Raw genomic sequence first — 56,950 nt, forward strand, 5'->3', positions numbered from 1 at the left:
GTCGGAGGGGCACAGGCGATTGCAGCACTCGCTTACGGTACAGAAACGGTGCCGAAAGTCGACAAGATCACCGGGCCGGGAAACATTTTCGTCGCCCTTGCGAAAAAGGAAGTATTCGGGGACGTGGACATAGACATGATTGCGGGTCCGAGCGAAATCGCTGTGCTTTGTGATGACTCGGCGCGTGCCGGGGAAGTCGCAGCGGATCTTCTCTCACAGGCGGAACACGACGAACGTTCTTCGAGTATCTGCATAACAACTTCTGAAAGAATAGCGGGAGAAGTGGAAGAAGAAGTAGAACAGCAACTTAAGGGTCTTCCTAGAAGGGAGATCGCCGAAAAAAGCATCCATACCTATGGCGGTATCATCGTTACTGCTACGATGGAAAAAGCGGTGGAAGCGGTGAATGAGCTTGCTCCGGAGCACCTGGAGGTCCTTACGGAGAACCCTTACGAACAGCTCGGAGCCATCAGGCACGCAGGGGCGATTTTCCTTGGACCATATAGCTCAGAACCGGTAGGGGACTATTTTGCAGGGCCGAACCATGTCTTGCCGACGAGTGGCACAGCCAGGTTCTCAAGCCCCCTTAATGTACATGATTTCATGAAAAAATCGAGCGTCATTTCCTACAGTGAAGCAGCCTGGAAAGAGAACGTCGATAAAATAGCGAGCTTCGCGCGTCTTGAGGACCTCGAGGGACACGCTCGCGCAATAGAGAAGAGAAAGGAGCGTTTGGATGACTAGATCTGGGAGTATTACGAGAAAGACGAGAGAAACGGATATCGAGCTCGCTTTCGATGTCGATGGGCAGGGGAAAGCGGACCTTGACGTTCAAGTGCCGTTTCTTTCTCACATGCTGGAATTGTTCACGAAGCACGGTCTTTTCAATTTGACGGTGACAGGAAAAGGGGACGTAGAAGTCGATGATCATCACCTGACTGAAGATATCGGCATTTGCCTCGGCCAGGTGCTGAGAGAAGCGATCGGTGACAAAAAGGGGATGAAGCGGTACGGATCAATGATTCTGCCTATGGACGAAGCACTCGTTACGGTAGCGCTTGATTTATCAGACCGTCCTCACCTTGAATGGTACGCGGATATCCCTTCCAAAAAAATCGGAACATTCGATACCGAAAACGTCCACGAATTCTTTTGGAAGCTGGCCCTGGAAGCGAGAATGAACCTTCATATCGTCGTTCATCACGGTCATAATTCCCACCACATCGTCGAGGCGATGTTCAAAGCCCTCGGCCGCGCATTGGATGAAGCGACGCAACTCGACCCTAGAGTCGAAGGTGTGCCTAGCACGAAAGGAAGTCTATCATGATTGGGATCATCGATTATGGCATGGGAAATCTGTTCAGTGTATCCAAAGCTCTTGAGCGACTTGAGGTCGATTACATCATCGGCGATCATCCGGATATGCTTGAAGACGCACAAGCGCTGATTCTTCCGGGAGTCGGTGCCTTTCCAGATGCAATGAAAGCGTTGAAGGAACACGGCTTCATCAAGTTCATTCATAAAAAGATCGAGGAAGGAGTTCCTTTTTACGGAATTTGTCTCGGTATGCAGCTTTTATTCGAAGCCAGTGAAGAAGGCGGAGAGACGGAAGGGCTCGGTATCTTCCCAGGGACCATCCGTCGCTTTGAAGGGAAGACGGCAGAAGGAAAAACATATAAAGTCCCGCACATGGGTTGGAATCAGCTCGAAATCCATAAGCCGGATCACTTCGTAATGGAGAATGTCGGGGAAGAGTACGTCTATTTCGTCCACTCTTACGTTGTCGATACCAAAGACGAATCGATTTTGCTGGCGACGGCCGATTATCACCAGCAGGTACCTGCGATTGTAGGAAAAGGGAACGTAATGGCAAGTCAATTTCATCCGGAAAAGAGCGGTCGGGCCGGCATGCAGCTTCTGGATAACTTTTGCAAAAGAATGGCTTTAGAAAGCAGGTGAGGGAATGAGTTTTACTATTTATCCCGCTATCGATATGCGCGACGGGAAGTGTGTGCGCCTCGAGCAGGGAGATTTCGATAAAGAAACGGTATACGGAGACAGTCCATTCGATGTGGCCCGGGATTTCAATGATAAAGGGGCGTCCTGGATCCACATGGTCGACCTGGACGGAGCGAAGGAAGGCTCGAAGAAAAACGCGGAAGACGTCATCCGCGTGGCGAAAGAGCTTAAGTGCCGGGTACAGATCGGGGGAGGCATCCGTTCAGCTGAAGATGTCTCTTATTATTTGGACCAGGGAGTGGACCGCGTCATCATCGGTTCTCTCGCTGTGAAGAATATTGAGCTTACGAAGGAATTGCTTCGCAAGTATAAAGAGCGCATCGTCATCGGTCTGGATGCCAAGAACGGCTACGTCGCAACAGAAGGATGGCTCGAAACCTCGGAAAAGAGAGCGGCGGACCTCGGAAAAGAACTTGCAGAAGCCGGAGCCCGTACGTTCATTTATACTGATATCGCTAAAGACGGCATGCTATCCGGGCCGAATACGAAAGAAATTGCTGAACTCGCAGAAGAGACAGGAGTAGAAGTGATCGCATCCGGAGGCATCCAGGGCCTCGAAGATATCAAAGAATTGAAACGTCACCCGAATATCAGCGGCACTATCATTGGAAAAGCGCTATACACCGGACGCTTCACCCTTACAGATGCGTTGAAGGAGGAAGTGTGATGTTGGCTAAACGAATCATCCCCTGTCTTGATGTAAAGGAAGGACGGGTCGTCAAAGGGATTCAGTTCGTCGATATCCGTGACGCCGGAGACCCGGTAGAGCTTGCGAAGATGTACGATGAAGCGGGAGCAGATGAGCTTGTATTTCTTGATATTTCCGCGACGCATGAAGGGAACGAAACGATGATCGATGTCGTGCGGCAGGTCGCCTCAGAGCTCGCCATCCCTTTTACGGTCGGTGGAGGCATCCGTACGCTTGGAGATATGAAAGAGACCCTCAGGAACGGGGCGGATAAAGTGGCGGTCAACTCTGCGGCGGTCAAACGTCCCGAATTGATCAGAGAAGGTTCCGATTATTTCGGTGCCCAATGTATCGTTGTAGCGATTGATGGAAGGTATGATGAAGAAGCCGGAACATGGCGAGTCTACACGGCAGGTGGCAGAAATCCTACGGATCGCCTCGTTGTCGACTGGGCGAAAGAAGCGGAAGCCCTCGGTGCCGGGGAAATTCTGCTTACGTCGATGAATCAGGACGGAGAGAAGACGGGCTTCGACCTGCCGATGCTAGAAGCTGTGCAGGAAGTGGTATCCATCCCAGTCATCGCTTCCGGTGGTGCAGGAAACAAGGAACATTTCTATGATGTATTCACTCACGTAGACGCTGATGCTGCCCTGGCTGCATCCATCTTCCACTATAAAGAAACGTCGATCGGGAACGTGAAAGATTACTTGAAGGATAAAGGAGTGGCGATACGGTGAAAGCAGAAGATGTAGTATTTGACGAAAAAGGGCTTGTCCCTGCAATTGTTCAGGACGCGCGCTCCAAGGCCGTACTGACTCTCGCCTATATGAATGAAGCAGCCTTGAAGAAAACGCTTGAAATCGGGGAAACGGTGTTCTACAGCCGCTCCCGTGAGGAACTGTGGCACAAAGGAGAAACATCAGGAAACACACAGAAGGTGGAGAATATCACCTATGACTGTGACCAGGATGCAGTTCTGCTGCAGGTGATACCAGCAGGGCCCGCCTGCCACAAGGGAACATACAGTTGCTTCCAGGAATCTCTGTCCTCTTCGGAAGAAGACAGATACAGGATCGTTACAGAACTTCAGGAAGTCCTCGCTGAGCGTAAGGCTGAGCTTCCGGGAGGTTCTTATACCTCCGGGCTGTTCCAGGAAGGTGTCGACAGAATCGCCAAGAAAATCGGTGAAGAAGCAGGGGAAGTGATCATCGCAGCGAAAAATGATGACAGAGAAGAACTGGCTCTCGAATCGGCAGATCTTCTTTTCCACCTGCTGATGCTGCTTACGGACCGGAATGTACCGCTCGATGACGTCCTGGAAGTTCTTGAAAAGCGTCATAAAAGTTGATAATTTAACAAGAAATTGCGCAAACCCTCTAATCTCCTGGTCCATTTTATGGTATACTCCATAATTGGTTAGATTTACGAAGCGGAGAGTAGGAGGCAACTCAATGACGACAATGGTAAAGGATGAAAAGAACGTCATTCCCTTTGTCCCAAACAGCAGTTTTTATTTCAGTCACGGCGTCCAGGCGTTTCAGAAACGTTCGTTTGATCGGGCCGTTCGCTGGCTGAAAAAAGCGATTGAAATAAACGAAAACGAACCTTTATATAAATGCCAACTTTCTGTCGTATATACGGAAGTTGGCTCTTATCATGCAGCGAATCAGTTATTGACGGACGTCCTGCGTGATAAGGGGGATGCGTACCCGGATTGCTATTACCTGATGGCGAACAATTATGCACATCTCGGTCTGTTCAAAGATGCGAGCAGGTATGTTGAGACCTATATAGAAAAAGACGAAGATGGTGAGTTCAGGGAAGCTGCCGATCAACTGAAGGAGATGCTCGATTCCGTCGAACCGGAAGAAGAGGAAGAATTTCAGTTCGATGAGGAAGATGAACTGCTCGTTTATCAGGAAACGGTGCACTATCACCTGGAACACCATGAATGGACGGAAGCGCTCGGTCTTCTTGAAGAGATGATGCATCTGTTCCCGAGCTTCCCATTGACGAATCACCAGTATGCGTATGCCCTTTTCCATACCGGGGAGCACGAAGCGGCGATCGCTATGGAGCGGGAATGGCTCGAGGAGTCGCCGGAGGATATCCATTGTCATATCAATCTGATCACATTTTATGTAGAAATGAACCAATATGAGCTGATGAAGCATCACGTGTTCCAATTGAAGAATGTCTTCCCGATGCATGAGGAGCAGCAACTGGCTGTTGCCGTAGCTCTTACGAGGGCGAGTGAGTATGTAGAAGCAGTGGACAGGTTCCGTCAACTTGGAAAGAAAGCAGTGAAGAACCGCTATCAGTATCTGAAATGGTACAGCATCGCTTCATTTCACGCCGGCAATCCTTATAAGTCGGAAGAGCTTTGGAAAAAGGGAGTTCATCGTTTCCCTGATTTGACAAAGTCAGACGGCCCCTGGATTACTGGTTGAGCAGATAAATAGACGAGCTATGATGGATTTACTATGATAATGACAGATTGCGAAAGCGAAGGAGTGAATGGCCATGACAGAAGAGAACATTTATGACGTTATCATTGTGGGTGCAGGTCCGGCCGGAATGACTGCAGCTGTTTATACATCACGTGCGAACTTGAACACGCTGATGCTTGAACGAGGAATTCCGGGTGGCCAGATGGCGAATACGGAAGATGTAGAGAACTACCCGGGGTATGAAAGTATTCTCGGTCCGGATCTCTCCAATAAAATGTTCGCCCACGCGAAGAAATTCGGTGCAGAATATGCTTATGGAGATATCAAGGAAATCATTGATGGCAAAGAATATAAGACGGTAGTCGCCGGAAAGAAAGAATACAAAGCACGTTCGATCATTCTTGCGACTGGTGCCGAATACAAAGAGCTCGGCGTATCCGGAGAGAAAGAACTCGGAGGCCGCGGTGTCTCTTACTGCGCCGTATGTGATGGTGCTTTCTTCCGCGATAAGGAACTCGTTGTCGTCGGTGGTGGAGATTCCGCTGTAGAAGAAGGCGTGTATCTGACGCGTTTTGCGAGCAAAGTTACGATTGTACACCGCCGGGATGAGCTTCGTGCGCAGAAGATTCTTCAGGATCGTGCGTTCGATAATGAAAAGATCGACTTCATCTGGGATACGACGGTCAGCTCCATCAATGAAGAAAACGGAAAAGTCGGAAGCGTCACGCTTTACGACAAGAAGAAAGAGGAAGAGTACGAGTTCAAGACGGATGGTACGTTCATCTATATCGGTCTTATTCCGTTGAATAGTGCGTTCCGCAACCTCGGAGTAACCAACGAAGAGGGCTATATCGAAACGGACGAACGTATGGAGACGAACGTTCCGGGGGTTTTTGCTGCGGGCGATATCCGTGACAAAGAGCTTCGTCAGATTGTTACAGCTACGGGGGACGGCAGTATTGCCGCTCAGTCTGCGCAACATTATATCGAGAATCTCATGGAAGAACTCGAAAAGGTGACTACTTGAGAGTAAAAGAATTTTAATGCGTGTGTAACACGCATGACACATTTTCTCGTTACAATGGTAAGTGAATTATTGACCCCCTTTTTTAAGATATACCTTTGGAGCGCAGGTGTAGATCACCTGCGCTTTTTTTGTGTGAAATGCCTGGAACGATGTATAATATATAGATAGAAGAAACGTTAGTACCGTGAGGGGGAGAATCATGGATCCACAAGCAGCGAAAGCGAAACTGGTCATTATCACCGGCATGTCGGGTGCCGGAAAAACCGTAGCCATTCAGAGCTTCGAGGACCTCGGTTACTTTTGTGTCGATAATATGCCACCAACATTGTTGCCGAAGTTCTTAGAGCTGATGAAAGACCCGAGCAACAACATTACGAATGTAGCACTCGTGATGGACCTGCGCGGAAGGGAGTTTTTCGATTCCCTGATCGAATCTCTGGATCGATTGAGCGAGGAGAACTGGCTCGAAGACCACATCCTGTTCCTCGATGCCGAAGACCAGACACTCGTTTCCCGGTATAAGGAGACGAGACGTTCACATCCTTTGGCTCCGAACGGACTTCCTCTTGAAGGGATCAAGCAGGAAAGAGAGATGCTTGATGAACTGAGAGGGAGAGCTCAGACCATTTTCGATACGACGAACTCGAAGCCACGTGCTTTGCGTGAAGATATCCTGCAGACGTTCAAGGAGAAAGAGCAGCAGGTGTTTTCCGTTCAGATGGTTTCCTTCGGGTTCAAGCACGGGGTGCCTATCGATGCAGATTTGATGTTCGACGTACGTTTTCTGCCGAACCCTCACTATGTGGAACACATGCGTCCGTTGACAGGACTTGATGAAGAGGTGTCGAATTACGTGTTCAAGTGGGCGGAGACGAAGCAATTTCTGGACAAGCTGAAAGATCTGCTGGCGTTCATGCTGCCGCGTTACCGGAAAGAAGGAAAATCCCAAATCGTAGTGGCGATCGGTTGTACAGGCGGTCAGCACCGTTCAGTCGCTATCGCTGAATTTTTGGCAGACGCCTTTAAGGACGAGTTCCTTACAAAAGTGACACACAGAGATATTAAGAAGAGAAAGGGCTTATCATAATGGAACAGGAAGATAACAGAGTCCTCGTCATTGGAGGAGGCACCGGAATGCCGGTTCTTCTGAGAGGTCTGAAAAAACAGCCGATCAACCTTTCGACACTCGTGACGATTGCCGATGATGGAGGCAGTTCTGGGAAACTGCGCTCCGAAATGGAAATCCCGGCCCCTGGAGATATTCGTAACGTGATTGCAGCTTTATCCGATGCGGAACCGATGCTTCTGGATCTGTTTCAGCATCGCTTCCCTGATGGGAACGGGCTTTCCGGTCATTCGATGGGAAACTTGTTGCTGGCGGCACTTACGAATATGACCGGTGATTTTTATGACGGGATCAAGCAGATTTCTCATGTGTTGAATGTTAAAGGGAACATTTACCCTTTATCCAAGTATTCCATGAACCTCCACGCTGAAATGGAAGATGGTTCCGTCGTTTCCGGGGAATCGAAAATCCCTGAATCGAACAAGCGTATAAAGCGGGTATATCTGAGTCCGATGCCGGTGGAACCTCTTCCGGAGGCGATCGAAGCGATCAAGAACTCCGAATTGATCGTCATCTCCCCGGGAAGTTTATATACGAGCATTCTTCCAAATCTCCTCATACCGGAAGTGAAAGAAGCTTTGAGGGAAACGAAGGCGACGATCACCTATGTCTGTAACGTGATGACGCAGGAAGGCGAGACGTCGAACTATTCAGCAGCAGATCATCTTCAGGCTATCATTGACCACGTTGGAGAGGGTATCGTCGATTCCATTATCGTTCATAATCAACCGATAGAATCGGAAGCCCGCAAGCTGTATGCGAAAGAAAATGCGGAACCCGTCACGTATGACCTGGACCGGCTGAAGACTATGGGAATAAAAATCATCGAAGAGGATATCATCGACAGGTCACAGCCTGTGATCCGTCATGATCCGGAGAAATTGTCTCATTTGTTATATTACTTGCTTGAGAATCGTATCGTTTAGAAAGGGGGGAGAATGATGTCCTTCGCTTCGGAAATTAAGAAAGAACTGACGAACATGAAAGCGGACTTCGATTCGAATGAAGCGGAACTTGCTGCCCTTGTGCGGATGAATGGCACGTTCTCACTCAGAAATAAGAAGTACCTGCTTGATGTTCAGACAGAGAACGCGGCTATCGCTCGGCGCATCTATACACTTATGAAGCAATTGTTTCCTTATCCGGTGGAATTGCTGGTCAGGAAAAAGATGCGTCTGAAGAAGAATAATGTCTACATCGTACGTATGAAAGAGCACGCGGATGTCATATTGAAAGAACTTGAGGTGCTGGATGGCCCGCTATCCGTGAACACCAGGATTCCGGCTAAATATGTCCAGACGACCAAAGGCAAAAGGGCTTACTTGCGAGGAGCTTTTCTTGCAGGAGGTTCAGTGAACAACCCTGAGACATCTTCCTACCACCTGGAAATCTATTCATCGGATGAGCATCATAACGAAGCTCTCTGTGAGTTGATGAACAGCTTTGAGCTGCACGCTAGGACGCTTGAACGGAGAAATGGTTTCATCACTTATCTGAAAGAAGCTGAAAAAATCACAGAATTCATCAGCAATATAGGAGCTCACCAGGCGCTTTTCAAATTTGAAGATGTCCGGATCGTACGGGATATGAGAAATTCCGTGAACCGTCTTGTGAACTGTGAGACGGCGAATTTGAACAAGACGATCGGGGCGGCTTTCCGCCAGGTGGAGAATATCCGCTTCATCAAAAGTACCGTGGGTCTCGATGCGATGCCTCAGAAACTGAGAGATCTGGCAGTCGTACGTCTCGAGAACCAGGACGTTTCGCTTAAGGAACTCGGGGAACTGTTGCCAGGAGGGAAGATCAGCAAATCAGGCATCAATCACCGATTGAAAAAAATTGATGAGTTTGCCGAAAAGGTACGACGTGGAGAAGTTACACAAAGTTCAGAGGTGAACTAATGTAATTCCCACGCTTTTATGCTACAATGTGATAAATAGAAACGCTTTCCCTGAGCGGAGGCGTTTTTTTATAAAAGGACTGAATGCGCTTTCAGATAGAGAGTCGTGAAAGGAGAATGTTTGGTGATCGAACGAAAAGTGGAAGTGGAGTTATCTACAGGGTTACAGGCACGCCCGGCAGCACAGTTCGTCCAGCTGGCGAATCGTTTTCATTCGGATGTATTCATTGAAAAGAATGAGAAGCGCGTCAATGCGAAAAGTATCATGGGACTTATGAGTCTGGCTATTGCAAGTGAAGAAGAAGTGATCCTTGTTACCGATGGTCAGGACGAAGAAGATGCCATCCGCGAGCTTGAAGCTTTCGTGAAAGAGTCGTAGCTCTATTTTTGTGAACATATGAACAAAAAACGATGAATAAAAAATGCGACCTGCTGACAGGTCGCATTTTTAAGTGGAGTGATTCCACTTCCTATTCTTAGTCCGGTTACAACGACCAGACACTAGCGACATAAGCAGGACGGCATGAAAAAGGAAAAAGCACCTTTTCCAGTCGTCCTGCTTATGCATTAGTGTCTAAACGGTCGTTTCCACTTCCTATTCTTACTTCTCCATCACCTTGTCGATCAAGCCGTAATCAACAGCTTCGTATGCGGACATGAAGTTGTCACGGTCAGTGTCACGTTCGATGACGTCATATGGCTGACCCGTGCGCTCGGAGAGGATTTTGTTAAGTTTCTCTCTCATTTTGATGATGCGCTTCGCATGGATTTCAATGTCGGAAGCTTGACCTTGTGTTCCGCCGAGCGGCTGGTGGATCATAACTTCACTGTTTGGAAGTGCATAACGCTTCCCTTCTGTACCGGCGTTAAGCAGGAAAGCCCCCATGGATGCTGCCATACCTGTGCAGATTGTGGATACATCAGGTTTGATGAACTGCATTGTATCGAAGATGGCCATTCCAGCTGTAATAGAGCCACCTGGTGAGTTGATGTATAGGGAGATGTCTTTCTCCGGATCGTCTGCAGCAAGGAAAAGCAGCTGAGCGACGATCGAGTTTGCTACGTTATCGTCGACCGGGCTTCCAAGCATGACGATGCGGTCTTTTAATAGCCGGGAGTAGATGTCATAAGCACGTTCTCCGCGGTTCGTTTGTTCAATGACTGTTGGTACTAAATTCATAATGTATTCCTCCTCTTCATTCTCTATGAATGATTGTGTATGTTCATCATACCTTTATGGTCAATAAAGGTCAAACGAAAAACTTCTATGCACTCTTAACCCATTTTTCCCTCATGAAAAGGAAATAAACATGCGAAGTTTCCTTGCGTTCTTCTTCGTCACCGTTTATAATAGTCCTTGTGTCGATATGCGCCCGTAGCTCAGCTGGATAGAGCGATAGATTCCGGTTCTATAGGTCGGGGGTTCAAGTCCTCTCGGGCGCACTGGGAAATCTAAGAAGAAGACCTTCCACGATCAGAGTGGGAGGTCTTCTTTGTAAATGAAGCAAATACGGACATAGCAAGGGTTTTTGCGGAGTTCAAAGGGTTTTTTCAGGACATTCAGCAAGGTTCAACAGGTATTCGCGGACCTTCCGGGAGATTCTGCGGACCTCATGAATGTGAATAAGCAGGCATGTCTCCAACTATGGGAAAATTCGCTTTTTTCTGTTATAATGGATCATAGTAGGTGTTATCGCTTCGGCCTTAAGGAGGTACTATGTCAAACATTATCCGTTTCAAAATATTGTGGACTGACCAGTTGATCGACAGCCGAAGAATTCATATGTTCGATATGAAAACGCAGAGTAAGATTTCTTTTAACTATGAACTGATGGACCGGGCTCCGAAGTGGTCCGTCGAGAAAGAACTGCGCACGTTTTTAAGAATGAAACAGAAAAAGATAGATAGTGGTTATTACGATGGAAAAGGGCACGCGTCATGAGTGCTCTTTTTTTTGAATGAATGGGATGGTGATTATTGTGAATGAAATCCTATTGTACACAAAGCAGGGATGCCCGCTTTGTGAAGAGGCGAAAATATGGATTGAATTATTGAAAGATGATTACATTCTGGAATTTCGGGAAATAGATATACAGAGCGATGAGACATTGCACGATAAATATGCTTTGGAGATTCCGGTCGTCTCCGTGAACGGAGAAGAGCTTATGTTCCCGCAATTGAGCGAAGTCGAGATAAGACAGCGCTTGCATGATTAATTGCACTTGCACTTTTCGACACCTATTGATAGTATTAACGGTGAAAGAGATATTTTTTTGCTCCGAGCGGGACATTATATGTAATATCGGGACAAAATTGCCCCGGGATTCCCTCTTTTAGTAAAAGGAGCAACGATTATGCGAGAATGGATTGAATTACAGAAAAAATTATATCCGGATGTTCTCGACGTCATACGGCTTCGATATCGACTTTTGCATCACATTCAGTTGATGGAGCCTGTAGGACGCAGAACGCTTGCAGAGAATATGAAGCTTGCGGAGCGGACGATCCGTTCTGAAGTCAATTTTCTGCAAAGTCAGGGAATGGTCCATGTAACGACGAAGGGCCTGCTTCTTACCATAGAAGGTCGTCATGTACTTGAAGATATGGCGGATTACATGAAGGAGCTTGCCGGTGTACAGGTTTTAGAAAACCGTTTAAGGGAAAAACTAAAACTGGATTCTGTCATTGTCGTACCAGGCGATAGCGATCAGCACGGTTGGGTGAAACAGGAAATGGGCAAATCTTGCGTCAGTTACATGCAGTCCGTATCCGATCCCGGTCAGACGATCGCTGTTACTGGAGGAACGACGATGGCTGCGGTCGCCTCTCAGATGACGCCTTACTCGGGAATGGAAGATAGCCTTTTTGTTCCTGCAAGAGGAGGTCTTGGGGAGAGAGTCGAACACCAGGCTAACACGATTTGTGTGGAGATGGCGAGAAAAGTGATGGGGAATTACCGGTTGCTTTATGTACCGGACCCGATCAGTGAAGAATCCTATCAGACCATCATTGAAGAACCTTCCGTAAAGGAAGTGCTAGGCATCATCCGCTCTTCTGACATTATCGTTCATGGGATTGGTGACGCGATTACGATGGCAGAAAGAAGAAAGACCCCCGATGACCAGTTGGAGAATATCAAACATAATCACGCGGTAGGGGAAGCGTTCGGGTACTATTTCAACCAGAACGGAGAAGTGGTACACAAAGTGAGAACAGTCGGCTTACAGCTGGAAGATCTCCAAACGGACAGGCAGGTAATCGCCGTAGCCGGAGGACGATCCAAGGCGGATGCCATCGCATCTTATTTCCGTCCGGGAAAGAGTAACGTTCTCATCACCGATGAAGGCGCTGCGAAAGAGTTGATAAGGGATACGTCCCTTTAAATAAATTTCATGAACATCCTAAGGAGGAATTTAACATGACAGTAAAAGTAGGTATTAACGGTTTCGGACGTATTGGACGTAACGTATTCCGTGCTGCACTGAATAACGACGAAGTAGAAGTAGTTGCTGTAAACGACCTTACAGACGCAAATATGCTTGCACACCTTCTTCAGTATGATACCGTTCACGGTACACTTGAAGAAAAAGTGGAAGTTAATGGTGAGAATCTCGTTGTAGGCGGGAAAGAAATCATCGTTAAATCTGAAAAAGACCCGGCTCAGCTTGGTTGGGGAGACCTAGGTGTAGAAGTTGTCATCGAATCTACTGGTCGCTTCACTCAGCGTGACGATGCTAAGAAACACATCGATGCAGGAGCTAAGAAAGTAGTAATCTCTGCACCGGCTAAAGGCGAAGACCTTACAGTCGTTATGGGTGTTAACGAAGGTGACTACGACAAAGACAGCCACCACGTAATCTCTAACGCATCCTGCACAACGAACTGCCTGTCTCCATATGCAAAAGTTCTTAACGACAAGTTCGGACTTAAGCGCGGTATGATGACTACAGTTCACTCGTACACGAACGACCAGCAGATCCTTGACCTGCCACACAAAGACTACCGTCGTGCACGTGCTGCAGCACAGAACATCATCCCTACAACAACTGGTGCAGCTCAGGCTGTTACAAAAGTATTGCCTGAACTTGAAGGCAAACTTAGCGGTATGGCTATGCGTGTTCCGACACAAAACGTATCTATCGTCGACTTCGTAGCAGAGCTTGAGAAAGACGCTTCTGTAGAAGAAGTGAATGCTGCACTTAAAGAAGCAGCGGAAGGCGAACTTAAAGGCATCATGGGTTACAGCGAAGAGCCACTTGTTTCTTCCGACTATAACGGAAACACGAACTCTTCCGTAATCGACGCTCTTTCCACATTGAGCCTTGAAGGCAATATGGTGAAAGTCGTTTCCTGGTATGACAACGAGTTCGGTTACTCCAGCCGTTGTGTAGACCTTGCTGCATATCTTAAAAAACAAGGCCTATAAGAGGTAATGTTGAAAAGGAGGAGGTCCTATGTCCTCCTCCTTTCTCCATGTATAAAGGAATTTCAGCGTTTTTCCCGCGTGGAATAGTGGAATAATCTATAGCGGGGACACAAAAGGAGGTTGCCTGAAGATGAACAAACAAACAATCAGTGATGTACAGGTAGAAGGAAAGACGGTTTTTTGTCGTGTCGACTTCAACGTACCGATGAAAGACGGGGAAGTGACCGATGATACGAGAATCAAAGCTGCACTTCCGACCATCCAGCACTTGACCGGCAATGGCGCGAAAGTCATTCTGGCAAGTCATCTCGGTCGTCCGAAAGGCGAAGCGCATGACGAACTTCGTCTAGATCCGGTAGCGAAACGTCTGAGTGATCTGCTGGGAGCGGATGTACTTAAATCCGACGAAGTGTACGGAAAAGAAGTGACGAAAGCTGTATCCGAGCTTGAGAATGGAAACGTTCTGCTTCTTGAGAACGTGCGTTTTGAAGCGGGTGAAGAGAAGAATGATGCGGAACTCGCAAAAGCTTTCGCTGACATGGCTGATCTCTACGTGAACGATGCTTTCGGCGCTGCTCACCGTGCTCACGCATCCACTGCCGGTGTAGCTGAATATATTCCGGCTGTTGCAGGATTTCTCATGCAGAAGGAACTCGACGTACTCGGAAAAGCTCTATCTGATCCGGAGCGTCCATTCACAGCAATTATCGGCGGTGCCAAAGTGAAAGATAAAATCGGCGTTATCGATCACCTGCTCGATAAAGTGGATAACCTGATCATCGGAGGCGGCCTTGCTTATACGTTCGTAAAAGCTCAAGGGTATGAAATCGGAAAATCCCTTCTCGAAGAAGATAAAATCGATCTTGCGAAACAATACATGCAAAAAGCGAAAGATAACAACGTGAATTTCATCATGCCGGAAGATGTCATCGTTGCGGATGATTTCGGAGAAGATGCCAACACGAAAGAAGTAAGCATCGAAGAAATCCCGGCTGACTGGGAAGCGCTTGATATCGGACCGAAGACACGCGAGAAGTACGCGGAGATCGTCAAAGATTCGAAGCTTATCATCTGGAACGGACCGATGGGAGTATTCGAACTTGAAACATTCGCGAATGGTACCAAAGCAGTGGCGAAAGCTCTTGCTGAAACAGAAGGCTACTCCGTCATCGGTGGTGGAGACTCTGCAGCAGCAGTAGAGAAATTCGGTTATGCTTCAGATATGGACCATGTGTCTACAGGCGGAGGAGCTTCCTTGGAGTTCATGGAAGGGAAAGAACTTCCTGGCGTAGCAGTATTGAACGACAAATAATAAAAGAGGTGAAGATCTATGCGTAAACAAGTGATTGCAGGTAACTGGAAGATGAATAAGACGCACACAGAAGCAGAATCTTTCATTAATGAAGTGAAAGGCAACGTCCCTGCCAAAGGGGAAGTGGAATCAGTCGTATGTGCTCCGTTTCCTTTTCTTCAGAAACTTGTAGAAGAGACGAAGGACTCTGATGTGGAAATCGGTGCACAGAACATGTACTTCGAAGAAAAAGGCGCATTCACCGGCGAAGTTAGCCCGGTTATGCTGAAAGAACTTGGCGTAACGTACGTCGTTCTCGGTCACTCCGAGCGTCGTGATGTTTTCGGGGAAACAGACGAAATCGTCAACAAAAAGACGCACGCAGCATTCGATCACGGCCTTACACCGATCGTATGTGTAGGAGAATCTCTTGAACAGCGCGAAGCGAATGAAACGATGGATCATGTAGAAGCTCAAATTACAAAAGCGGTTGAAGGTTTGACAGACGAACAGGTGAAGAATCTTATCATCGCTTACGAACCGATTTGGGCAATCGGCACAGGTCGTACTGCATCTTCTGAGCAGGCGAATGAAGTGTGTACACACATCCGTAAAGTCGTAGGAAAGCTTTCAGGAACAGAAGCGGCAGAAGCTGTACGTATCCAGTACGGGGGAAGTGTGAAGCCGGCTAACGTAGACGAGCTTCTATCCCAGTCTGATATCGATGGAGCGCTTGTCGGCGGAGCTAGTCTTGAAGCAGATTCATTCCTTAAACTTGTGGAGGCAGGCAAACATGAGTAAGCAACCACTGGGCGCTTTGATCATTCTCGATGGCTACGCTCTCAGAGACGAAGACTACGGGAATGCCGTCAAAGCCGCAAATACACCGAATTTCGACCGTTACTGGAACCAGTTCCCTCATTCTCAACTGACTGCTTGCGGAGAAGCTGTCGGGCTCCCTGAAGGACAAATGGGGAATTCCGAAGTTGGGCACTTGAATATCGGTGCAGGTCGTGTCGTGTATCAAAGTCTTACGCGTATCAACCTGGCGATCCGTAACGGAGAATTCTTCGAAAATGAAACGCTTCTTGGAGCTGTACGTCATGCGAAGGATAACAACAAGGCGCTTCACGTCTTTGGGCTGTTGTCCGACGGTGGCATCCACAGCCATAGCAATCACGTCCTTGCTATTATGGAGCTTGCGAAGAAAGAAGGTCTTGAAGATGTGTACCTGCATGCATTCCTTGATGGACGCGATGTAGGGCCACAATCAGCTAAGACGTATATCGAACAAGCTCAAGATAAGCTGGAGGAGATCGGTGTCGGTAAAATCGCTACCGTTTCCGGCCGTTACTATGCGATGGACCGGGATAAACGCTGGGACCGTGTAAAGAAAGCGTATGACGCTATAGCCCATGGGGAAGGTCACACAGCGACCGATGCTCTTGAAGCCATAGATCGCTCGTATGAGGAAGATGTCCACGACGAATTCGTAGAACCGGTAGTTCTTACAGATGAGGATGGTCAACCGGTAGCGAAGGTAGAGTCGGAAGATGCGATCGTTTACGCGAACTTCCGTCCAGACCGCGCGATCCAGCTTTCCCAGACGTTCGCCAATGATGACTTCGATGAGTTCGACCGCGGAGACGCGCCGAAAAACATCTATTTTGTATCCATGACGGTCTATAGTGACACCGTAGATACAGATAAGATCATTTTTCCACCGAACGAATTGAAGAACACAATCGGTGAGGTTCTCGAGAAGAATGAACTGACTCAACTCCGTATTGCGGAAACAGAGAAGTTCCCGCACGTCACGTTCTTCATGAGCGGTGGACGTGAGGATGAATTCGAAGGAGAAGACCGTATTCTCATCAATTCTCCGGATGTTGCAACTTATGATTTGAAACCTGAAATGAGTGCTTATGAAGTGACGGACGCGTTACTCAAGGACCTTGATGAAGACAATCACAATGCAATCATCCTGAACTTCGCCAACCCGGACATGGTCGGACATTCCGGTAAAATGGAGCCGACGATCAAAGCGATTGAAGCTGTTGATGAGTGTCTTGGTAAAATCGTGGATAAAATCATCGATAAAGGCGGTTCTGCGATCATTACGGCCGATCACGGTAACTCGGACGAAGTGACGACGACAGAAGGTGACCCTATGACAGCTCATACGACGAACCCTGTACCGGTCATCGTCACGAAAGAAGGAGCAGAGCTTAAGAACGACGGTGTTCTCGGAGACCTCGCTCCTACATTGCTCGATCTTCTGGGTGTAGAAAAACCGGAAGAAATGACCGGCACATCCATCATCAAAAAATAAATCATTAAAGCTAAAGGAGAGATTTTCATGCCATATATTACAGATATTTATGCACGCGAAGTACTGGACTCCCGCGGTAACCCGACAGTGGAAGTCGAAGTATATACAGAATCCGGAGCATTCGGTACAGCGCTTGTACCAAGTGGTGCTTCCACAGGTGAATACGAAGCAGTAGAACTTCGCGACGGAGATAAAAGCCGTTACCTTGGTAAAGGCGTTCAGAACGCAGTAGAGAACGTCAACGAAAAGATTGCACCAAAACTCCTCGGTATCGACGTAACCCAACAGGTGATCATCGATAACCTTATGAGAGAAATCGACGGATCCGACAACAAAGGAAACCTTGGAGCGAACGCGATTCTCGGCGTTTCCATGGCAGCTGCACGTGCTGCTGCTGAGTTCTCCGGTCTTCCGCTTTACAAGTACCTGGGAGGATTCTTCGCTCATACACTGCCTACACCGATGATGAACATTCTGAACGGTGGAGAGCACGCGGATAACAACGTGGATATCCAGGAATTCATGATTATGCCTGTAGGTGCTCCTACGTTCAAAGAAGGACTACGCATGGGTGCTGAAATTTTCCACGCCCTTAAGAAAGTTCTTAAGAACAAAGGCTACAACACAGGTGTCGGTGATGAAGGTGGATTCGCTCCGGACCTTGGATCCAACGAAGAAGCCCTTTCTACGATCATCGAAGCGATCGAAGAAGCGGGATACAAGCCGAATGAAGAAGTTCAGCTTGCGATGGACGTCGCATCTTCTGAAATCTACGAAGACGGCAAGTACAACCTGAAAGGTGAAGGCGTGACCCGCACATCTGAAGAGATGGTCGACTGGTACGAAGAGCTCATCAACAAGTATCCGATCGTATCCATCGAAGACGGTCTGGACGAGAATGACTGGGAAGGTACGAAACTTCTTACAGATCGTATCGGTGACAAAGTCCAGCTTGTCGGAGATGACCTATTCGTTACGAACACAGAGAAGCTATCCCGTGCAATCGAGCAGGGTGTAGGCAACTCCATCCTTATCAAAGTGAACCAGATTGGTACACTTACAGAAACGTTCGATGCGATTGAAATGGCGAAGCGTGCCGGCTATACAGCTGTCATCTCCCACCGTTCCGGAGAGACGGAAGACTCCACAATCGCTGACATCGCCGTTGCGACGAATGCAGGCCAGATCAAGACAGGTGCTCCGTCCCGTACGGACCGTGTTGCGAAGTACAACCAGCTTCTTCGTATCGAAGACCAGCTGCTTGATACAGCGAAATACGCTGGCAAAACAGCATTCTATAACTTGCAGCACAAGTAAGATCATTTACAAAAGTCCCGGTGTGAAACTGGGACTTTTTCTTTTTTTATCTCCATAGTATGATAGGAGAGGGACACCATCGAAGGAGAAAAACAATGAAAAGATTTATTCAGTTCATTTTTGTGATTTCCGTACTATTCGCTGCCCTCAGTGCCTACCAGGTTTGGACATATGGGGTGGAAGGGGAGGAGAAAGCGGACGCCGCAATCGTTCTCGGCGCGGCGCAGTGGAACGGAAGCCCGAGTCCAGTCTTTCATGGAAGGATCAAAGAAGCGATTGACCTTTATCAAAAAGGACATGTGGAATATTTGATCTTCACAGGAGGAAAAAGCGGGGAAGCAGCTTTCTCAGAAGCGGAAGTAGGGAAACAGACAGCAATAGAGGCCGGGGTTCCGGAAGAAAACATATTGGTGGAGGAAACCTCTCTCGTCACGAAAGAAAATCTTCAAGAGGCGAAGAAGTTGTCAGACGAACATTCGATTAATACGTACTATCTCGTCAGTGATCAATATCACCTGAAGCGAGCCGTTACCATGGCGGAGGATATAGGAATGAATGCGGAAGGCGTAGCAACCGATTATTCTGCCTATGAGACCATGGAGACGAAATTTCCGTTCTTCTTTAAAGAATGGGTCTATTACATGGGTTATGAGGTCGGTCACGCCTTCGACCGCCTCGGCTCTTTGATCTAGTGTAAAGGGGTACCCGATTGTGGGTGTCCCTTTTTTAGGTGGTGTGTGACCAGAGGGTTCCATTGCTTGTCTAAGGTATGAGGTGAAATATTCTGGTGATAAGCGGAAATCGTCTGATATCCCTGGGATTCAAACATTATTCTGAAACCTGATGTGAAAATCACCTCATAAGACTTTTTATGCGACAATTTACTTCCTAAGCGATGGAGGAACGTCTTATATCCCCTTACTGACCACACAAAAAAGCTGAGCCAACGCGGGCTCAGCTTTTTTCGTTCGATGATTCCTCTTCTTCATCCTCAGGGTGCGGATCAACGGTATGCTTATAAGCGTATCCTTTGGAAATCGCTGTACCAAAGGCAGCAGCTATACCGATGATGATCGCTACCGATATCAGCATCACAATCGTGAAAGTCATGCGAGCTCCCCCTTCTCAGGAAGTGTCTTGTTCATAGAGTGACACATCCGGGAGAACTTATGCAAGACCTGCTTTTTCTTTGACGAAAGCTACTACTTCATCAGCTGTGCCCATGGACAGGAGTTCATCTTTGTACCCCTTCATTTCTTCCTGGGATAATCCGAGAAGTTGCGTTCTGGCAGGCAGGATAGAAGTTGCACTCATACTGAACTCATCAAGTCCGAGACTCAGCAGGATAGGGATGGCGATTTCGTCTCCGGCCATTTCTCCGCACATACCGGCCCATTTCCCTTCCGCGTGAGCAGCGTCGATGACGTTGCTTACGAGGTTGAGGATGGCAGGGTTGTATGGCTGGTAAAGGTAAGAAACGCGCTCATTCATACGATCGGCAGCCATCGTGTATTGGATGAGATCATTGGTTCCGATACTGAAGAAATCCACTTCTTTGGCAAACTGACGAGCGATTACTGCAGTTGCAGGGATTTCTACCATCATACCGACTTCAAAGTTCTCCGCTACATCGACACCTTCACTCTTGAGGTTGTCTTTCTCTTCCATCAGAATCGCTTTCGCCTGACGGAATTCGTCAAGAGTAGCAATCATCGGGAACATGATTTTCAGGTTTCCGTATACACCTGCGCGCAGGAGAGCGCGAAGCTGCGTACGGAAAATATCGTCACGTTCGAGGCACAGACGGATCGCGCGGTAACCAAGGAACGGGTTCATCTCATCAGGAAGATCGAGATAATCAAGCTCTTTGTCTCCGCCGATATCAAGTGTCCGGACGACCACAGGCTTATCACCCATCTGTTTCAATACAGAGCTGTAGGCATCGAACTGCTCTTCTTCTGTCGGCAGCTGGTTTTTACCCATATAAAGGAACTCCGTACGGTAAAGGCCGATACCTTCTCCGCCGTTGTCGAGTACACCATCTACGTCTTCAGGAGTACCGATGTTTGCGGCGAGCTCGACGTGATGTCCGTCCTCTGTGACCGTAGCCTCATCTTTGAGCTTGGCCCATTCTTTCTTTTTCTCTTCGAATTGAGCCTGCTTTTCTTTGTAGGAGGCGATCTGTTCGTCACTCGGATCGATGATGACATCTCCATCGAGTCCGTCCACAATGATCATGACGTCTTTATCGGCTTTCTTCGTGATATCCTTCGTTCCGACGACTGCCGGAATTTCCAGAGATCTCGCCATGATGGCAGAGTGGGACGTACGTCCACCGATGTCCGTCGTGAAACCTTGGACGAATTCTTTGTTGAGCTGTGCTGTATCGGAAGGAGTAAGATCCTCTGCGACGATGACTACCTGCTCATTGATCAGGGCAGGGTCCGGGAATTCCGCTTCCAATAAGTGGGCCAAGACGCGTTTCGTTACGTCCTGGATATCCGCCGCACGCTCTTTCATATATTCGTTGTCCATGTTCTTGAACATATCAATGAACATGTTAGCTGTCTCATCAAGGGCAGCTTCCGCATTCACGTTCTCTGATTTGATTTTATCTTCCATCGGCTGAATCAGTTCAGGGTCACTTAGAACGAGCAGATGAGCAGAGAAGATCTCCGCATGTTCATCTCCGAGAGAGTTTCTCGTATGCTCTTTGATCTTTTCCAGTTCTGATTTGGAGATCTCAAGGGCATCGTGAAGGCGCTTGATTTCTCTATCAGGTTCTTCGATGGAATTCTTGGTGTAAGAAAGATCAGGAGCTTCCAGGCGGTATGCTTTGGCAATAGCAATCCCGCTGGAAGCTGCAATTCCTTGCAAGTGTGTCATGCGATTACTCCCCCAAGCCTTCGTTCTGCATAGTCTGAGCAAGATGGTCGATCGCTTCCTGCTCGTCATCACCTTCAGCGGAAATTTTCACTTCCGCTCCGGCAGGGATGCCGAGGCTCATGATTCCCATGATGGACTTAAGGTTTACGGATTTTTCTTTATAGTGCAGGTTGATGTCAGATTCGTATTTCCCTGCGTTTTGTACAAGTACGGTCGCTGGACGGGCGTGAACGCCGTCAGCTGATGTGATTTTGAATGTCTTTTCTACCATAATAATTTCCTCCTCAAAAGTGTAGATATATACTTTTCCTAACTACACTATTTTAAGCCTTTGTGAGGTCTTTTTTCAAGAATCCGAGCATAATTGCTGAAATTATCGATCCTACGACGATGGCGACGATGTAAAGTAGGGCACCCGTGAAGCCACCTTCAACGAGACCGATGACGAAAATACCGCCATGCGGAGCTGTGAGACCGATACCGAACAGCATCGTGAGAGCACCTGCGAGTGCAGATCCGGTGATCACCGAAGGTATTACTCGTGCCGGGTCGGCGGCAGCGAATGGAATAGCACCTTCCGTGATGAAACAGGCACCAAGCGCGTAAGCTGTCTTGCCGGCTTCACGTTCTTCTTTCGTGAATTTATTTTTGAAAATGGTACTTGCAAGCGCAAGGCTTAGTGGAGGAACCATACCTCCGGCCATAGCTGCTGCGATGATCGAATAGTTACCGGCATCAAGCGTTGCGAGTCCGAATGTGTAGGCTGCTTTGTTGACTGGACCACCCATATCGACAGCCATCATACCGCCGATGATTATACCGAGAATGGCTACGTTTGCACCGCTCAATCCTTCCAACCAGCTCAGAAGACCTGTGTACACACTTGTGAGCGGTGGATTGATGACAAGCATAATGATTCCTGTACCGAAAATGGCTAGTACCGGATAGAAGAGTACGGTTTTCAATCCATCAAGCCATGCCGGTAAACTTTCGAGCGCTTTCTTCACACCAAGCGTCAAATAACCGGCGAGGAAACCTGCGATCAAGCCACCGAGGAAACCTGAACCGCCGTCTGAAGCACCGGAAGAAACGGCAATATAACCACCTACCATACCAGGAGCGAAGCCGGGACGATCCGCGATACTCGAAGCGATGAAACCGGCAAGGACAGGTACCAGGAAGAAGAACGCGTTTCCGCCGATAGTCGACAACATTTCTGCGAATGGATTGTACTGATCACTGTCTGGGTTAGCTGCATTGATTCCGAAGAAGAAAGAGAAAGCGATCAGAATTCCGCCTCCGACGACGAAAGGGAGCATGTTCGAAACACCGTTCATCAAGTGTTTATAGATGCCGGAGCGTCCTTTCGAATCTTCTGCCGCATCTTTCTTTCCATCGGCATGATAGACGGGAGCGTCCTGGTCCAAAGCGCGATCGAGCAATTTATCCGGTTCGTGGATCGCTTTGGCTACAGGCACTTCGATGACGTGTTTCCCGTCAAAACCGCTCATGTCCACTTTCGTATCTGCTGCCACGATGATTGCATCGGCACGGCTGATATCGTCAGCAGTCAGTTTGTTCTTGACGCCGCTTGAACCATTGGTCTGGACTTTGATCGGGATGTTTCTCTGTTTTGCTGTATCTTTCAGTTTATCCGCTGCCATATACGTATGTGCGATACCGGTAGGGCAGGCAGTGACGGCGAGGATAAGCTGGTCGGATTCTTCCGGCGTTTCCTCTTCGCCGTCCTCTTCTGCTTCTTTAGCGTTGATGATTTCCATGACTTCTTCTTCGGAAGTTGCGTTTTCCAACTGTTTGCGGAATTCGGTATCCATTAAAAAGGAAGAAAGTCGGGACAATGTCTCCAGGTGCGTATTATCAGCACCGTCTGTCGCTGCAATCATGAAGAAGAGGTGAGCCGGCTGGTTATCAAGCGATTCGTAGTCGATTCCTTCTTTGGAACGACCGAATGCGATAGCGGGCTCTTTGACAGCGGCTGATTTTGCGTGGGGGATGGCAATCCCATCTCCTACACCTGTCGTACTCTGTTCTTCACGCGTCTGGATAGCCTGACGGAACTCATCACGATCGTTCAATCGACCGGCATTATGGAGTTTGTCAGCCAGCTGATCCAGACTCTGAGATTTGGAAGATGCGTTCATGTCGAGAAGCATCGTGTCTTTTTTAAGCAAATCTGTAATTTTCATTATTCTTTCCCTCCCTGATGGATGATGATGGATTCATACAGATCGTCTACATCTTTTCGCTTGCCTAAGTCACTGTCGAAAGCGGTAGCACTGCCACAGGCAACGCTCTTCCGGAAAGCTTCTTCCGGTGAGAGGTGTTGCTCTTTGGCTGCTAGAAACCCGGCGACCATAGAATCTCCGGCACCGACCGTATTGATGACTTCCCCTTTAGGGGCGTCAGCGAAAAGGGTAGTTTCTTTATCTACATATACTGCACCTTCGCCTCCGAGAGATACGATGACGTGTTCACACCCTTCCTCCACCAGCTTCCTGGCGTAAAGGGCCGTTTTTTCTTTGGAGTCGATAGGTTCGCCGAATAGATCTTCGAGTTCTTTCTGATTGGGTTTGATCAGATACAACGGGTAATCAAGCAACTCCTTGAGTGCCTGCCCTGAAGTGTCCACCGCAAGCGGTATGTTCTTCTTAATGCATTTCTCGGCGATGGTCCGATAGAAAGAATCAGGCAAGGAGGAAGGAATGCTACCTGCAAGCAACAATCGATCTTCTGAAGTCAGACGATCCAGCTGCTCCAGCAACCTTCTCTGCAGTAAGTCGTTCAACTCAGGGCCTGGCCCGTTGATCTCAGATTCGACGTCATCTTTCAATTTCACATTGATTCTCGTCGGCTGATTCGTTTCAATGAAGGATTCCTCTATTCCTTCCGTTTTCAAAGCGCTTCTGATGAATTCTCCTGTAAACCCTCCGATGTATCCGAGAGCCGTGGAAGGGATGTCGAGCCGGGAGAGGACGCGTGATACGTTGATTCCTTTACCTCCAGGGTAATAATCCGTTTCGGTAGCTCTCGTCAGCCCGCCTGGCTCAAAGTTCGAGACGTGCATCGTATAATCGATAGATGGATTCAATGTGAGTGTGTAAATCATGGGTGTGCCACCTCTATTTCCGTTTTACTTTTTAGTTTTTCTGCGGTAGGAGTGGATGCATCTGTTATCAGAATGGCATCTTCCGGATCTCCGAATTTGGTGAAGGTGCGAGTGCCGAATTTGGAGTGATCGGCCAAAATATAGCGGCTCAGAGATTGGGCCAATACATTCTTCTTGATGGCTGCTTCTTCAGGATCCGGAGTAGTGAGTCCGTCCTCTTCCGTAATGCCGTTCACGCCTACGAAGCAACGATCGAAGCGGTATTGCCTAAGATTCTCCACGGCATTTGCTCCTATGACGGCTCTTGTCCCCGGTTTGACAAACCCTCCTATGAGATAAGTGGTAATCCCTCGTTCAGCGAGCATCGGCAAATGCTCCGGTCCGTTCGTTACCACTGTAATGGAAGGGTCGAGATGAGGGATCATGAGATTCGTCGTCGACCCGGCATCAAGGAAAATCGTTTCTTTTCCTTTGATGAATCGTGCTGCGAAAGAGGCGATGGCTTCCTTCTCGGCGTGGAACTTTTCCGATTTTTCACTCATAGTCGCTTCTTCTTTAGTGAGAGTCGCGGCCGAAGCACCACCGTGTACTCTGTTAAGTTTTCCTTTTTTCTCGAGGGTATCCAGATCTCTACGTATGGTAGATTCGGAGGCATTGGTGTGATCGATGATTTCCTGCAGGCGGATCGTCTGTTTATCCGCCAGCAAAGAAAGGATAAGCTGGTGTCTTTCCGCTGTCAGCATATTGTCCCTCCTTTCGTTTCTGACTTCATAATAAAAGAAGCGCTTACATAAATCAATCATAATCATTCATAAATTATCAAATACGTTCAAAATAACGTTCATTTTCCGTCACAAAATGCCGGATGGAATTAAGCCTTGTCGCAAATGGGGAAATATGCTATATTTGTTCTAGTCATGTGTCCGTTTCAGGAGGTGCAACGAATAAACAATGCAAACACTTACGATTTCATTACTTATTATTGATACAATTGCTTTGATTACACTCGTACTGTTGCAGTCCGGGAAAAGCGCGGGATTATCAGGAGCGATTTCCGGCGGGGCTGAACAGGTTTTCGGTAAACAGAAAGCCAGAGGAATAGACAAAGTGCTTCACCGTGCTACGATTGTAACTGGTGTCCTTTTCTTCGTACTGGCGTTTCTATCCGGGTATATTGTAGGATAATGTTCGTAAGCCGCGCCTTCTAGAGCGTGGCTTTTTCATTGGTATAATTTCATATTTCAGGCAGGGTGGTTGGGGAATTACTTTCTTGTTACAGGAGAGGTATATCTATAAGTGATTATCTCGTCCCTGAACAGGGAACAGGTCTCTTTCCGTCTGTCTTTACCAGCACTGTTAAGCGGGGCAACCCGCTTCTTGAGCTTGAGATGAAGCCGGAGGAACGGCTTCATCTTTCTTTTTATGGATAGAATTTTTTTAGTGGAAAAAGGAAATAGTGAGAATAAGGAGAGAAAAACAATGAAAGTGAAATTACCTGAACCATTTACATTCGAAGGCGGAGATCGTGCTGTGCTGCTCTTGCACGGTTTCACAGGAAATTCAGCGGACGTCCGCATGATGGGGCGCTTCCTGCAGAAAAATGGATATACGGCACATGCACCCATCTACCGCGGTCACGGGAAGGAACTCGAAGCACTCATCGACGTGAAACCGGAAGAATGGTGGGAGGACGTACAGAATGCCCTTCAGCATCTGAGAGACCAGGGGTACGAAAAGATCGCTGTCGCGGGACTTTCTCTCGGAGGAGTTTTAGGGCTGAAACTCGCATACTGTGAGAACATTCAGGGTATTGTACCGATGTGCGCCCCTATGTTTTTCGACAACGAAGAGCAACTGACCCAAGGGTTTCAATATAAAGCGAAAGAATTCAAACAACTAGAAGGTAAAGACAAAGAAACCATTCAAAACGAAATCAATCAACTATTAGAAGAATCAAAGGACATGTTCACTCAGTTAGGCCAGTTCATCAATGAAGTGCACGATCATGTGGACGAGATTTACACGCCGACATTCGTCGTACAGGCCGCAAAAGATGAAATGATCAATACGGAGAGCGCTACTTATATTTATGAAACGGTCGAGTCCGATCAGAAGGATATCAAGTGGTATGAGAACTCCGGTCATGTAATTACGATGGATAAAGAAAAAGAACAGCTGCACGAAGACGTGCTGGAGTTTCTGAATTCATTGGACTGGTCATAAAGGTGAGAGGGACGTGTCCGAATAACGAAAAGGAGGACAATTATGTCTGTAGAACGAAAACAAATATTGGACTTTTTCAGAGAATCGGCGACGCGCCCTTTGTCTGTCAATGAATTAGAAGAAGAATTAGGATTATCAGGAAGTGAAGACTTCAAGGAATTGATGAAAGAACTGAATGCCCTGGAGGAAGAAGGGGAGCTTGTCCGCACAAGGAAAAACCGCTTCGGACTTCCGGATAAGATGAATCTCATCAAAGGCCGGATCCAGATGAATGCGAAAGGGTTCGCTTTTTTGCTGCCGGAAGATGAGGAGAAGGATGATGTCTATTTGCATCACTCTGACCTGAACAGTGCGATGAACAATGATAAAGTCCTGGTACGCGTCGATAAGCGCCAGGATGATGGCCATCGTCCGGAAGGGTCTGTCATCCGTATTTTAGAACGTGCCCAGGCGAAAATCGTCGGTACGTACGATGCGAATGGAAGCTTCGGTTTCGTCGTTGCCGATGATAAACGGATTCCGAATGATATTTTCATTCCAAAAGGAAAAGAAAATGGAGCGGCTGACGGACACAAAGTAATCGTCGAGATTACGAAGTTTCCGGAAGGTCGGATGAGTGCTGAAGGGGAAGTGACGGAAATCCTCGGTCATAAAAACGACCCGGGTATCGATATCATTTCCATCATTCACAAGCACGGCATCCAGGTGGATTTCCCGGATGACGTTATGAAGCAGGCGACAGAAACGCCCGATGAGATCAGCGAGGAGGAAATCAAAAACCGCCGTGATCTTCGTGATGAGCAGATTGTCACGATTGATGGAGCGGATGCGAAAGACCTCGATGATGCCGTCCGGGTGAAGCGTCTCGACAACGGGAACTATAAGCTTGGTGTCTATATCGCCGATGTTTCCTATTATGTGGACGAGGGATCACCTATTGATGAAGAAGCCGCAGAACGTGCGACTTCCGTGTATCTCGTGGACCGTGTCATTCCGATGATTCCACACCGCCTATCGAACGGTATCTGTTCCTTGAACCCACAAGTGGATCGCCTGACGCTTTCCTGTGAAATGGAGATCAACGAAGACGGGGAAGTCGTGAATCATGAAATTTTCCAAAGTGTGATCAAGACAGATGAACGGATGACGTACAAAGACGTCAACAGTATTCTTGTCGATGATGACGAAGAACTTAAGAAACGCTACGAGCCGCTCGTGCCGATGTTCAAAGACATGGAAGACCTTGCACAGATCTTGCGGGAGAAGCGTTTTGACCGTGGTGCGATCGACTTCGATTTCAAAGAAGCCGGCGTTATTGTGGATGAAGAAGGAAAGGCGAAAGACGTGCAACTGCGTGAACGTTCTGTCGGCGAGAAGCTGATTGAGGAATTCATGCTGGCTGCCAACGAAACGGTAGCGGAGCATTTCCACTGGATGGACGTACCCGCGATCTATCGTATCCACGACGACCCTGATTCCGCGAAATTGCAGAATTTCTTCGAGTTTGTAGGGAATCTCGGTTATTCCGTAAAAGGAACATCCGACGACGTACATCCGCAGGCACTTCAGAAGGTGCTGGAAGAAGTGAAAGGAACGCAGGAGGATCTCATCATTTCGAAACTGATGCTCCGTTCCATGCAGCAGGCGAAATATGACCCGACAAACGTAGGTCACTTCGGCCTGGCGACGAACTTCTATACGCATTTCACCTCTCCGATCCGTCGTTACCCGGACCTGATCGTGCATCGTCTGATCCGCACTTACATCATCGAAGGGGACGTAAGTAATGAGACGAGAAAGCATTGGAAAGAAAATATGCCGGAAATCGCCCGTCATTCTTCCGAGAGGGAACGTGCCGCAGTAGATGCCGAACGTGAAACCGACGACCTGAAAAAAGCCGAGTACATGCAGGACAAAATCGGTGAAGAATACGAAGGGATCATCAGCTCCGTCACAAGTTTCGGTATGTTCGTGGAGCTTCCGAACACCGTGGAAGGTATGGTCCATGTCAGTACGCTGACGGATGACTACTATAACTTCATGGAAAAACAGTACGCGCTTGTCGGAGAGAGAACCGGTAACATGTTCCGCATCGGTGACGAAGTGAACATCAAAGTCGTCAACGTAAACCTTGATGAGCGTGTCGTTGACTTTGAAATCGTCGGTATGAAACCGAAACGGGAAAGAAAGAAGCGCACGGAGCAGCCGAAACAGGTGAAGGCGAGCGCCAAGAAGAAAAAGAAACAGAAAGGGAACAAGCCTTTCTATAGAAACAAAGGCGTTCCTAAGAAAAAGAAGAAATGAAAAAAGCCGGAATTTCTCCGGCTTTCTAAATCCTATAGAGTAGCCACTCGCCCCGTGCTTCCTTTTTAAACGGGAGTGGGGCGTCTGTGGTGGTCTGGTTGAACCACGCTCCGTAGTGATCGGGATGGTCATCCAGGTATGCTTTTACAATCTGATGCAGTCCGCGTTCTGTGGCTGCATCGGAGAATGGATAAATGACATTCGTGTATTCATATCCTTTGAAATCCTCCTTCAATAATACATAACGCTGTTCATCCGGATGAAGGAACAGGCGTGCTTCGTCTGTCCGGAATTCACGAAGGAGCGCATCCGACAAAGGGAAAGGATAGTAGCATTCATAAGGAAACAACCGGTCAGGATGCAAAGTTTTGATGATCTCCTCTTTCTCCGATGTAGATTGAACTTCTATCCACTCGTGTTCGGAACTGGGGAGTTTTTCGAATTCACTTCTTGGAACGACGGTATACGTGAGCGGGCCGTAAGGAGTCATGCCCAGTTTCTCAAGAACGCGCCTTCCCTGAGGATTGGTCGTTTCGGTATTGGCTCCGATCCACTCTATATCCCCGCGCTTCCTCAGCTCGTGTATAATATGGTGAAGGAGCTCAGTAGAGTACCCTTTTCCTCGGTGGTTCAAATCGCTACGGAGCCTCCCGAGCATGGCATAGGTTCCTTCTGCGAAAAGGCTGTATCCTGCTGTGGACACGAGTTGTCCCTGCTGGAACATACCATAAAGCGTGTGAACGTCGGAAGTGACGAGTCTTTCAAAAATACGTGCTATGTAATCATCTTCGATTCCGGTCGACATGGAAGCGAAGGATGGTTTATCCTGTTCAGTCAGTTGTTTCATTGTTACGTTCATTTTCAACCCTCCCTGTCAATTATAGTATCCCAACGGTATTCCGGGTGTCTAATGAAATATCTTTTTCATTAAATGAGGGAATTTGGTAGAATGAAAAGCATAGAAGTAAGGAGTTGGTACCCATGCCAAGAGGAGCGGGCCGTACGATTGCCCAGAATAAGAAAGCGAGATATGATTATTTTATTGAAGAAACCTTTGAAGCGGGAATCGTTCTTCAGGGAACGGAAATCAAGTCGATCCGTAATGGCCGGATCAACTTGAAAGACAGCTTCGCCCGTGTCAATAAAAACGGGGAAATGTACATCCACAACATGCATATCTCTCCTTATGAACAGGGGAATATCTATAACCATGATCCGACCCGTGCCCGGAAGTTGCTTCTGCACAGGAAAGAGATCGATAAACTCGTCGGTCAGATCCAGCAGAAAGGGTACTCTATCGTACCGTTGAAGGTATATATCAAGAACGGTGTAGCCAAAGTATTGATAGGCCTTGCCCGAGGGAAGAAGAAGTACGATAAGCGTGAAGCCCTTAAGCAGAAGCAGGTCAAAAGGGAAATGGACCGTGCGATCAAGGATAGTTTGCAAAAATAGTGAAATGTGCTATAATAAATCAAGTAAATGCAGCTTCATTACTGTAACGGGGACGTTACGGATTCGACGGGGATAGTTCGAACTCGGGCTGCAGGTCGAGGCGACGGCTCGTAAAACGTCATTTGCCTAAATATAACTGGCGAATCTGAAGATAACCTAGCTCTAGCAGCGTAAGCTGGCTTGAGCGATCCTTCCCGGCATCGCCTGTGTGCCGGTGCAAGGGTCTCAAACTGAAGCAGGCTACGCGTTTCTCCACCACCTGAGGAGAGACGAAGAGACCAATCAGGTTAGCGTCTGCGAGATGCCGGTCGATAGGCTGAGCAGTTCGCGAAACAGAATATATCGGCTAAGCTTGTAGATGCCCGAGTGCCGTTATCTCCGGACGTGGGTTCGACTCCCACCGTCTCCACCAATACATACTATTGGTGGTTTTTTATTGCCAAAAATAATCATACACATAAGAGACCAGAGTTCCTTTTTGAAGAACTCTGGTCTTTTCTTATAGCTGACTAATGTTCATGCATCTTCTTCAGGTGCATTTCCTGTTACATACAAAGGAATTGTAAATACGAAAGTGCTTCCTTTCTCTTCTTCACTATCCACCTGTATATCTCCACCATGGGCTTTGACGATATATTTCACGATGGAAAGTCCGAGACCGGAGCCGCCTTTTTCCGTTGTACGGGATTTTTCCGCCCGGTAAAAGGAAGTGAAGATATAGGAAAGGTCTTCCTCTTCGATTCCTTGTCCGTTGTCAGCAATACGGACGACGAGTTCTCTCCGGTTCTGATCGGAATGAACGTCTATCCAAATGCGGTCGCTTCCGTAGCGTACGGCGTTTTCAAGCAGGTTATTCATCACCTGACTGAGGCGTAGGGGATCAATCAGGATACTGACCGAATCGATGTTCTCTGTATAAGTGACTTGCACGTGTTGGTCGATCAGTTCCGCTTGGTAGTTGTGCAGAAGATCCTTGAAATAATCAGAAGCGTTCACAACTTCTTTGTCCATTGGAAGTTGGTCGACTTCCATCTTGGAAAACTCGAAAAGGTCTTCGATCAGATGATCCAGGTGAGTGGTCTTGTCATGGATCACTTGAAGGTAGTGTCGCTTCTTCTCCTCGTCTCGCACAATTCCATCTCTCAGTCCTTCCACATATCCTTTGATGGAAGAGAGAGGGGTGCGTAAATCGTGGGAAATGCTGGCGATCAGTTCTTTCCTTGATTCTTCATATTGCTGCTGCTTTACAGAGGATTCCTTCAGATGCTGCCTCATGTAATCGAACCCCTGGATGAACCTGCCTATCTCATCTTTTCTTCTGTACCGGATAGGATAATCCAGATTTCCGTCTCTCATTTCTTCCGTAGCCTTATAGATTTGTTTCAAAGGTGTCAGAATCGTCCGCGATATATATGTTGTCCATATAATGATCATTAACAGTAATGTAAGAAGGCCGATACCTATGCTGAGAAACAGGACGTGTAAAACGTTCGTCATTTGTTGGAATGGCTCTCTTTCAGAAGAACCGGCATCGATGGTCACTTCCCAGGGTGCTCCTGTTTCCGAATCTGTCTGAATGGTAAATGTATTGAAACCAGGCAGGAAGCTGTTCTCTTCGCTTCTCTGACGGTAATTGACCGAGTCAAATAGCAATTGACCGTCCTGGTCACGGATAGTGATATTCATGTCGTAGTGATTTAGAAGCGGCTCTATGTCCTCATAGAAAACATCTCCGTCAGGGAGGTTTTCTTCATGTGCCCTTATTTCCTCCCTCACTTCGATAAATAACCGATCGAGCTGCTCTTCTTCCTCATCAGGATTACTGGCACCGAGGTACATGGTGAGAACGCCGGCAAGGATCGGTACGATAATCGTCGATAGAAATGCGAGAACGAGTCTTGTTTTGAGACTGGAGGTCATGAGAAATCGCTGAATTTGTATCCAACGCCCCAAACAGTCTGCACATATTCCGGTTTTGTGGAATCCCGCTCAATTTTGTCCCTGATTTTGCTCATGTAGACGGTCACAGTGTTGATATCCCCGTAGCTCGTATATCCCCAGATCCTGTCATAAAGCTGTTCTTTGGAAAAGACTTGCCCCCGGTGGGAAAGTAATAAATGAAGCAGCTTGAATTCTGTAGCGGACAGGTTGACCTTTTCATCTCTGACGAAGAGCTCGTGCCGTTTTACATCCAATTTCAGATCCTTGTACTCGATAAGGTTATCGTCCGCCTCTTCTTTTGGCCGGGAAAAGTGTTTGTATCGACGCAAGTGGGCCTTGATTCTTGCGACTAACTCTCCGGGACTGAACGGCTTCGTAATATAATCATCGGCACCGATACCGAGACCGATGATTTTGTCTGTATCGCTTTTCTTCGCGCTCATCATAAGAATAGGGACGTTCGATTCTTCCCTGATTCTTCGACATACCTCGATTCCATCCATCTTCGGAAGCATAATGTCCAGAACGGCCATCACGGGATTTTCCTTGTGGAAAAGGGCGAGGCCTTCTTCCCCGTCGTAGCTTAGAATGGCTTCATACCCTTCAGCGTGAAGGTAGTCCCTCACAAGTTCTGCCAGTTCTTTTTCATCTTCGACGATCAAAATTTTCTCTTTAGGCATAACAACCCGCCTTCATTTTCAATATTAAGCAGCTACATCACGCTTTTTGAACACAACCCATGTGGTAAGGGTGAAAAGGATGAAATAAACAAGTAGTACGATAATAGAGAACGTCATCGTCATCCCCTCCACCAGTGGAGTTCCATTGGTATACTGCTGCAGATTCGTGTTGGCAAACAGCACGTACTTGGCCCAGTCATAGCTACTTAGTAACTGAGTAACCTGAGGTCCTGTAAACAAGAGGAATATGGAAACTCCGATAGCGAGAGAACTGCTGCGGAACACGGTGGAAATCATGAAAGCCAATGTCACCATCATCAGCAGATCGACGCTGTTGAATCCTATCAGACCGATGATATGACTGATCATATTTCTTTCCCGCACCTCTCCCTCATTATATACGAGATAAGGGTCTTCCGCTCCTTCCAGCCCGAAAAACACACTGCCTATGAGGAAAGAGAATAGGAATAGCGATACCATACTGAACAGGGCGAACAGAATAGTCGTAATGTACTTCGACAGAATGATTTTGGTACGACTGACAGGTCTGATCAGTAACAGTTTGATCGTCCCCCAGGAAAATTCACTGGCGACCATTCCTCCGGCAATCACGATGGCAAATAAAGCTATAATACCAGTAAGGTTGGTGGTATCGATCATAAAACCCCAAAGAGACTGGGAGTGAAGAGGAGGAATGTCCTGGTCAATCCGATAGTTGTTGATGGCTATTTGTTTCGTTACGTAGGCTTCCCCGGCACTTTGAAAAGGGCTTTCTTCGAGCTGTCTTTCAAGCTGAAGATTTTCTGCTTCGAGTCTCTGTTGCCAATTTGTATTTTCGCCCGAATCCATAAAAAACTTTGAAAACACACCTATGCCTAGAACGGCTATAATGATAATGCCTATCATGATCCATGTTCCTAAGCGTTTATATAGCTTCATGTTTTCATTTTGGATCAATTTCAGTAGTTTGGCCATTTATTGTCCACCTCCTGTGATTTCGAGGAATTTCTCTTCCAACGTCGATTGAAGCGTTACAATGCTATATACATCCACATCGTTCAGGACGAGGAGTTTATTTATTTCCGCAATATGTTCATGACTCACCGTCATATCGATATAATCATCTCCCTGACCTGTGATGAGCGAATCATAGGGTGCCCCAAGAACTTTAACTGCTTCACTGATCGGGCTGACTTGGAAGCGGACGTTCTTTTTGGAACAGGACCCGACAAAATCCCCGACAGATTCTACACTGATCAACTTTCCATTCTGGATGATGCCGATCTGATCACACATCCGCTGCATTTCAGCAAGCAGGTGGCTGGAAACGAATACGGCGAGATTTTCTTCATGAGCGATTTTTCGGATATAGTTGCGGATTTCACGGATTCCTGCCGGGTCGAGGCCATTGGTCGGTTCATCGAGAATCAACAGAGAAGGGGAGTGGAGCAAAGCTTGTGCCAGCCCTAGTCTCTGCCTCATCCCGAGCGAATAGCTTCCCACTTTGTTCTTAATATTTTTTTCAAGCCCTACGAGTTTCACTACTTCAAGGATTCGTTCCTTTGTCACCTTTTCTGGAGCCATCCTTGCGTAATGGACGAGGTTGTCGTACCCTGACAGGAACTTATACATCTCAGGATTTTCGATGATTCCTCCGATGTGGGCGATGGCTTTCTCGAAATTCTTCTCTACACTATTGTTGTGGATCAGAATCTCTCCTTCTGTAATATCCATCAGTCCTACCATCATCCGGATGGTCGTCGTTTTTCCTGCGCCGTTCGGACCGAGGAAACCGAATACTTCTCCAGGATAGACCTTCAGGGATATGTCATCGATGATCGTTGTTTTTCCGATTCGTTTCTTAACGTTTATCAGTTCTGCGACTGGTGTTTTTTCCATTTCCATCCCTCCTGGGTCCATTATGGCTGGAGAACCTTATCAATCCCTTAGAAAAGTATTAAAAAAGTATTAACATATTAAAAAAAGCCTGGAGATGGATAATAGCATCTCCAGGCTTGCAGTATTCTACACAAAAAGGGGGACGGTCCCCCAGGCATCTACTCTTTGTCTTCTCCAATGATTCTCACTTCACGTTCGAGTTCTACATCGAATTTCTCTTTTACGGTTTTCTGGACATGTTCGATGACTGAAATATAGTCCGTCGTCGTCGCATTGTCCTTATTGACGATGAAGCCGGCGTGTTTGGTGGAAACTTCGGCACCACCGATATTTGTTCCCTGGAGGTCACTGTCCTGGATCAATTTCCCGGCAAAATATCCGGGAGGTCGTTTGAAGACACTGCCACAAGAAGGGTATTCGAGTGGTTGCTTCGATTCCCGGCGATACGTGAGGTCATCCACTACTGCTTTGATATCTTCATAATTGTCCGGTTTCAGGTTGAAGGTCGCTTCTACGACGATGTCCCCGTTATCCGGGATATTACTTGTTCGGTAATCAAGATCCAGGTCTTTGGCGAGACGTTTCACCAGGTTTCCTTCTTTATCCACGACATATGCATAATCAAGGACGTCTTTGATTTCCCCGCCGTAGGCCCCGGCGTTCATGTACAGAGCACCACCGACGGTTCCCGGAATTCCGCAGGCGAACTCCAGTCCCGAAAGACTCTCCTCGAGCGCGTGCATAGAAGCATCGATGATTCTGGCGCCGCTCTGAGCTACGAGGGTGTCTCCTTCACTCTTGATCGTGTTCAGGTGCTTCAGGTTCATCACGACTCCGCGGATACCGCCATCTTTGATGATGAGGTTGGAGCCATTGCCGAGAAGCGTATGCTTGATTCCGATTCGGTTCGTGAATTTCACGACTTCCTGAACTTCTTCAAACGTCGTCGGCATGACGAAATAGTCAGCCTTGCCGCCCAACTGCGTGTACAGATGATCCTTCAGGGGTTCATCGATTTTCACATACTCCGGTTGAACGATACGTTTCAGTTCCTTATATATTTCATTTCTATCCATACTTACACTTCCTACATTCATATTTCTTATCTTATCCTATGCTAGTGTATAACATTACGTAAACATTGGAAAGAGTCGGGGTTCTCAATTTGGAAATTCCGCCTTCACGAAAGTTTTCCCTATTCAGAAAACTTATTGCTAAATCACGGATAAACTAGTATCATCATTGTAAACTTGTTTTGAAAGGGTGCGAGAGATGTCGAAAGATAAAGATCTGCGAATAAGAAGTAATGTCATCAGTGATGATGAAAATAGAGTAGCCAACCGTGCAATGCTGCGGGCTGTAGGTTTTACAGATGAAGATTTCAAAAAACCGATGATCGGGATTGCGAGTACCTGGAGTGAAGTGACTCCGTGTAACGTACATATTGATGAACTTGCAAGAAAAGCGAAAGGTGGAGCCGGGGATAACGGCGGTGCACCTATGATTTTCAATACGATAACGGTATCTGACGGTATTGCGATGGGGCACGAAGGAATGCACTTCTCCCTCCCGAGCCGTGAAATTATTGCCGATTCCATTGAGACGGTAACGAATGCGGAGCGTCTCGACGGGGTCGTAGCTATCGGTGGTTGTGATAAGACGACGCCTGGCTGTATGATCGCTCTCAGCCGACTGAATCTTCCTTCCGTTTATATTTATGGTGGAACGATTCAGCCTGGAAAATTGGACGGAAAAGACATCGATATCGTTTCATCCTTTGAAGCGGTAGGACAGTATCAGAGTGGAGAAATCGACGCGGAGCAGCTGCACCGTGTGGAATGTAACGCATGTCCAGGCGCGGGTGCATGCGGAGGAATGTACACAGCGAATACGATGGCAGCAGCGGTAGAAGCCCTTGGAATGAGTATTCCTGGATCTTCTTCGACACCTGCTGTGAACAATTATAAAGAAGAAGAATGTCGCCAGGCCGGAGAGCTTGTCGTCGATCTTCTTGAAAAAGAGATCTATCCGAAAGATATCATGACGAAAGAAGCGTTCGAAAACGCAATTACAGTCGTGATGGCTCTCGGTGGCTCCACGAACGCCTTCCTTCACCTGACTGCGATGGCGAACGCCGCGGAAGTGGATATCACGCTTGATGATTTCGAACGTATCCGTAAAGAAGTGCCATTCCTTGCAGACATGAAGCCGAGCGGAACATATGTCATGCAGGATCTGTACGAAGCGGGTGGGGTACCTGCTGTCATGAAGCTTCTCCACGACAATGGTTACCTGCACGGCGACTGTATCACGGTTACCGGAAAGACGCTTGCGGAAAACCTCGAGAGCGTGTATCCATTGAAAGACGGACAGAAAGTCATCCGTCCTCTCGATAATCCGATCAAAGCGGAAGGCTCTCTCGTTCTTATGAGAGGTAACCTAGCTCCGGATGGGGCTGTTGCGAAAATGTCCGGACTCAAGATCACCAATTTCGAAGGTCCTGCGAAAGTGTATGACAGTGAAGCGGAGGCGACATCCGCCATTTCGAACAGCGAAGTGAAAGAAGGCGACGTCGTCGTCATCCGTAATGTCGGACCGAAAGGCGGACCGGGAATGCCGGAGATGCTTTCCATTACGGCGATGCTCGTCGGTCAGGGTCTCGGAGGAAAAGTCGCCCTTCTCACAGATGGACGTTTCTCCGGGGGAAGCCACGGATTCGTAATCGGCCATATCTCTCCTGAAGCTTATGTCGGCGGGCCTATCGGTCTCCTTCAAAATGGAGATGTGATCAACATCAGCAGTAAGACCCAGGAGATCAATATGCACGTGAGTGACGAAGAGCTCGAAGAACGCAGAAAGAGCTGGCAGCGTCCGGAACCGAAGTATAAGCGAGGCGTTCTGGCGAAGTATCAGAAGCTTGTGTCTTCCGCTTCCAAAGGTGCAGTCACCGATGATCCGAACGAATAATTTTGCTGAAGCCGCTTTCCCTCATAGGGGAAGGCGGCTTTTAAAATGATAAAAATCCCCTTTTTCGGAAATAGAAGTTTAGCGTGGTTTCTTTCAGGAAACATACATATCAAACACGTATTGAAGGAGTGAAGTGCTTTGGATTTGAAAAAAGAAATTACAAAACTAGAGAATGTTCATTTAATGAAACCGGAAAAGGTATTTACTATGTACTTAAATACAGACCCATCCGACCCTGATCAACAGGGAGGAGAGTGGAAGATCCACCTTAAGAATGGGTTGAACAACTTTGAGCATTATCTACAGGAAGACGGCGATTCCGATGAGAAGCGGAACTACTGGGCTGTCAAAGAGAAAGTGGATAACTATGTGAAGGAAAACGAGCAGAATTTTGCGAAGAGCCTTGTGATCATCGCTTCCGCAGATGAAACGGTATGGTTCGCAGAGCGATTCCAGATGCCTGTCGAAACGGCATTCTACTGGGAAGAGCAGCCGGTCGTCGATCAGCTGAAGAAGATGTACGAAGAGTTTCCTAAGACAGGAGTCGTACTTACACAGAAAGACAATATCAAACTGATTGATGCAGAACTCGGTCAAGTGAAAGATACGAAACTGTATGAACTTGATGTTGATACAGAAGACTGGAAGCTGCACCAGGGGCCTCACGCAGCAGGCGCTTCCATGGGAAGTGGCGGACCGAAACAATCCAAGTCCGATCAGTATAATGAACGTTTCGAAGCCAACCGTTACCGCTGGTATAAGAGCGTAGCGCCGAAGCTTGATAAGCAGGCGAAAGAACTTGGCTGGGAACGCATCATCATGGTCGGAGATAAAGAAGAAATCGATGATCTCCGCGATAACATGAACAAAGAAGCCGACAAGGTCGTCAACAAGAACCTGTTGGATCACGAAGAAATGAAAGTGATCGACCAGGTCGTATACGAAGATTAAAAAGACTGCACCCTTCGGTCCGAGTGGCCGAAGGGTTATTATTGTGCGCAATTGTAAAAAGTTACACGTACATATGTTAAAATAGAAATCATTGAAATAAATGGGAGAGTGAGAAATAATGTACGTCGTGGACTCGAAAGTGACAGTCCCTGATCACAAAGCTGAAGATCTGATTCAAATATATCAAAAACGCTCCCGGTTAGTGGATAGTCAGCCCGGGTTTCTATCTTTTCAACTATTGCAGAATGAACACCGCCCCGGAGAATTGACCGTTCATATGGAATGGGAGGATAAACAGGCTTACCTTTCCTGGGCACGAAGCGAGCAATTCAAGAAAATCCATGAACTCGAAAAGAATTATCCTGACGAAGAGTTGCAGGGATACGTGCCGAAAGTTTCCAAATACGAGGTCGTGGCCACATGAATGAAGAAACGAAACGATTTATTACAGATAGGGTAGTAGAGGAATTTTATACGAATTATCCCTGGCTTCTGGATAAGTTCGGTGAAAAAGGAAAGCGGCATACGAGAGAAGACAATGATCATCACATGGAGCATCTCGAACTATCCTATGAGTTGCAGGACGAGAAGTTCTTCAAAGATTATACCGAATGGTTGAATGATGTATTGGTTTCAAGAGGCGTGGGAACCGGTCTTATCAAGGAGAACTACCGGATGATACAGAAATATATGAAAGAAGTGGAAATGAAAGAAGACGAACGGAATTATCATGATCATTTGCTGGAGACCTCGATTTCATACTTGGAGCAGATGACCAACACGAGGTGACAAGAGAAATGGAAGAAGTATATAAACAACTCGCTTCTCATCTATTGGAGGGGGAAGAGAAAGAGGCGCTCGAACTTGTGCAGCAGTGGAAAGAAGAACGCTCTCTGACAGAAGTTCATGAAGACATTATCACACCAGCTATGTATCACGTAGGGGAATTGTGGCAAAAGAACGAAATCACCGTAGCCGACGAGCATTTAGCGACGGCGATCTGTGATTACATTTTGACGCTTTTATCTCCGAGAACGAGTGAGACCAATGGACGGAAGGCGATATTTTTCAACGTAGAGGAAGAACAGCACCACCTTGGTCTGAAAATGGCAGCGGATCTTTTCCGTGAGCAGGGATGGGATGCAAGATTCCTTGGGGCTGGCATGCCGAATGACCATGTCCTGTCCCAAATCGAGAAATATCAGCCGGACGTCGTATGCGTTTCTGCATCTTTATCATATCGTGTACCGGCGCTGAAAGAAATCATTCGTATTATTGAAGAAACAGTTCCAGGCTCTTATATTCTCGTAGGAGGACGAATTGTCCAGAAGTACGGAATGAAAGAATGGAATACCTCACGTGTCGACACATTAGGGTCCCTCGCTGAGATCAAAGGCTGGCTGAACAAAGAGAAGGAGGGGACGTTCGATGAAACGAGCTGAGTCTGCGTTTCCCCTTCCTTACCTGAAAATAGACGCCAACTGGAATATCCGTGAGTATTCCAAAGAGGCGGAAGAACTATTCGGGCTCCCTTTGAATTTCAGTGAAGTCGTCGATATGGAGACGAAGGAGAAAGCGAAAGAATGGCTGCACCCCAGACACGAGAAGGCGAAGCTGGAGATGAATATATTGAAAAAGGATGACGTTGTATTCTTAGCAGACGCCTATATTACATGGGAGAATGAACTCTTCGCTGAGGTCCTGCTTGTACCAAAGGATAACCAGGTCGACAAAGTGGCTACCAGACTTCAGTCCATCCAATCGGAGCTGACAAAGACCAAAATCGAGCTGGTGGAAGAGAAAGAACGTGCGGAAGCGGTGACTGAACAGAACAATAGACTTTCTGCTCCCTTCATTTCTTTGACGGAAGAAGCGGCCCTTGTTCCGTTATTCGGAGACTTGACCCATCAGAAGATCCGCAGCATAGAACAGCATTTGCTGGATGACGTGCGGGATAGTGAAGCGGACCGGATTCTCTTTGACTTCACAGCGGTAGGAAATATCGAAAGGGATGGATTCGAACTCCTCGCCGGATTGATGAAAGCACTTAGTCACATGGGGCTTGAAATCATGGTGATCGGTCTTCACCCGCGTCATGTTCCGAATATCTACAAATGGGCACTGCCATCTGATGTACGATTCTTGCAGTCTTTGGAGCAGGTCGTACGGAATTACCTGAATGAACGACGAAAACTTTTGGAAGAAAAAGGGGAGTAATGACTCCTCTTTTCTTTTTGAATCGACAGGAATGAAAAAAATAGCAATTAAGGATTGCGAAAAGTCAGAAAGTATTTTATAGTTAAAGAAGAAAAGGTATTCTATTTTTTTGAACCAAAAATGAATGAGTATTCATTCAAAGGATGGCAAGGGGGACAATAACTATGAGTCGAAAAATCAGGCGAGCCGCTGTACTCGGTTCCGGGGTCATGGGAGCCGGCATTGCTGCTCACTTGGCGAACGTCGGAATTCCGGTGCTTATGCTCGATATCGCACCGAAAGAATTGACCGATAAGGAGAAAAAACAGGGACTCACCATGGAAGACAAACAGGTGAGGAACCGTATTGCCGCTTCCGGCAAGGAAGGGTTGAAAAAGCAGAAACCTGCTCCACTTACATCTAAAGACAACTTGCATCTCATTGACGTCGGCAATATGACAGACGACATGGATAAACTATCAGAAGTCGATTGGATCATTGAAGTTGTCGTAGAGAACCTCGATATCAAAAAGTCTGTTTACAAAGAAGTCGATAAACATAGAAGAGAAGGAACGATCGTCAGCTCCAACACATCAGGTATCTCGATCGAAGCGATGAGTGAGGATTGCAGTGAAGATATGAAAAAGCATTTCCTCGGTACCCATTTCTTCAATCCGCCACGTTACCTGAAACTGCTCGAAGTGATTCCGACTTCGAACACAGATCAGAATGTACTCGCGTTCATGAAGAAGTTCGGGGAGGATACGCTCGGGAAAGGTGTCGTAGAGGCGAAAGATACTCCGAATTTTATCGCCAACCGCATCGGTACCTACGGCTTACTCATCACCGTAAGAGAGATGCTCGAGCAGAACTTGACGGTCGGCGAAGTGGATTCCATCACCGGTCCGATGATCGGTCGACCGAAGAGCGCGACATTCCGTACACTAGACGTAGTTGGACTGGATACATTCGTCCATGTCGCAAATAACGTTCACGCTCAAGTCGAGGGTCAGGAAAAAGAGGTCTTTGAAGTACCTGGCTTCATGCAACAGATGAACGAAAAAGGATGGATCGGTGCCAAAGCAGGCCAGGGTTTCTTCCAGAAGAAGAAAGGCGAGAAAGGCTCTGAGATTCTGCAGCTGAATCCGGAGACGATGGAATACGAAGAACGTAGAAAACTGAAAACGAAAGCGACAGAAATGGCCGGACAGGAGAAAGGTCCGAAACGGAAACTCGCTTCTCTTGTGAAAGCGAAAGGCGACCAGGCTGGAGACTTTATCTGGTCCATCGTCAAACCGGTCCTAGTGTACTCTGCGGAGCTCACTGGAGAGATCGCCGATGACATCGTGTCCATCGATGAAGCCATGCGTTGGGGCTTCGGCTGGGAACTCGGTCCATTCGAGATGTGGGATGCGATCGGTGTCCGTAAATCTGTAGAGCGGATGAAAGAAGAAGGAGAAAGTGTCCCGGACTGGATCGAACAAATGCTCGAGAAAGGTTACGAGTCCTTTTATAAGAAAGAAAATGGAAACGTTTACTTCTATCATGATGGTGCTTACCAGCAACAATCGTTCAATGAAAAAGAAATCAACGTGAAACGGTTGAAAGAAACGAAAGAAGTACTCGCAAAAAATGCGGGGGCAAGCATCATCGACCTTGGAGACGGGGTGGCAGGACTTGAATTCCACTCCCAGAGCAATGCGATCGGCATGGACGTCATCCAGATGATGAACAAGGCCGTTGATATCGTCGATGAGGACTTCGAAGGGTTGGTCATCGGGAACCAGGGCAAGAACTTCTGTGTCGGAGCGAACCTCGGCATGATGCTCATGGAAGCGCAGGATCAGAACTTCTTCGAGATCGAAATGGTCGTCAAGCAGTTCCAGCAGGCAATGATGCGGATCAAGTATTCCGATAAGCCCGTCGTTGCCGCTCCGTTCGGTATGACCCTCGGGGGAGGAGCGGAAGTATGCTTACCCTCTGCAGCCATCCAGGCTTCCAGTGAGACGTATATGGGGCTTGTAGAACCTGGAGTAGGGCTGATCCCGGGTGGTGGAGGAAACAAGGAGCTTTATATCAAGCACCTGAACAATCTTCCGCAGGGCATCGATTTCGATCTTCAGAAAATCTCCAACAGCGTGTTTGAAAAGATAGCGACTGCGAAAACATCGACATCCGGGGAAGAAGCTCGCCAGAATGGATTCCTCGACCGGATGGATGCTATTTCCGTCAATCAGGACCACCTGCTGCATGATGCGAAACAGAAAGTGCTAGGGCTGGCCAGGTCCGGCTATCAGGCGCCGAAGCGTGTGCCGATTCCGGTTACCGGAGAGACAGGATTTGCGACGATGCTGCTAGGTGCCAAACAGATGAATCTCAGCGGCTATGCCTCCGAACACGATCTGAAAATCGCGGAGAAACTGGCATTCGTCCTCGCCGGAGGTCGCGTGAAGGAAGGTTCGAAAGTGGATGAAGACTATCTGCTTGATTTAGAGAGAGAAGCATTCCTCAGTCTGATCGGTGAAGCGAAGACGCAGCAGCGGATGCAACACATGTTACTGAAAGGGAAGCCACTACGTAACTAAAGGGGGAGACATTTGTGAGAGAAGCAGTTATTGTGGCCGGTGCCCGTACACCGGTCGGCAGGGCGAAGAAAGGGACGCTGGCGAACAGTCGTCCTGATGACCTTGCCGCACTTACGATAAAAGAAACGCTTAGACGGGCGAATAATTACGATGGAGCGATCGATGACGTGATCATCGGTTGTGCGATGCCGGAAGCGGAACAGGGAATGAACATGGCGAGGAACATCGCAGGACTTGCAGGCCTTCATCATAAAGTTCCGGCTATTACGATCAACCGCTACTGTTCATCCGGTCTTCAGAGTATCGCCTATGCGGCTGAAAAAATCATGCTGGGTCATAGCGAAGCGGCTATTGCAGGCGGAGCGGAATCTATGAGTCTCATTCCGATGGGCGGACACGTCATCAAGCCGAACGTCGAACTTGTAGAAAATGCACCGGAGTACTACATGTCGATGGGGCATACGGCAGAAGAAGTCGCCAACCGCTTCAATATTTCCAGAGAAGACCAGGACGCGTTTGCAGCCCGAAGCCATGAGCGTGCGGCGAAAGCACTCGAAGAAGGGAAATTCGATGATGAAATCGTACCGGTCGAAGTGACGGAGAATGTTGTCGGTTCTGACAATAAAGCGCGACAAGTCACAAAGACCCTGGAGCAGGATGAAGGAGTCCGTCCGGGTACGACATCAGAAGTACTTGCGAAACTGAAACCGGCTTTCCATGTGAAAGGATCGGTTACAGCGGGGAACTCTTCCCAGATGAGCGATGGAGCAGCTTCCGTCCTCGTGATGGATAGAGAGAAGGCGGAGAGAGAAGGTCTTGAACCGCTCGCCAAGTTCCATTCCTTCGCCGTAGCAGGTGTCGAGCCCGAGATTATGGGGGTAGGTCCGATCGAAGCGGTGCCGAAAGCGCTGAAGATGGCAGGTCTCGAGATATCGGATATCGGATTGTTTGAACTGAACGAAGCATTCGCTTCCCAGTCGCTGAGAGTCATCCGTGAACTCGGTCTTGATGAAGATAAGGTGAACGTAAACGGAGGGGCGATCGCTTTAGGTCACCCGCTTGGTTGCACAGGAACGAAGCTTACGCTATCCCTCGTTCATGAAATGAAACGTAGAAATGAAAAATACGGTGTTGTGACGATGTGTATCGGTGGCGGTATGGGTGCTGCCGGCGTATTCGAATTATTATCCTGAGGAGGAGAATGGATATGAGTGATGTAAAAGATATGATCAAAGGTGGAAGTTTTCTGGTAGAGGATGTAGAAGCGGAGGATATTATCACTCCGGAAGATTTTTCTGACGAACACAAAATGATTGCCAAAACGACCGAAGATTTCGTCGTAGGCGATGTGGTACCGAAAGTCGAAAAAATCGAAAACCATGAATTCGAACATTCCCTTGAACTGATGAAAAAAGCCGGTGAACTCGGTCTCCTGGGTGCTGATGTGCCGGAAGAATACGGCGGAGTACAACTCGATAAAATCAGCTCTTCTCTGATTACAGAGAAATTCGCACGTGCCGGTGGTTTCTCCCTTACACACGGAGCTCACGTGGGGATCGGTTCTCTGCCGATTGTATTCTTCGGTAACGTGGAACAGAAAGAGAAATATCTTCCGAAGCTTGCTACAGGTGAGATGCTGGCAGCTTACGCTCTGACGGAGCCGGGCTCAGGTTCGGACGCTCTCGGCGCGAAGACGACGGCGAAATTGAATGATGCCGGTACGCACTATGTACTGAACGGGGAGAAACAGTGGATCACGAACTCCGCTTTCGCAGATGTGTTCGTCGTTTATGCGAAAATCGATGGTGATAAATTCACGGCATTCATCGTCGAAAGAGAATTCCCGGGTGTATCCACAGGACCTGAGGAGAAGAAGATGGGAATCAAAGGATCTTCGACTCGTACACTAGTCCTTGAAGATGCTGAAGTACCTAAAGAAAACGTACTTGGAGAAATCGGTAAAGGGCACATCATCGCTTTCAACATTTTGAACGTAGGTCGTTACAAACTGGCGATCGGAAGTGTCGGAAGCGCGAAGCGGGCGATCGAGCTTTCCGTCAATTATGCGAAAGAGCGTAAGCAATTCCAGACACCGATCATGAGCTTCCCGCTCATCCAGGAAAAAGTGGCATCCGTTGCGGCGAACACTTACGCCAATGAAAGTGCCGTATATCGTACGGTCGGGCTGTTCGAACAGAGCATGGGTCGCTTGTCGGAAGAAGAGCTTAATGACGGAAAAGCGGTAGCGAACGTCATTGCAGAATATGCGATCGAATGTTCCCTGACGAAAGTATTCGGAACAGAACTTCTGGACTTTGCAGTGGATGAAGCGGTTCAGATTCACGGTGGGTACGGCTTCATGCAGGAATACGAAGTGGAGCGCATGTACCGGGATTCCCGTATCAACCGTATTTTCGAAGGTACCAATGAAATCAACCGTATGATCGTTCCGGGCAACCTCGTGAAGAAAGCGATGAAAGGCGAGCTTCCGATCTTCGAAAAAGCGAAACAACTCGAAGAAGAGATCATGACGATGATGCCGGAAGAACCGGGCGACGCGCCACTGGAGCAGGAGCTATACCTTCTGAAAAATGCGAAGAAGATTGGTCTTCTCGCAGCAGGTCTAGCGGCACAGAAATACGGTGAGAAGCTCGAACAGCAGCAAGAACTTCTCGTAAACATCGCCGATATCACCGGAGAAATCTTCAATATGGAATCCGCGATTCTACGTACGAAGAAAGCGATCGACAAAGACGGAGAAGAGAAGCACAGACAGAAGCTTCTTTACACGCAAGTGTATGTACAGGAAGCTTTCAACCGCATTGAAGCACATGCGAAAGAAACGCTAATCCGGGCTGAATCTGGAGACAATCTCCGCATGATGCTTGGTGCACTTCGTAAGCTGACTCGTCATAACCCGCTTGACGTGATTCAGATCAAACGCGAAATCGCGAAAGGTCTCGAAGAATCAGAAAAGTATGTCGTATAAGAAGAAAGGCTGCCGAACAGGCAGCCTTTTATTTTCCAAGAGGGGGCGGGTATGGTAGGATAAATGTGACATCGTTTTGTACAGAAGGGATGAGCGTCATGTTGACATTTTACTGGTATCCGAAATGCGGAACGTGCCGCAACGCGAAGAAGTGGCTCGATGAGAACAACGTGGAATACGAAGCTGTACATATCGTGGATAACCCTCCATCGAAAGACAAGCTTCTCCACATGATGGAAGCAAGCGATCTGCCGCCGAAACGTTTTTTCAATTCAAGCGGTAAGAAGTATCGCGAGCTCGGTCTGAAAGATAAAGTGGGAGACATGTCGCTTGAGGAGCAGGCGGAAGTGCTGGCTTCTGACGGTATGCTGATCAAACGTCCACTCGCTACCGACGGCAAAGACGTAACAGCAGGATTCAAAGAAGATGAATACAAGAATAAGTGGTTGTAAGTTAAGTACATAAAGGAGGGACAGACCAATGGAATTACCAAAAGATTATCGTTACTCGAAAGAACATGAATGGGTGAAAGAAGAAGGGGACAAACTCCGCATCGGAATTACGGAGTTTGCTCAATCCGAACTCGGCGATGTCGTATTTGCTGAACTCCCGGAAGTAGGAGATGAAGTGGAAGCGGAAGAGCCTTTCGGAAGTGTTGAATCCGTAAAGACGGTATCCGAGTTGTACGCTCCTGTCAGCGGCAAGGTCGTCGAAGTGAACAACGAACTTGAAGATAGCCCGGAACTTGTGAACGAATCTCCATATGATAAAGCATGGATGATCGTTATTGAGCCTGCAGACAAATCCGGTCTTGATGACTTGATGGATGCAGACGGATATAACGCAATGATCTCAGAAGACTAATAGAATACTTCAATTTCGGCAGGCCATGATTTCGCATGGTCTGTTTTTGTACAGAGGGTGAGATAGGGATGAATGGAAACCCGGTTATGATCGTGGAGGGCATCACGGATAAGAAGCACATTACGAAAATGCTCGCGCAGTCACTTGAAATTATTTGTACCCATGGAACATTGGGGGTAGAGCGTATGGAAGAACTGATCGAAGACTACGAATTGGATTACCGCCCCGTGTATATTCTCGTAGATGAGGACTATTCCGGTCACAAATTGCGGGAACAGTTCAAAGAAGAACTTCCTCATGCGACCCACCTGTTTATAAATAAAACCTACAGAGAAGTGGCCGCCACACCAGAACCGGAGCTAGCGAGACTTCTCGCGAGCAATCGGTTTCAGATTAAGCCGATCTACATGACTTAGGAGGCAACTATGAAAGAAGTGAAAGATTTGAAGGTGCTGCCGGAAGTAGGGAGAGGGTATGTGTTCATTTACAGTCCCTTCTGCGGCACCTGCCACCTGGCTCGCGAAATGCTTGGTATCATTGAAAAAATGAACGACGAAGATATTTTCTACGAAATGAATGCTTCTCTGTTTCCGGAATTCATGCAGGAGTATCAGGTTTCCAGCGTGCCTTGTCTGTTGATATGGAAAGACAGAAAAGTAGAAGAGAAAGTGTACGCCTTTGAATCAGTGACGAAGATCTTCAATCTGATGAAGGAAAAAGAGAGATTATGAGGAAGCATCCAGCCTTGAAGGCGGGTGCTTTTTTCTATGATTTTGCGCTCCGTTCGTGGAAGGGTTGGGGACTTGAGTGTCCCGCAAATGGATTAGCTGGACGCTCAGGAGGCGGGCTGGCTTCTGAACGTCCGGCACCTGAATTAGCTGGACACTCAGGACGAGGGCTGACTTCTGAACGTCCAGCACCGGAATTATCTGGACACTCAGCACGACAAACGTCTCTCGAGTGTCCCTCTAGAGTTTTCGGAACGTTAAGCAATACTTTTTCAAGGCGAACGGTTCATTTCTTAAGTTATGATACGTTCACAAGAAAAATAAAGCAACGAGCGGTCCAAAAAATAAGAAATGGTACGCTCAAGCGACCCGATCTTGCCGCGAACGTACCACAATCCAAATTAAACTACTTCCCCGATCGCCTTCATGATTGCCATAAACGATGCATCATCCCCGAATTGATGAAGGATCTCTCCTTCAGGAGAAATGATGACCGTCGTCGGCGCGCCTGTACATCCGAATTTATCATAGACCGCCGTACCGTCATCCTCAAGCGTCGGCTGACTAAGAAATTTTTCTTTGTACTTCACGGCTTCTGACCGGTCTCCTTCGCGACCAGCTACGTTGATCGTAAGCATGTCGACCTCATCCGTATTCAATGAGCTGAACAACTGTTCTTTCTTCGGCATATCGACAGCACAATCCGGACACCAGGATACCCAGAACGTCAAAATGACGACTTTGCTCGGTTGCTCTGGTAGTGTATAGCTTTTATCTTCTGTAAGATAAGGGAGAGAGAATACAGGAGCTTTCATTGGTAATCGCTTCCTTTCTGCAAGATACTCAACGAAAATCGTAACATATAGAATTCTTTTGTTGAAGTTTGTTGACAACCTTCAGAGAGAGTGCTAGAATCCATCATATCGCTTTATAAAAGAATATCCGATAATCTCTTATCCAGAGAGGTGGAGGGACTGGCCCTATGAAACCCGGCAACCGTTAAACATTCCGTTTAAAATGGTGCCAAATCCTACAGAGCAGTGAGCTCTGATAGATGAGAGAACAGAATCGACTTTTTATACCGACCTTTCTGTTCTCGTAACAGGAAGGTTTTTTAATTAGGTAAAGGATGCACTTACAGCAGGAGGAAAAACTATGATTTCGATCAAAGGTCTATCTAAAGTATTCAATACGAAAGACCAGGAAGTACGTGCCGTCGATAATCTCGATGCGACGATCGAGTCCGGAGAAATCTTCGGAGTCATCGGATACAGTGGAGCGGGGAAAAGTACATTCATCCGCTTGCTGAACCGTCTCGAGGATCCGAGCGGCGGAACGATCGACATTGATGAGAAACAAATCTCTTCTTTGTCGAAAGGAGAACTTCGCCTTGCGAGACAAGAGATGGGGATGATTTTCCAGCACTTCAACCTATTGTGGTCCCGCACGGTGGAGGATAACATTGCCTTCCCACTGGAAATTGCGGGAGTGCCGAAGGAAGAAAGGAAAAAACGTGTGGACGAGCTTGTTGAACTTGTAGGGCTCGCTGGTCGCGGAAATTCTTATCCATCTCAGCTCAGTGGTGGACAGAAGCAGCGTGTAGGTATCGCAAGAGCGCTTGCGAATCGACCGAAAGTATTGCTCTGTGATGAAGCGACTTCTGCGCTGGACCCCGAGACGACGGATTCGATCCTCGATCTGCTCGTGGATATCAACGCGAAGCTCGGACTTACGATTGTACTGATCACACACGAGATGCACGTGATCCGTAAGATCTGTCACCGAGTCGCCGTCATGGAAGCAGGTAAGATCGTGGAAGAAGGAGACGTTCTTGATGTCTTCCTGAGACCGCAGGAGAAAGTGACGAAGCGCTTCGTCGATCAGGTGATGGGAGACCCGGACCGTGAAGACTCGCTGGCACTGATCAAAGAGAAGTACCCATTAGGGGAAGTGGCGCAGTTCCATTTCGTCGGAGAGCGCACGCACCAGGCACTGATCAGTGAACTCTCCAGGAAGTTCCAGGTGAACATCAACGTGCTTCACGGGAAAATCACCCAGACGCAAAAAGGAGCGTACGGCACACTCATCGTACATCTTGACGGGGAAAAAGAAGAAATCGATCGTGCTCTCGAGTACGTCAAAGAAACATCAGTAGAAGTGGAGGTGGCGATCGATGTTTGAACAGCTATTCCCGAACGTCCGCGTCGAGGACATGATCACAGCAACGAATGAAACACTATTTATGACATTTTTCTCTGTACTTGGAACATTCATTTTCGGACTTCTGCTCGGGCTTCTGCTTTATCTGACAGGGCCGGGCGGCCTTTGGGAGAATAAATTCGCGAACTGGATTACGGCGACAATCGTAAACGTGTTCCGTGCGATTCCTTTCATTATTCTTATTTTGCTATTGTTCCCGTTTACGGATTTCCTTGTAGGAACAATCCGTGGTCCGAAAGCTGCACTTCCGGCACTGATCGTCGGCGGCGCACCGTTCTATGCTCGTCTTGTCGAGATAGCGCTCAAAGAAGTGGACAAAGGGGTCGTCGAAGCAGCGAAGGCGATGGGGGCCAAATATCGTACCATCATTTTTAAGGTGTTGCTTCCTGAATCGACGCCAGCTCTCATTTCCGGTCTGACAGTAACCGCGATTGCACTGATCAGCTATACAGCAGTAGCGGGTGTCATCGGAGCAGGTGGGCTTGGTGACTTCGCTTACTTTTACGGATTCCAGCGTAACAGTTTCGACGTTGTATTCGTATGTACCGTGCTTATTGTAATCATCGTGTTTATTTTCCAGTTCATCGGGGATTTCGCTTCCCGCAAATTGGATAAAAGATAAAAATTAATCATAGAAAAAGGAGAGAGTATCATGAAAAAATTTCTACTGACACTAGCTACCATTGCACTAATTTCCCTACTCGCAGCATGCGGGTCTTCCGAGGAAGGGTCTTCTTCCGACGATAGCAGCTCGAATTCCGGAGATTCCGGCGAAGAAGCAAGTGAAGAAACATCTGAAATCACTGTAGGTGCGACAAGTGTTCCACACGCAGAAGTACTGCAGGAAGCGAAGCCGCTACTTGAAGAAGAAGGAATCACGTTGAACATCGAAGAGTACCAGGATTACGTGCTTCCAAACCGTGATCTGTCAGAAGGTATCATCGATGCGAACTACTTCCAGCACATCCCTTACCTGAACACGCAAATGGAAGAGAACGACTATGATTTCGCCAACCTTGGCGGTATCCACATCGAGCCGATGGGAATCTACTCCAAAGGAATCGAAAGCATTGAAGATGTAGAAGAAGGTACAACCGTGCTGATGAGCCGTTCTGTTGCCGACCACGGTCGTATCCTTTCCCTTCTTGAAAAAGAAGGACTTGTGAAAATCGATCCGGAAGTGGATCCTATCAACGCTCAGCTTGAAGATGTAGTGGAAAACCCGAAGAACCTTGAATTCGATGCGGGTATCGACGCAGCCCTTCTACCGGAGAACTACGAACGTGAAGAAAACTCTCTGGTCGCGATCAACACGAACTATGCGATCCAGGCTGGCCTGAACCCAAGTGAAGATTCCCTTATCCTTGAAGGTTCCGAATCTCCTTACGTGAACGTGATCGCTGCGAAGAGTGAAGATGAAGACAATGAAGCGTTGAATACGCTGGTCGAAGTTCTTCGTTCCGACGAAATCCAGACATTCATGGAAGAAGAGTACGATGGTGCTGTCGTTCCCGTTGATGGACAGGACAGTGGAGACAGTGAATCAAGCGAAGATAGCGAATAAGTAATGACGAAGCACTCATCCTTTCATAAGGGTGGGTGCTTTTTTAGAGGGGAAGCTGTAACTTTTTCCCTGAAAAGATGTTTAAGGGATACATAATGGGGAAATATTGCGATTAAAGACAATGTAAGAGAAAACGGGAGCAATAAGGATGAATGGTAGCAATGGGCTTGCTCAGTTTCATCAGAAGTGGATAACTATGAGTCAGAATGAATAATCATAGTATTTCCTCCTTTTCTTCCTCCTTTTTTATATGGTAATCTTATAATTGTAAATTTTCTGAAAGGATTGATTTATTATTAGTGACAATTTGGGTTTGAACTACACAACTGAGATGGAAAAGGGAATGTTCCAGGCACACGACATCGGATATGAAGAATACGGTCGCAAATTAGATACCCAGATTCATGTAGAACAGAAACGAAATCAGGAATATGCTGAAAGTAAAAAAATCAACTCAGAAATGGAACGACTAATTCACAGATAAGACAGAAAAGTGATAGCGATCGTTCCTTATAGATCGCCTCAAACCAATCACCTGGAGAAGAATCTTCTTCTCCGGGTGATTTTCATTTTAATATGTAACGATTCGTTACATTAAAAGGGGGAATGGCTTTAGTCATCGCTCTTTTTTTTGTTATAATAGGCAGTGGTGCGAGCGGTATTGAGACAGGAAGGAAAAAGTTGATATCAGCTTTGAAATGATTTAAGATTATAATGAGAATAAATTGAGAATGGTTTTAAATCTAATAACCATGCACCCAATTACCCGATTACAATATACAGGAGGTATTATACATGGCAGGATCAACACTTGAAATCAAAGATCTTCATGTTGAAATTGAAGGTCAGGAAATTCTAAAAGGTGTAAACCTTACAATCAACGGTGGAGAGTTCCACGCAGTAATGGGACCGAACGGAACCGGTAAATCCACACTTGCTTCCGCAATCATGGGCCACCCTAAGTATGAAGTGACACAAGGGGAGGTACTTCTTGACGGCGAGAACGTGCTCGAGATGGAAGTAGATGAGCGTGCGCAGGCAGGTTTGTTCCTTGCTATGCAATACCCGAGTGAAATCAGCGGTGTGACGAACTCCGACTTCCTTCGTTCCGCAATCAACTCCCGCCGCGAAGAAGGCGACGAGATTTCTCTGATGAAATTCATCAAAGAAATGGATGCGAAGATGGATACACTCGAAATCGATAAGAATATGGCACAGCGTTACCTTAACGAAGGGTTCTCCGGCGGTGAGAAGAAACGTAACGAAATCCTTCAGCTTATGACGATCCAACCGGACATTGCGATTCTGGACGAAATCGACTCCGGTCTTGATATCGATGCCCTGAAAGTGGTTGCGAAAGGTATCAACGAAATGCGCGACGATGCATTCGGTTGCCTGATCATCACTCACTACCAGCGTCTTCTCGACTACATCACTCCGGATAAGGTCCATGTAATGATGCAGGGACGCGTTGTGAAATCCGGCGGACCGGAACTTGCTAAGCGTCTTGAAGAAGAAGGGTACGACTGGATCAAAGAAGAACTCGGAATCGAAGACGAAACAATCGGCTCTAAATAATCGAAGGTTAGGAGGGATCTCATGGCTGTAGAAGTATCATTGCCATATGACAAGCAATACGTCACAGAATATTCGAATAAACACAGCGAACCGGAATGGATGAAAGAGCTTCGCTTGTCGGCGCTCGAAAAATCGGAAACACTTCCGATGGCGAAACCCGATAAAACAAATATCGAGAAATGGAACTTCACGGATTTCAATCATGATGTAGAAGGAGAAGTCATCGATTCACTCGATAACCTTCCATCTGAGATCCAGGATTTCCTCGATCAGGAGAACCAGACGGAGAACCTTCTGATTCAGCGTAATCATACAGCTGCGTTTACTCAGCTGAACAAAGAACTTGAAGATAAGGGTGTCATCTTCACGGATATCCACACCGCACTTCGTGATCATGCGGATCTCGTCAAAGAGTACTACATGACAGAAGGCGTAGCTGTGGATGAGCACCGTTTGACTGCTCTTCATGCGGCACTTATGAACAGCGGGGTGTTCGTTTATGTTCCGAAAGGTGTCCAGATCGAACAACCGCTTCAGGTGATCTTCTGGCAGGAGGACGATCGTGCCTCTCTTATCAACCACGTACTCGTGGTGGCAGAAGAGAACAGCTCGGTGACTTACGTTGAGAACTACATTTCTCACAATACAGAAGCTCAGACTTCTGCGAACATCGTTACAGAAGTGATTGCCAAGGATAACGCAAAAGTTTCCTTCGGTGCTGTCGACAACTTCGCCCACGGTACAACGGTATATTCCAACCGCCGCGGTATCGCAGGTCGCGACGCTCGCATTGAATGGGCGCTTGGCCAGATGAACGAAGGAAATACAGTGTCTGAGAACATCACTCACCTTGTAGGAGATAACTCTGAAGGAGATACGAAAACGGTTGTCGTCGGACGTGGAGATCAGAAACAGAACTTCACGACGAACATCCGCCACTTCGGAAAAGAATCCGATGGTTACATCCTGCAGCACGGTGTCATGAAAGATAAATCCTCCGCTATTTTCAACGGCGTAGGAAAAATCGATCACGGCGCTACGAAATCGAACGCTGTTCAGGAGTCTCGCGTACTCATGCTCAGCAAGGATGCCCGCGGGGATGCGAACCCGATCCTTCTTATCGATGAAGATGACGTAACAGCAGGTCACGCTGCTTCTGTCGGTCGCGTGGACCCGGTTCAGCTTTACTACATGATGAGCCGCGGTATTCCGAAGAAGGAAGCAGAGCGTCTTATCATTCACGGATTCCTGGCACCGGTCGTGAACCAGCTGCCGGTCGAAGCCGTGAAGAACCAGCTGACTCAGGTCATCGAAAGGAAAGTATATTAATGGATGTAAAAGCGGTACGTGAGGCGTTTCCGATTTTGCATCAGGATGTGAACGGGCATCCGCTTGTGTATCTCGATTCGTCAGCGACATCTCAGACACCGAGCAAAGTCATTGATAAAATCGATGAATACTATAAAAATTATAACTCCAACGTTCACCGCGGCGTGCATACACTTGGATCAATTGCGACGGACGGTTATGAGGGAGCACGTGAGAAAGTACGCTCCTTCATCAACGCGTCGAACACGAAAGAAATCATTTTCAATCGTGGAACGACGACGGGTATCAATACAGTAGCCCAAAGCTACGGTATGGATCATGTGGGAGAGGGAGACGAAATCGTCCTCACTCAGATGGAACACCACAGCAACCTGATTCCGTGGCAGCAACTCGCCAAACGTAAGAATGCAACGCTTAAATATATTCCGATGCAGGAAGACGGAACGCTCGCAATGAGTGATGTGAAAGATACCATCACGGAAAACACGAAAATCGTTGCCGTCTCTCATGTATCGAACGTTCTCGGGACCATCAACCCGATCAAAGAGATTGCAGAAGCAGCGCATGAGAAAGGTGCCGTCATCGTTGTGGACGGAGCGCAAAGTGCTCCCCACCTCAAGATTGATGTGCAGGACCTAGACTGTGACTTCTTCGCCTTTTCCGGTCACAAAATGTGTGGTCCTACCGGAATCGGGGTATTGTATGGGAAAAGAGAACTTCTCGATAAAATGGAACCCGTCGAGTTCGGTGGCGAGATGATCGACTTCGTAAACCTTTACGATTCTACGTGGAAAGAGCTCCCGTGGAAGTTCGAAGGTGGAACGCCGATCATCGCTGGAGCGATTGGACTCGGTGCGGCTATCGATTACCTCGAAGAAGTAGGTATGGAGGAAATCGAGAAGTATGAAGAGGAACTTGCAGCTTATGCTTTGGAGAAACTTGATGCCATCGATGGTGTAACTGTTTACGGACCGAAAGAACGTGCCGGTCTCGTTACGTTCAACGTAGACGGCGTTCACCCGCACGATCTGGCCACTGTTCTCGATGCAGAAGGAATCGCTGTAAGAGCAGGGCATCACTGTGCACAGCCTCTCATGAAGTGGTTGAATGTTACAGCGACAGCCAGAGCGAGCTTCTACCTTTATAACACGACGGAAGAAATCGATCGTTTTGTCGAAGGACTACAAAAGACAAAGGAGTATTTTGGCGATGTCATTTAATAACTTAGATACACTTTATCGCCAAGTCATCATGGATCACTACAAAAACCCGCGCAACAAAGGGGCTCTCGACGGGGAGCACGTAGCGATCGATATGAACAACCCTACTTGCGGGGACCGGATCCAGCTTCAGCTGAAGATTGAAGATGGTGTAGTAGAGGACGCGAAGTTCGACGGAGAAGGCTGTTCCATCAGCCTTTCCTCCGCTTCTATGATGACCCAGGCAATTAAAGGGAAGACAGTCGAAGAAGCAGTGGAAATGTCCAAACTGTTTTCGGATATGATGCAAGGGGAAGAAGTCGACCCGGAGAAATTCTCGCTTGAAGATATCGAAGCGCTTCAGGGAGTTTCCCAGTTCCCGGCACGGATCAAATGCGCCACTCTATCGTGGAAAGCGATGGAACAAGGGGTAGATGAGTCAGAAGAAGCGTAGCCTAAGGGTCAATAAATAAGGAGGTATGTAACATGGCTAAGAAAGCTCCAGAGATTGAAGATTACAAGTATGGCTTTCACGATAAAGACGTATCTGTGTACCGCACCGGAAAAGGTCTTACAGAGCAGATCGTCAGAGACATTTCAGAACGTAAGGAAGAGCCTGAGTGGATGCTTGAATACCGCCTGAAGTCTCTTGAACAGTTCTACAAGAAACCTATGCCACAGTGGGGCGGCGA

At 47.6% G+C, this 56,950-nt stretch carries 60 protein-coding genes, 1 tRNA gene, 1 other RNA gene and 1 riboswitch (2 of these 63 only partly in view); of the genes, 48 read left to right on the plus strand and 14 right to left on the minus strand.

Features of this window, described 5'->3' with window-relative positions:
• The 12 genes from hisD to BLQ44_RS12425 all read left to right on the plus strand — a co-directional run.
• On the plus strand, positions 1–744 hold the 3' portion of the coding sequence (hisD, locus tag BLQ44_RS12370; protein WP_093194218.1) for a histidinol dehydrogenase. The gene continues 534 nt to the left of window position 1, outside the view; 744 of the gene's 1,278 nt are visible here — the last part of the coding sequence; its start codon lies off the left edge, out of view; it ends in the stop codon at positions 742–744.
• Positions 737–1,327 carry an imidazoleglycerol-phosphate dehydratase HisB gene (gene hisB, locus BLQ44_RS12375; RefSeq protein ID WP_093194219.1) on the plus strand — a complete coding sequence of 197 codons (591 nt, stop codon included), beginning with the start codon at positions 737–739 and terminating at the stop codon, positions 1,325–1,327. Before hisD ends, hisB begins: the two co-directional genes overlap by 8 nt.
• Complete coding sequence (gene hisH, locus BLQ44_RS12380) at positions 1,324–1,959, plus strand: imidazole glycerol phosphate synthase subunit HisH (RefSeq protein ID WP_093194220.1); 636 nt, start codon at positions 1,324–1,326, stop codon at positions 1,957–1,959. The genes hisB and hisH overlap by 4 nt, the downstream gene beginning before the upstream one ends.
• A gap of 4 nt (positions 1,960–1,963) precedes the next feature.
• Positions 1,964–2,686, plus strand: a complete 723-nt coding sequence (gene hisA, locus BLQ44_RS12385) for a 1-(5-phosphoribosyl)-5-[(5-phosphoribosylamino)methylideneamino]imidazole-4-carboxamide isomerase (protein WP_093194221.1) — start codon at positions 1,964–1,966, stop codon at positions 2,684–2,686.
• On the plus strand, positions 2,686–3,444 hold the full coding sequence (gene hisF / locus BLQ44_RS12390; protein WP_093194222.1) for an imidazole glycerol phosphate synthase subunit HisF: 759 nt from the start codon (positions 2,686–2,688) through the stop codon (positions 3,442–3,444). The genes hisA and hisF overlap by 1 nt, the downstream gene beginning before the upstream one ends.
• Positions 3,441–4,055 carry a bifunctional phosphoribosyl-AMP cyclohydrolase/phosphoribosyl-ATP diphosphatase HisIE gene (hisIE, locus tag BLQ44_RS12395; protein ID WP_093194223.1) on the plus strand — a complete coding sequence of 205 codons (615 nt, stop codon included), beginning with the start codon at positions 3,441–3,443 and terminating at the stop codon, positions 4,053–4,055. Before hisF ends, hisIE begins: the two co-directional genes overlap by 4 nt.
• Before the next feature lie 103 nt (positions 4,056–4,158).
• Complete coding sequence (locus BLQ44_RS12400; protein ID WP_093194224.1) at positions 4,159–5,157, plus strand: tetratricopeptide repeat protein; 999 nt, start codon at positions 4,159–4,161, stop codon at positions 5,155–5,157.
• 73 nt (positions 5,158–5,230) lie between these two features.
• Positions 5,231–6,184 carry a thioredoxin-disulfide reductase gene (gene trxB, locus BLQ44_RS12405; RefSeq protein ID WP_093194225.1) on the plus strand — a complete coding sequence of 318 codons (954 nt, stop codon included), beginning with the start codon at positions 5,231–5,233 and terminating at the stop codon, positions 6,182–6,184.
• 199 nt (positions 6,185–6,383) lie between these two features.
• Positions 6,384–7,271 carry an RNase adapter RapZ gene (rapZ, locus tag BLQ44_RS12410; protein ID WP_093194226.1) on the plus strand — a complete coding sequence of 296 codons (888 nt, stop codon included), beginning with the start codon at positions 6,384–6,386 and terminating at the stop codon, positions 7,269–7,271.
• Complete coding sequence (locus BLQ44_RS12415; protein ID WP_093194227.1) at positions 7,271–8,236, plus strand: gluconeogenesis factor YvcK family protein; 966 nt, start codon at positions 7,271–7,273, stop codon at positions 8,234–8,236. Before rapZ ends, BLQ44_RS12415 begins: the two co-directional genes overlap by 1 nt.
• Positions 8,237–8,251: 15 nt before the next feature.
• A complete protein-coding gene (whiA, locus tag BLQ44_RS12420; RefSeq protein WP_093194228.1) occupies positions 8,252–9,211 on the plus strand; it encodes a DNA-binding protein WhiA in 960 nt (319 codons plus the stop codon).
• A 123-nt stretch (positions 9,212–9,334) separates the two neighbouring features.
• Positions 9,335–9,589, plus strand: coding sequence for an HPr family phosphocarrier protein (locus BLQ44_RS12425; RefSeq protein WP_093194229.1), 255 nt, complete (start codon positions 9,335–9,337; stop codon positions 9,587–9,589).
• A 222-nt stretch (positions 9,590–9,811) separates the two neighbouring features.
• On the opposite strand, the gene clpP is transcribed toward BLQ44_RS12425, so the two are convergent.
• The gene (gene clpP, locus BLQ44_RS12430) at positions 9,812–10,393 is read right to left on the minus strand and encodes an ATP-dependent Clp endopeptidase proteolytic subunit ClpP (protein WP_281241420.1); all 582 of its coding nucleotides are present in this window, start codon (positions 10,391–10,393) and stop codon (positions 9,812–9,814) included.
• A gap of 186 nt (positions 10,394–10,579) precedes the next feature.
• Here clpP and BLQ44_RS12435 point away from each other — a divergent pair.
• The 10 genes from BLQ44_RS12435 (at position 10,580) to BLQ44_RS12480 (ending at position 19,268) form a co-directional block, all read left to right on the plus strand.
• Positions 10,580–10,653: transfer RNA gene (locus BLQ44_RS12435), tRNA-Arg, on the plus strand.
• Between the two features lie 274 nt (positions 10,654–10,927).
• A complete protein-coding gene (locus BLQ44_RS12440; RefSeq protein WP_093194231.1) occupies positions 10,928–11,152 on the plus strand; it encodes a hypothetical protein in 225 nt (74 codons plus the stop codon).
• Positions 11,153–11,189: 37 nt separating this feature from the next.
• A complete protein-coding gene (locus BLQ44_RS12445; protein ID WP_176757516.1) occupies positions 11,190–11,426 on the plus strand; it encodes a glutaredoxin family protein in 237 nt (78 codons plus the stop codon).
• 138 nt (positions 11,427–11,564) lie between these two features.
• Entirely contained in the window at positions 11,565–12,593 is a 1,029-nt protein-coding gene (locus BLQ44_RS12450) for a sugar-binding transcriptional regulator (protein WP_093194233.1), read from the plus strand.
• A 35-nt stretch (positions 12,594–12,628) separates the two neighbouring features.
• Complete coding sequence (gap, locus tag BLQ44_RS12455; protein WP_093194234.1) at positions 12,629–13,636, plus strand: type I glyceraldehyde-3-phosphate dehydrogenase; 1,008 nt, start codon at positions 12,629–12,631, stop codon at positions 13,634–13,636.
• A gap of 130 nt (positions 13,637–13,766) precedes the next feature.
• Positions 13,767–14,948: a phosphoglycerate kinase gene (locus BLQ44_RS12460; RefSeq protein ID WP_093194235.1), complete on the plus strand. Its 1,182-nt coding sequence runs from the start codon at positions 13,767–13,769 to the stop codon at positions 14,946–14,948.
• An 18-nt stretch (positions 14,949–14,966) separates the two neighbouring features.
• Positions 14,967–15,728 (plus strand): triose-phosphate isomerase, encoded by a 762-nt coding sequence (gene tpiA / locus BLQ44_RS12465; protein WP_093194236.1) that lies wholly within the window; start codon positions 14,967–14,969, stop codon positions 15,726–15,728.
• Complete coding sequence (gene gpmI / locus BLQ44_RS12470; protein ID WP_093194237.1) at positions 15,721–17,259, plus strand: 2,3-bisphosphoglycerate-independent phosphoglycerate mutase; 1,539 nt, start codon at positions 15,721–15,723, stop codon at positions 17,257–17,259. The genes tpiA and gpmI overlap by 8 nt, the downstream gene beginning before the upstream one ends.
• A gap of 27 nt (positions 17,260–17,286) precedes the next feature.
• Entirely contained in the window at positions 17,287–18,576 is a 1,290-nt protein-coding gene (gene eno, locus BLQ44_RS12475) for a phosphopyruvate hydratase (RefSeq protein ID WP_093194238.1), read from the plus strand.
• Between the two features lie 95 nt (positions 18,577–18,671).
• Positions 18,672–19,268 (plus strand): YdcF family protein, encoded by a 597-nt coding sequence (locus BLQ44_RS12480; protein ID WP_093194239.1) that lies wholly within the window; start codon positions 18,672–18,674, stop codon positions 19,266–19,268.
• A gap of 262 nt (positions 19,269–19,530) precedes the next feature.
• On the opposite strand, the gene ytzI is transcribed toward BLQ44_RS12480, so the two are convergent.
• The 6 genes from ytzI to BLQ44_RS12510 are packed head-to-tail and all read right to left on the minus strand — an operon-like array spanning position 19,531 to position 25,332.
• A complete protein-coding gene (gene ytzI, locus BLQ44_RS12485; protein ID WP_093194240.1) occupies positions 19,531–19,686 on the minus strand; it encodes a YtzI protein in 156 nt (51 codons plus the stop codon).
• Positions 19,687–19,743: 57 nt separating this feature from the next.
• Positions 19,744–21,462: a phosphoenolpyruvate--protein phosphotransferase gene (gene ptsP / locus BLQ44_RS12490; protein WP_093194241.1), complete on the minus strand. Its 1,719-nt coding sequence runs from the start codon at positions 21,460–21,462 to the stop codon at positions 19,744–19,746.
• 4 nt (positions 21,463–21,466) lie between these two features.
• Positions 21,467–21,733 carry a phosphocarrier protein HPr gene (locus tag BLQ44_RS12495; RefSeq protein WP_093194242.1) on the minus strand — a complete coding sequence of 89 codons (267 nt, stop codon included), beginning with the start codon at positions 21,731–21,733 and terminating at the stop codon, positions 21,467–21,469.
• A gap of 52 nt (positions 21,734–21,785) precedes the next feature.
• Positions 21,786–23,669, minus strand: coding sequence for a PTS fructose transporter subunit IIABC (locus BLQ44_RS12500; protein ID WP_093194243.1), 1,884 nt, complete (start codon positions 23,667–23,669; stop codon positions 21,786–21,788).
• The gene (gene pfkB / locus BLQ44_RS12505; protein WP_093194244.1) at positions 23,669–24,589 is read right to left on the minus strand and encodes a 1-phosphofructokinase; all 921 of its coding nucleotides are present in this window, start codon (positions 24,587–24,589) and stop codon (positions 23,669–23,671) included. Before pfkB ends, BLQ44_RS12500 begins: the two co-directional genes overlap by 1 nt.
• Positions 24,586–25,332, minus strand: a complete 747-nt coding sequence (locus BLQ44_RS12510; protein WP_093194245.1) for a DeoR/GlpR family DNA-binding transcription regulator — start codon at positions 25,330–25,332, stop codon at positions 24,586–24,588. Before BLQ44_RS12510 ends, pfkB begins: the two co-directional genes overlap by 4 nt.
• Positions 25,333–25,540: 208 nt before the next feature.
• Between BLQ44_RS12510 and secG the strand changes: the two genes are divergently transcribed.
• The 3 genes from secG to rnr all read left to right on the plus strand — a co-directional run bounded on the left by secG (position 25,541) and on the right by rnr (position 29,116).
• Positions 25,541–25,774 (plus strand): preprotein translocase subunit SecG, encoded by a 234-nt coding sequence (gene secG / locus BLQ44_RS12515; protein WP_093194246.1) that lies wholly within the window; start codon positions 25,541–25,543, stop codon positions 25,772–25,774.
• 294 nt (positions 25,775–26,068) lie between these two features.
• On the plus strand, positions 26,069–26,812 hold the full coding sequence (locus BLQ44_RS12520; protein ID WP_093194247.1) for an alpha/beta hydrolase: 744 nt from the start codon (positions 26,069–26,071) through the stop codon (positions 26,810–26,812).
• Positions 26,813–26,854: 42 nt separating this feature from the next.
• Positions 26,855–29,116, plus strand: coding sequence for a ribonuclease R (gene rnr, locus BLQ44_RS12525; RefSeq protein ID WP_093194248.1), 2,262 nt, complete (start codon positions 26,855–26,857; stop codon positions 29,114–29,116).
• Between the two features lie 25 nt (positions 29,117–29,141).
• Here the strand turns inward: rnr and BLQ44_RS12530 are convergent, their stop codons facing one another.
• Positions 29,142–29,975: a GNAT family N-acetyltransferase gene (locus tag BLQ44_RS12530; RefSeq protein ID WP_093194249.1), complete on the minus strand. Its 834-nt coding sequence runs from the start codon at positions 29,973–29,975 to the stop codon at positions 29,142–29,144.
• Between the two features lie 122 nt (positions 29,976–30,097).
• Between BLQ44_RS12530 and smpB the strand changes: the two genes are divergently transcribed.
• Positions 30,098–30,568 (plus strand): SsrA-binding protein SmpB, encoded by a 471-nt coding sequence (smpB, locus tag BLQ44_RS12535; RefSeq protein ID WP_093194250.1) that lies wholly within the window; start codon positions 30,098–30,100, stop codon positions 30,566–30,568.
• 48 nt (positions 30,569–30,616) lie between these two features.
• Positions 30,617–30,980: a transfer-messenger RNA gene (gene ssrA, locus BLQ44_RS12540) on the plus strand.
• A gap of 104 nt (positions 30,981–31,084) precedes the next feature.
• On the opposite strand, the gene BLQ44_RS12545 is transcribed toward ssrA, so the two are convergent.
• The 5 genes from BLQ44_RS12545 to murB form a co-directional block, all read right to left on the minus strand.
• Positions 31,085–32,521: a sensor histidine kinase gene (locus BLQ44_RS12545; protein WP_143004719.1), complete on the minus strand. Its 1,437-nt coding sequence runs from the start codon at positions 32,519–32,521 to the stop codon at positions 31,085–31,087.
• The gene (locus BLQ44_RS12550) at positions 32,485–33,189 is read right to left on the minus strand and encodes a response regulator transcription factor (RefSeq protein WP_093194252.1); all 705 of its coding nucleotides are present in this window, start codon (positions 33,187–33,189) and stop codon (positions 32,485–32,487) included. The genes BLQ44_RS12545 and BLQ44_RS12550 overlap by 37 nt, the downstream gene beginning before the upstream one ends.
• A gap of 24 nt (positions 33,190–33,213) precedes the next feature.
• The gene (locus BLQ44_RS12555; protein ID WP_093194253.1) at positions 33,214–34,164 is read right to left on the minus strand and encodes an ABC transporter permease; all 951 of its coding nucleotides are present in this window, start codon (positions 34,162–34,164) and stop codon (positions 33,214–33,216) included.
• Entirely contained in the window at positions 34,165–35,088 is a 924-nt protein-coding gene (locus BLQ44_RS12560) for an ABC transporter ATP-binding protein (RefSeq protein WP_245688167.1), read from the minus strand.
• Positions 35,089–35,246: 158 nt separating this feature from the next.
• A complete protein-coding gene (gene murB, locus BLQ44_RS12565) occupies positions 35,247–36,164 on the minus strand; it encodes a UDP-N-acetylmuramate dehydrogenase (RefSeq protein ID WP_093194255.1) in 918 nt (305 codons plus the stop codon).
• A 196-nt stretch (positions 36,165–36,360) separates the two neighbouring features.
• On the opposite strand from murB, the gene ilvD reads away from it, so the two are divergent.
• The 13 genes from ilvD to BLQ44_RS12630 all read left to right on the plus strand — a co-directional run bounded on the left by ilvD (position 36,361) and on the right by BLQ44_RS12630 (position 48,371).
• Entirely contained in the window at positions 36,361–38,055 is a 1,695-nt protein-coding gene (gene ilvD, locus BLQ44_RS12570; RefSeq protein ID WP_093194256.1) for a dihydroxy-acid dehydratase, read from the plus strand.
• Between the two features lie 138 nt (positions 38,056–38,193).
• Complete coding sequence (locus BLQ44_RS12575; protein ID WP_093194257.1) at positions 38,194–39,006, plus strand: VLRF1 family aeRF1-type release factor; 813 nt, start codon at positions 38,194–38,196, stop codon at positions 39,004–39,006.
• Positions 39,007–39,124: 118 nt separating this feature from the next.
• Complete coding sequence (locus BLQ44_RS12580) at positions 39,125–39,430, plus strand: antibiotic biosynthesis monooxygenase family protein (RefSeq protein WP_093194258.1); 306 nt, start codon at positions 39,125–39,127, stop codon at positions 39,428–39,430.
• Positions 39,427–39,795 carry a hypothetical protein gene (locus tag BLQ44_RS12585; RefSeq protein WP_093194259.1) on the plus strand — a complete coding sequence of 123 codons (369 nt, stop codon included), beginning with the start codon at positions 39,427–39,429 and terminating at the stop codon, positions 39,793–39,795. The genes BLQ44_RS12580 and BLQ44_RS12585 overlap by 4 nt, the downstream gene beginning before the upstream one ends.
• An 8-nt stretch (positions 39,796–39,803) precedes the next feature.
• Positions 39,804–40,448, plus strand: a complete 645-nt coding sequence (locus BLQ44_RS12590) for a cobalamin B12-binding domain-containing protein (RefSeq protein ID WP_093194260.1) — start codon at positions 39,804–39,806, stop codon at positions 40,446–40,448.
• Complete coding sequence (locus BLQ44_RS12595) at positions 40,435–41,223, plus strand: STAS domain-containing protein (RefSeq protein ID WP_093194261.1); 789 nt, start codon at positions 40,435–40,437, stop codon at positions 41,221–41,223. The genes BLQ44_RS12590 and BLQ44_RS12595 overlap by 14 nt, the downstream gene beginning before the upstream one ends.
• Before the next feature lie 164 nt (positions 41,224–41,387).
• Complete coding sequence (locus tag BLQ44_RS12600) at positions 41,388–43,787, plus strand: 3-hydroxyacyl-CoA dehydrogenase/enoyl-CoA hydratase family protein (RefSeq protein ID WP_093194262.1); 2,400 nt, start codon at positions 41,388–41,390, stop codon at positions 43,785–43,787.
• 14 nt (positions 43,788–43,801) lie between these two features.
• Positions 43,802–44,980 (plus strand): acetyl-CoA C-acetyltransferase, encoded by a 1,179-nt coding sequence (locus BLQ44_RS12605; protein WP_093194263.1) that lies wholly within the window; start codon positions 43,802–43,804, stop codon positions 44,978–44,980.
• Positions 44,981–44,994: 14 nt separating this feature from the next.
• On the plus strand, positions 44,995–46,776 hold the full coding sequence (locus BLQ44_RS12610; RefSeq protein ID WP_093194264.1) for an acyl-CoA dehydrogenase family protein: 1,782 nt from the start codon (positions 44,995–44,997) through the stop codon (positions 46,774–46,776).
• A gap of 98 nt (positions 46,777–46,874) precedes the next feature.
• A complete protein-coding gene (locus BLQ44_RS12615; RefSeq protein ID WP_093194265.1) occupies positions 46,875–47,228 on the plus strand; it encodes an arsenate reductase family protein in 354 nt (117 codons plus the stop codon).
• Positions 47,229–47,256: 28 nt separating this feature from the next.
• On the plus strand, positions 47,257–47,640 hold the full coding sequence (gene gcvH, locus BLQ44_RS12620; protein WP_093194266.1) for a glycine cleavage system protein GcvH: 384 nt from the start codon (positions 47,257–47,259) through the stop codon (positions 47,638–47,640).
• Between the two features lie 68 nt (positions 47,641–47,708).
• Positions 47,709–48,056 carry a toprim domain-containing protein gene (locus tag BLQ44_RS12625; protein ID WP_093194267.1) on the plus strand — a complete coding sequence of 116 codons (348 nt, stop codon included), beginning with the start codon at positions 47,709–47,711 and terminating at the stop codon, positions 48,054–48,056.
• Between the two features lie 9 nt (positions 48,057–48,065).
• Positions 48,066–48,371 carry a thioredoxin family protein gene (locus BLQ44_RS12630; protein ID WP_093194268.1) on the plus strand — a complete coding sequence of 102 codons (306 nt, stop codon included), beginning with the start codon at positions 48,066–48,068 and terminating at the stop codon, positions 48,369–48,371.
• Positions 48,372–48,769: 398 nt separating this feature from the next.
• On the opposite strand, the gene BLQ44_RS12640 is transcribed toward BLQ44_RS12630, so the two are convergent.
• Positions 48,770–49,183: a TlpA disulfide reductase family protein gene (locus tag BLQ44_RS12640; RefSeq protein WP_093194270.1), complete on the minus strand. Its 414-nt coding sequence runs from the start codon at positions 49,181–49,183 to the stop codon at positions 48,770–48,772.
• Between the two features lie 135 nt (positions 49,184–49,318).
• A riboswitch (SAM riboswitch) is annotated at positions 49,319–49,429 on the plus strand.
• Positions 49,430–49,523: 94 nt separating this feature from the next.
• Here BLQ44_RS12640 and BLQ44_RS12645 point away from each other — a divergent pair.
• From BLQ44_RS12645 to sufB, 8 genes are all read left to right on the plus strand, one after another.
• Positions 49,524–50,549, plus strand: coding sequence for a methionine ABC transporter ATP-binding protein (locus BLQ44_RS12645; RefSeq protein WP_093194271.1), 1,026 nt, complete (start codon positions 49,524–49,526; stop codon positions 50,547–50,549).
• Positions 50,542–51,210 (plus strand): methionine ABC transporter permease, encoded by a 669-nt coding sequence (locus tag BLQ44_RS12650; protein WP_093194272.1) that lies wholly within the window; start codon positions 50,542–50,544, stop codon positions 51,208–51,210. The genes BLQ44_RS12645 and BLQ44_RS12650 overlap by 8 nt, the downstream gene beginning before the upstream one ends.
• A 30-nt stretch (positions 51,211–51,240) precedes the next feature.
• Complete coding sequence (locus BLQ44_RS12655) at positions 51,241–52,152, plus strand: MetQ/NlpA family ABC transporter substrate-binding protein (RefSeq protein ID WP_093194273.1); 912 nt, start codon at positions 51,241–51,243, stop codon at positions 52,150–52,152.
• Between the two features lie 795 nt (positions 52,153–52,947).
• Positions 52,948–53,730, plus strand: coding sequence for a Fe-S cluster assembly ATPase SufC (gene sufC, locus BLQ44_RS12660; RefSeq protein ID WP_093194274.1), 783 nt, complete (start codon positions 52,948–52,950; stop codon positions 53,728–53,730).
• 21 nt (positions 53,731–53,751) lie between these two features.
• Positions 53,752–55,059 carry a Fe-S cluster assembly protein SufD gene (sufD, locus tag BLQ44_RS12665; RefSeq protein ID WP_093194275.1) on the plus strand — a complete coding sequence of 436 codons (1,308 nt, stop codon included), beginning with the start codon at positions 53,752–53,754 and terminating at the stop codon, positions 55,057–55,059.
• Complete coding sequence (locus tag BLQ44_RS12670; protein WP_093194276.1) at positions 55,059–56,279, plus strand: cysteine desulfurase; 1,221 nt, start codon at positions 55,059–55,061, stop codon at positions 56,277–56,279. The genes sufD and BLQ44_RS12670 overlap by 1 nt, the downstream gene beginning before the upstream one ends.
• Complete coding sequence (gene sufU, locus BLQ44_RS12675; protein WP_093194277.1) at positions 56,269–56,712, plus strand: Fe-S cluster assembly sulfur transfer protein SufU; 444 nt, start codon at positions 56,269–56,271, stop codon at positions 56,710–56,712. The genes BLQ44_RS12670 and sufU overlap by 11 nt, the downstream gene beginning before the upstream one ends.
• Before the next feature lie 32 nt (positions 56,713–56,744).
• Positions 56,745–56,950, plus strand: the 5' portion of a protein-coding gene (gene sufB, locus BLQ44_RS12680) for a Fe-S cluster assembly protein SufB (RefSeq protein WP_093194278.1). It continues 1,192 nt past the right edge of the window; the window shows 206 of its 1,398 coding nt (coding positions 1–206); it begins with the start codon at positions 56,745–56,747; its stop codon lies off the right edge, out of view.

This window comes from Salimicrobium halophilum (assembly GCF_900100295.1).
GTDB lineage: Bacteria > Bacillota > Bacilli > Bacillales > Halobacillaceae > Salimicrobium > Salimicrobium halophilum.

Bases quoted from the DNA above. Each gene is read 5' to 3' on its own strand.
- hisB (WP_093194219.1), top strand. From the start codon at position 737: ATGACTAGATCTGGGAGTATTACGAGAAAGACGAGAGAAACGGATATC.
- hisH (WP_093194220.1), top strand. From the start codon at position 1,324: ATGATTGGGATCATCGATTATGGCATGGGAAATCTGTTCAGTGTATCC.
- hisA (WP_093194221.1), top strand. From the start codon at position 1,964: ATGAGTTTTACTATTTATCCCGCTATCGATATGCGCGACGGGAAGTGT.
- hisF (WP_093194222.1), top strand. From the start codon at position 2,686: ATGTTGGCTAAACGAATCATCCCCTGTCTTGATGTAAAGGAAGGACGG.
- BLQ44_RS12400 (WP_093194224.1), top strand. From the start codon at position 4,159: ATGACGACAATGGTAAAGGATGAAAAGAACGTCATTCCCTTTGTCCCA.
- trxB (WP_093194225.1), top strand. From the start codon at position 5,231: ATGACAGAAGAGAACATTTATGACGTTATCATTGTGGGTGCAGGTCCG.
- rapZ (WP_093194226.1), top strand. From the start codon at position 6,384: ATGGATCCACAAGCAGCGAAAGCGAAACTGGTCATTATCACCGGCATG.
- BLQ44_RS12415 (WP_093194227.1), top strand. From the start codon at position 7,271: ATGGAACAGGAAGATAACAGAGTCCTCGTCATTGGAGGAGGCACCGGA.
- whiA (WP_093194228.1), top strand. From the start codon at position 8,252: ATGTCCTTCGCTTCGGAAATTAAGAAAGAACTGACGAACATGAAAGCG.
- BLQ44_RS12440 (WP_093194231.1), top strand. From the start codon at position 10,928: ATGTCAAACATTATCCGTTTCAAAATATTGTGGACTGACCAGTTGATC.
- BLQ44_RS12450 (WP_093194233.1), top strand. From the start codon at position 11,565: ATGCGAGAATGGATTGAATTACAGAAAAAATTATATCCGGATGTTCTC.
- gap (WP_093194234.1), top strand. From the start codon at position 12,629: ATGACAGTAAAAGTAGGTATTAACGGTTTCGGACGTATTGGACGTAAC.
- BLQ44_RS12460 (WP_093194235.1), top strand. From the start codon at position 13,767: ATGAACAAACAAACAATCAGTGATGTACAGGTAGAAGGAAAGACGGTT.
- tpiA (WP_093194236.1), top strand. From the start codon at position 14,967: ATGCGTAAACAAGTGATTGCAGGTAACTGGAAGATGAATAAGACGCAC.
- gpmI (WP_093194237.1), top strand. From the start codon at position 15,721: ATGAGTAAGCAACCACTGGGCGCTTTGATCATTCTCGATGGCTACGCT.
- eno (WP_093194238.1), top strand. From the start codon at position 17,287: ATGCCATATATTACAGATATTTATGCACGCGAAGTACTGGACTCCCGC.
- BLQ44_RS12480 (WP_093194239.1), top strand. From the start codon at position 18,672: ATGAAAAGATTTATTCAGTTCATTTTTGTGATTTCCGTACTATTCGCT.
- ytzI (WP_093194240.1), bottom strand. From the start codon at position 19,686: ATGACTTTCACGATTGTGATGCTGATATCGGTAGCGATCATCATCGGT.
- ptsP (WP_093194241.1), bottom strand. From the start codon at position 21,462: ATGACACACTTGCAAGGAATTGCAGCTTCCAGCGGGATTGCTATTGCC.
- BLQ44_RS12495 (WP_093194242.1), bottom strand. From the start codon at position 21,733: ATGGTAGAAAAGACATTCAAAATCACATCAGCTGACGGCGTTCACGCC.
- BLQ44_RS12500 (WP_093194243.1), bottom strand. From the start codon at position 23,669: ATGAAAATTACAGATTTGCTTAAAAAAGACACGATGCTTCTCGACATG.
- pfkB (WP_093194244.1), bottom strand. From the start codon at position 24,589: ATGATTTACACACTCACATTGAATCCATCTATCGATTATACGATGCAC.
- BLQ44_RS12510 (WP_093194245.1), bottom strand. From the start codon at position 25,332: ATGCTGACAGCGGAAAGACACCAGCTTATCCTTTCTTTGCTGGCGGAT.
- secG (WP_093194246.1), top strand. From the start codon at position 25,541: ATGCAAACACTTACGATTTCATTACTTATTATTGATACAATTGCTTTG.
- BLQ44_RS12520 (WP_093194247.1), top strand. From the start codon at position 26,069: ATGAAAGTGAAATTACCTGAACCATTTACATTCGAAGGCGGAGATCGT.
- rnr (WP_093194248.1), top strand. From the start codon at position 26,855: ATGTCTGTAGAACGAAAACAAATATTGGACTTTTTCAGAGAATCGGCG.
- BLQ44_RS12530 (WP_093194249.1), bottom strand. From the start codon at position 29,975: ATGAACGTAACAATGAAACAACTGACTGAACAGGATAAACCATCCTTC.
- smpB (WP_093194250.1), top strand. From the start codon at position 30,098: ATGCCAAGAGGAGCGGGCCGTACGATTGCCCAGAATAAGAAAGCGAGA.
- BLQ44_RS12550 (WP_093194252.1), bottom strand. From the start codon at position 33,189: ATGCCTAAAGAGAAAATTTTGATCGTCGAAGATGAAAAAGAACTGGCA.
- BLQ44_RS12555 (WP_093194253.1), bottom strand. From the start codon at position 34,164: ATGGCCAAACTACTGAAATTGATCCAAAATGAAAACATGAAGCTATAT.
- BLQ44_RS12560 (WP_245688167.1), bottom strand. From the start codon at position 35,088: ATGGAAAAAACACCAGTCGCAGAACTGATAAACGTTAAGAAACGAATC.
- murB (WP_093194255.1), bottom strand. From the start codon at position 36,164: ATGGATAGAAATGAAATATATAAGGAACTGAAACGTATCGTTCAACCG.
- ilvD (WP_093194256.1), top strand. From the start codon at position 36,361: ATGTCGAAAGATAAAGATCTGCGAATAAGAAGTAATGTCATCAGTGAT.
- BLQ44_RS12580 (WP_093194258.1), top strand. From the start codon at position 39,125: ATGTACGTCGTGGACTCGAAAGTGACAGTCCCTGATCACAAAGCTGAA.
- BLQ44_RS12585 (WP_093194259.1), top strand. From the start codon at position 39,427: ATGAATGAAGAAACGAAACGATTTATTACAGATAGGGTAGTAGAGGAA.
- BLQ44_RS12590 (WP_093194260.1), top strand. From the start codon at position 39,804: ATGGAAGAAGTATATAAACAACTCGCTTCTCATCTATTGGAGGGGGAA.
- BLQ44_RS12595 (WP_093194261.1), top strand. From the start codon at position 40,435: ATGAAACGAGCTGAGTCTGCGTTTCCCCTTCCTTACCTGAAAATAGAC.
- BLQ44_RS12600 (WP_093194262.1), top strand. From the start codon at position 41,388: ATGAGTCGAAAAATCAGGCGAGCCGCTGTACTCGGTTCCGGGGTCATG.
- BLQ44_RS12610 (WP_093194264.1), top strand. From the start codon at position 44,995: ATGAGTGATGTAAAAGATATGATCAAAGGTGGAAGTTTTCTGGTAGAG.
- BLQ44_RS12615 (WP_093194265.1), top strand. From the start codon at position 46,875: ATGTTGACATTTTACTGGTATCCGAAATGCGGAACGTGCCGCAACGCG.
- gcvH (WP_093194266.1), top strand. From the start codon at position 47,257: ATGGAATTACCAAAAGATTATCGTTACTCGAAAGAACATGAATGGGTG.
- BLQ44_RS12625 (WP_093194267.1), top strand. From the start codon at position 47,709: ATGAATGGAAACCCGGTTATGATCGTGGAGGGCATCACGGATAAGAAG.
- BLQ44_RS12630 (WP_093194268.1), top strand. From the start codon at position 48,066: ATGAAAGAAGTGAAAGATTTGAAGGTGCTGCCGGAAGTAGGGAGAGGG.
- BLQ44_RS12640 (WP_093194270.1), bottom strand. From the start codon at position 49,183: ATGAAAGCTCCTGTATTCTCTCTCCCTTATCTTACAGAAGATAAAAGC.
- BLQ44_RS12645 (WP_093194271.1), top strand. From the start codon at position 49,524: ATGATTTCGATCAAAGGTCTATCTAAAGTATTCAATACGAAAGACCAG.
- BLQ44_RS12650 (WP_093194272.1), top strand. From the start codon at position 50,542: ATGTTTGAACAGCTATTCCCGAACGTCCGCGTCGAGGACATGATCACA.
- BLQ44_RS12655 (WP_093194273.1), top strand. From the start codon at position 51,241: ATGAAAAAATTTCTACTGACACTAGCTACCATTGCACTAATTTCCCTA.
- sufC (WP_093194274.1), top strand. From the start codon at position 52,948: ATGGCAGGATCAACACTTGAAATCAAAGATCTTCATGTTGAAATTGAA.
- sufD (WP_093194275.1), top strand. From the start codon at position 53,752: ATGGCTGTAGAAGTATCATTGCCATATGACAAGCAATACGTCACAGAA.
- BLQ44_RS12670 (WP_093194276.1), top strand. From the start codon at position 55,059: ATGGATGTAAAAGCGGTACGTGAGGCGTTTCCGATTTTGCATCAGGAT.
- sufU (WP_093194277.1), top strand. From the start codon at position 56,269: ATGTCATTTAATAACTTAGATACACTTTATCGCCAAGTCATCATGGAT.